Raw genomic sequence first — 57,671 nt, 5'->3', positions numbered from 1 at the left:
CGGCTTCGATTCCATCATCAACTTCGAGTTCCAATCTGATGTGGCACCAAAAGCGCTGAAGTGTTTCGCTCAACTTGATAATGATTACCGCCGCTATGCAGAGCGCATCAATACCGATCCTGAGTTCAATGTGTTGAGCTACCTGTCTTCACACGATACACAACTGTTTTGGTCAGCTCGCAGCCGCAGCTTTGATGACCAAGCACGTGCGGCAAATGCTCTGATGCTGGCTCCGGGTGCAGTACAGATCTATTACGGTGATGAGATAGCTCGTGATTTTGGCATTACTGGTTCAGACGCCCACCAAGGCACACGCTCAGATATGCCATGGGATAAGATTCATGGCGAGCGTGAAGATCTGCTGCAACATTGGCAAAAATTGGGTGAATTCCGTAAACGCCACCCAGCGGTTGCTCAAGGTAAGCACATCACTCGCAATCAAGAAGGTTACTACGCGTTCGAACGCCAATACCAAGACGACAAGGTACTGATTGTTTACACCGGTGAGTAAATCACACTCTCTCCACCAGCAAGGGAAGCATAAGCTTCCCTTTTTTATTGTTCTTTTTGCCATTTAGTCTCGTCCCTCTGGTCTGATGACGCACTTTTTTCTTTTTCGGCTTAATTCACACTTTGCGTTAATTACACATTGAGGTAAGGTCAAGGATTACTCGATAAGCCGATAAAACATCGGCATAAACATACACAAAGCAATCACAATGAATTAGGTATAAGTCAGCATGCAGTTCTCAAAGTTTGGTGAAAAATTTAATCAGTATTCAGGTATTACGCAGTTAATGGACGATTTGAATGATGGTCTGCGCACACCAGGTGCCATCATGCTCGGTGGAGGTAATCCTGCCGCCATTCCTGCCATGCTCGATTACTTTCACCAAGCCAGTGAGGAAATGCTCGCCAGTGGGGAGCTCGTCGCCGCCCTCGCCAACTACGATGGCCCGCAGGGTAAAGACGCGTTCGTCAAAGCGCTAGCTCAGTTATTCCGTGAAACTTACGGCTGGGATATTTCCGAAAAGAACATCAGCCTAACTAACGGCAGCCAAAGTGGCTTCTTCTACTTGTTCAACTTGTTGGCAGGTAAACAGCCAGATGGTTCGCATAAGAAAGTGCTACTACCTATCGCACCTGAGTACATCGGTTATGGTGATGCAGGCATTGATGAAGATATCTTTATCTCTTACCACCCAGAAATCGAGCTGTTAGATAACGGTCTGTTTAAATACCACGTCGATTTTGAGCAACTAACCGTCGACGACTCTGTTGCGGCAATCTGCGCGTCTCGTCCAACCAACCCAACGGGTAATGTACTGACAGACGAAGAAGTACGTAAACTGGACAAGCTAGCATGTGAGAACAACATCCCGCTGATCATCGATAACGCCTACGGTCTACCTTTCCCGAACATCATCTTTGAAGATGTCGAACCGTTCTGGAATGAAAACACCATCCTATGCATGAGCCTATCTAAACTTGGCTTGCCAGGTGTGCGTTGTGGCATTGTGATTGCGAGTGAAGAAATCACTCAAGCGTTAACCAATATGAACGGCATCATCAGCCTAGCGCCGGGCAGTGTTGGTCCAGCGCTGGCAAACCATATAATTGGCAAAGGCGATCTGCTTAAACTGAGTTCAGAGGTGATTAAGCCGTTCTACAAGCAAAAATCACAACGTGCGGTTGAACTGCTCCAACAAGCAATTACCGATGAGCGATTCCGCATCCACAAGCCGGAAGGCGCTATCTTCTTGTGGTTATGGTTTGATGAACTGCCAATCACAACAATGGAACTGTACCAACGCTTGAAAGCGCGTGGCGTATTGATTGTCCCTGGTGAATATTTCTTTATTGGTCAGCAAGACGAGTGGGATCACGCGCACCAATGCCTGCGTATGAACTACGTTCAAGATGATGAAATGATGCAAAAAGGCATTGCGATTATCGCTGAAGAAGTGGAAAAGGCTTACCGCGAAGGTAAATAGATGGATTGAACTCAGCCGTTCTTCTCTTTGAAATTACGGCTTTAAAATAGCGGATTTGAAAACCCCAAACTAAAAAGAGCGCCCATATGGCGCTCTTTCTCATTCTATAACTGGGTGGTTAACTGATTAGTTGTTCTCAATCAGGTTGTTACCACCGATAGCAATCTTACGTGGTTGCATGGCTTCAGGGATTTCACGAACTAAATCGATATGAAGTAGACCGTTTTCCATTGATGCACCCACGACTTTTACGTAATCCGCTAGCTGGAATTTACGTTCAAAATCACGTTCTGCAATACCTTGGTAAACGTAGTTTTTGCCTTCTTCGGCTTTACGTTCGCCCTTCACAATCAACATGTTTTCGTTTTGAGTCAGATCGAGCTGTTCTTCAGCAAAGCCAGCAACGGCCATAGTAATACGGTAGTTGTGCTCGTCTTTTTGCTCAATGTTGTATGGAGGGTAACCGCCAGAAGTATTTTTCGCTGTATTCGCTTCCATCAGGTTTAGCAGACGATCAAAGCCAATTGCATTACGGTATAGTGGTGAGAAATCTACATTACGCATAAATCTATCCTCTTAATTAAGCAATAGTCTTAGTTCAGATGAGTTTCATCCTACTGGCGTGTTTATGCAAAAACCAACGCCGAACTAAGAGATTCTTATCATTCCACTGGCCTTGGTTTGGCTCGGAGACATGATATTGAATCTAAAGGTTTAAGTTGTGTGCTAAAACGCCATATCCTCTTCTGAGCGATCTCGTTTTAGCGATTTCAGAGGGCTGGTCTTCTAGTCTCTAGCAAGCCAGTCACCCTCTTCACAACTAGATATAAGGTCGTCAAAAATGACTTTCAAGGGAAAAAATAAAAAATTTTTAAAGCATCCACTATCCCCTTGAACAGCTTAGTTCCTCATCACTTCACGATCAGTGATAAAAAGCCCACCGTTCTGGAGGGCTCAATCTACACTTTACTTGCGGGAGGATTTACGCGCTTTTACAACGCCCTTTTCTGCCGCCTTTTCCTGCTTTAGTTTGCGCTTTTCTTTTAGACTCAACTGCGGTTGTTTCTTTTCTTTCTTACTCATGACTTCACCTCTATTTATTGGCACAACAGACAACCACACAGCATTTTCTGAGCTGGTGGCTGCGAGTGATGAACAATTTCAGTAATCACAAAGCAGCGTCGCTGATTAAAAATTTCCACTTCGAGCGCATCATTTTTAGCTCGACCTAACAGTCGAGATCCCAAATAAGAATCGACCGCGAGCATACCTGTCATCGGCTGCCCCTTGCGCGAGCTGACTAACGTCATGCGATATTGATAGGCGCGTTCAACATCCACTAAGCGAACCGTGTCCCCAACCGCAATACGAGTTCGGTTACGGCAATGGGCTTGTTGCTCGCAGGTTTCAAATAGCGATAACAACCTTAGTGGTGATTGATAGGTTAAAAAGCGACTGGTTAACCACCAAGTTCGCAGCGCCAAGCAGTACGCTGAGAACCAGCGTTCAAACATGATTATTTCCTTCTTAATGCCTTGTCTTACAAATAAATTCAGTGCATTGAACCGGAAGTGCATCACTTCCGGCTTAGTTCAGGAAAGTCATCACCATTTTCTTAGTCTCCTTAATCATCAGCTCTTCAGCACTATAGCGAGCAGAAAAAAGAAAGCAAAAGCGCTCAAGCGAACAAAATGGCGAGAAAAAAAGAAAACAGATATAAAATGGCAGGCTTGATCGGGTTGTTGGCAGTTAGTACCAGAAAAACATCCGCTTTAGCAGAAAGTGGCGATTTTAGCTGGTGGTACAACAAAAAAAGCAGCGATTTCTCGCTGCTTTTTACGATCACGAACAGTGTCGTTATACGTCTAGGTTCGCTACTTTCAGTGCGTTCTCTTCGATGAAGTTACGACGAGGTTCTACTTGGTCACCCATTAGCGTAGTGAACAGTTGATCTGCACCTACCGCATCTTCAATCGTTACCTGCATCATACGACGAGTTTCTGGGTCCATGGTGGTTTCCCAAAGTTGGTCTGGGTTCATCTCACCTAGACCTTTGTAGCGCTGACGGCTTAAGCCACGCATTGACTCTTTCACTAACCAGTCAAGCGCTTCTGCAAAGTTTGCCACTGGCATAGTACGCTCACCACGTTTGATGTACGCGCCTTCTTCCAGAAGTCCATCAAGTGCTTCTGATAGATCAGCCAACTTGCCGTACTCTTTCGAGTTTAGGAAGTCGATGCTAATTGCATGTTCGTGCGTCACGCCGTGAGTACGAACCACAATCTTAGGCAAGTTTAAGCCTAGCTCTTCGTGCTGCTCAACTTCGTAGCTGTACTGGCTTGCCCCCACTTCTTTCGCATTCAGCTGTTCAATAAGCTGCTTCGTCCAAGCTTCCACAACTGATGCGTCATGGCATTGCTCTGGCGTTAGGCGAGGAGTGTAAATCAACTCGTTTACCAAAGCACTTGGGTAGCGACGGCTCATACGTTCCGCCAGTTTAATACCCGCATTGTACTGTTGAACAAGCTTCTCTAGTGCTTCACCAGCCAGTGCAGGTGCTTCTGCGTTTACGTGTAGCGATGCATTATCCAGAGCTAATGATACTTGGTATTGGTTCATCGCTTCTTCATCTTTGATGTACTGCTCTTGTTTGCCTTTTTTCACTTTGTATAGTGGTGGCTGAGCGATGTACACGTAACCACGCTCGATAAGCTCTGGCATTTGACGGTAGAAGAAGGTCAACAGTAGCGTACGGATGTGCGAACCATCGACATCGGCATCGGTCATGATGATGATGTTGTGGTAACGAAGCTTGTCCGGGTTGTACTCGTCACGACCGATACCACAACCTAGTGCGGTGATCAGTGTTGCTACTTCTTGAGAAGATAGCATCTTGTCGAAACGTGCTTTTTCTACGTTAAGAATCTTACCTTTTAGCGGTAGGATTGCTTGGTTCTTACGGTTACGGCCTTGTTTTGCGGAGCCGCCTGCCGAATCACCCTCCACTATGTATAGTTCAGAGAGTGCCGGATCTTTTTCCTGACAGTCTGCAAGTTTACCTGGAAGGCCAGCTAGGTCTAGCGCACCTTTACGGCGCGTCATTTCACGAGCTTTACGCGCTGCTTCACGAGCACGTGCTGCATCGATGATTTTCGAACAAACCATCTTCGCTTCTGTCGGGTTCTCAATCAGGAACTCAGACAGTTTTTCACCCATTGCAGACTCAACAGCTGATTTCACTTCAGAAGAAACCAGTTTGTCTTTTGTTTGGCTTGAGAACTTAGGATCAGGCACTTTCACCGAAACAACCGCAGTTAGACCTTCACGCGCATCGTCGCCTGAAGTCGCTGTTTTCGCTTTCTTCGAGAAACCTTCTTTATCCATAAAGCTGTTCAATGTACGTGTTAGCGCAGCACGGAAACCAGCAAGGTGAGTACCACCATCACGCTGTGGGATATTGTTGGTAAAGCAGAAGATGTTCTCTTGGAAACCATCGTTCCATTGCATCGCCACTTCAACTGAAATGCCGTCTTCACGCTCAGAGTTAAAGTGGAAGATTTTTTCGATGATTGGCGTTTTGTTGGTGTTTAGGTGATCAACGAACGCTTGAATACCACCTTCATACATGAAGTGATCATGTTTGTCCGCTTCACGTTCATCAACCAATTTGATCGACACACCAGAGTTCAGGAATGACAGTTCACGCAGGCGCTTCGCCAGAATGTCATAGTGGAACTCTGTGTTAGAGAACGTCTCGGCACTTGGCCAGAAACGAATTTGTGTACCGGTTTTATCCGTATCACCCACAACGGCTAGTGGCGCTTGAGGCTCACCATGGCGGTAGGTTTGCGTATGGATATGGCCACCACGATGAATCGTTAGCTCAACTTTCTCTGATAGTGCGTTTACTACTGAAACACCTACCCCGTGAAGACCACCCGATACTTTGTATGAGTTATCGTCGAACTTACCACCCGCGTGAAGAACCGTCATGATTACTTCTGCTGCAGAGACATTTTCCTCTGAGTGGATTTCTGTTGGAATGCCACGACCATCATCGCTAACGGAAACCGAGTTATCCTCATGAATTGTCACAACGATGTCTTTACAGTGACCTGCCAACGCTTCATCAATTGAGTTATCCACCACCTCGAAAACCATGTGGTGAAGGCCGGTGCCGTCGTCCGTATCGCCGATGTACATTCCTGGACGCTTACGTACCGCATCCAGACCCTTCAGTACCTTAATACTCGATGAATCGTAATTTTCAGACATGAGTTTCTCTCTTCTAGTTTGACTCTATCCTGCCATGTTCCACATGAAACAATTTACCGTTATCGTCCAACATATCGGCGATTTGGCTTTCAGTGATAGAGCTTACAAATACTTGTGCGCCCGTCTCTTTTAAGCAGTCAGCAAGACGCTTGCGACGTTGGCTATCTAATTCCGACGCGAAGTCATCAATTAGGTAAATGCATTGTTTACCGGCCATCTCTGTCAGGTGTTGCCCTTGCGCTACACGCAATGCACACACCATGAGTTTTAATTGACCGCGTGACAGAACATCTTCAACGGGCGTTCCGTTCACTTTAATGCGCAAATCAGCTTTGTTTGGGCCACTAAAGGTGTATCCCAATGCCTGATCACGCTCAAAATTCTTTTCTAGTATCTCGTGGTATGGAGTGTCTTTATCCCAGCCACGATAATACTTCAATTGGATCTCAAATTCTGGCAAAAATGTCTGACAGATAGTTTCTGCGACGGTTTTCATCTGCTCGATGTAACTTGCTCGCCATTGGCTGATGTTTTCAGCCAACCCTGCCATTTCCTGATCCCAATAACTGAGCTCACGATAACTATTGGCGGTTTTCAACAACGCGTTGCGCTGCTTGTTCAGGCGCTTGAACCTTCCCCATGCTTGATAAAAAGCGGGCTCGGTATGAAACACGCCCCAATCAATAAACGCACGACGATGTTTAGGGCCATCTGTCAGTAAATCAAACCCTTCTGGGTGTATCAACTGCAGAGGCAGAACTTGTGCCAACTGCGCTAATTTTTGTCCAGATTGACCGCCTATTTTAACCTCTGTTGAGCCATCACGCTGCTTATTAATGCCGATAGGTAGCTCAAATTGATCCGAGTTCAAAAAACGACCATGAACAAACAGTTCGTCACACTCATTTTGTATCACTCGTCCGGTGAGAGAGCTCTTGAATGAGCGGCCATGCCCGAGCAGATAAACCGCTTCTAAGACACTGGTTTTACCGCTGCCGTTCGGCCCGATAAGAAAGTTAAAGCCTGCTGATAACTCAATATCACAGGCTTTAATGTTTCGAAACTGCTGAATGATGAGACGAGAAAGAGGCATTCAGTTGGCTTATAGACGAATTGGCATCACCACGTACATGGCACTGTCATCGTCGGCATTTTCAATCAACGCGCTGGCGTTAGCATCCGACATCGACACACGTACATTTTCACAACGCAACGTGTTCAGAACATCAAGCACATAGCTTACGTTAAAGCCGATTTCGATGGCGTCACCTTCAAAGGTTACATCAAGCATCTCTTCCGCTTCTTCTTGTTCTGGGTTATTCGCGGTTATGCGCATTTCAGTATCAGCCAGATTCACTCGCACGCCACGGAATTTTTCGTTGGAAAGAATCGCAGCACGAGAGAAGGCTTGGCGCAACTCGTCACAACTTGCTATTAGTGTCTTATTGGTGCTCTGAGGCAATACACGGCGGTAGTCAGGGAAACGACCATCAACCAACTTAGAGGTAAAAGTAAAGTTATTCACCTCAGCACGAACATTGGAGCTACCGATCTGAAGTACTACGGGCTGCTCTGGCGCATCCATCAACTTTACTAATTCTTGCACACCTTTGCGTGGCACGATGATTTGCTTCTGCGCAAAGTCCGCACCTAGCTGAGTTTGCGATACCGCCATACGGTGGCCGTCCGTCGCCACGCTGCGTAGCGTGGTGCCGTCAATTTCAAACAACATGCCGTTGAGGTAGTAACGAACGTCTTGATTCGCCATCGAGAACTGAGTTTTGTCGATCAGCGTACGTAAATCAGCTTGGCTCAGTGATACTTCCACTTCGCTTTGCCAGTCTTCAATATTAGGGAAATCGTTCGCAGGAAGCGTTGCCAACGAGAAACGGCTGCGACCAGAGCGAACTTGTACACGATCACCTTCTAATACAAATGTGATGATCGCATCGTCCGGTAAACCACGGCAGATATCGAGAAACTTACGCGAAGGAACGGTAATGCTGCCCGCTTCAAAATCACCTTCTAGCGTCACTTTGCTTACTAACTCTACTTCAAGATCGGTTGCCGTCATCGACAATACGTTCTCTTCTACTTTAAGAAGTAGGTTACCCAGGATTGGCAGGGTTGGTCGGCCACCTAAAGCGCCCGAAACCTGCTGTAGCGGTTTGATTAAATGACTACGTTCAATGGTAAATTTCATGCTTGGCTCTTTACGCTGTCAGCTCAATAAATGATTTGCTTAGAATACCGTTATTCTAACCGATTACGAAGACAGGGTGCGAATCAAGTTAGAGTAATCTTCTTTAATGTCGTGGCTCTCTTCACGCAGCTGCTCAATCTTGCGACAAGCATGAAGTACGGTCGTATGATCGCGGCCCCCAAACGCATCGCCAATTTCAGGCAAGCTATGGTTGGTTAGTTCTTTTGCTAACGCCATAGCCAGCTGACGAGGACGCGCTACAGAACGAGAACGACGCTTAGACAGCAAGTCCGCTACTTTAATCTTGTAGTATTCCGCCACTGTCTTTTGAATGTTATCGATTGTCACAAGCTTCTCTTGTAGAGCAAGCAGATCGCGCAGCGCTTCACGAACAAAATCAATCGTAATTGGACGGCCAGTAAAGTTCGCGTTCGCAATAACACGGTTCAGTGCACCTTCTAGCTCACGAACGTTCGAACGCAGACGCTTGGCAATGAAGAATGCCACTTCATCAGCAAGGTGGATTTGGTGATCTTCAGCTTTTTTCATCAAGATCGCCACACGCGTTTCAAGCTCAGGCGGCTCGATCGCAACAGTAAGACCCCAACCAAAGCGAGATTTAAGACGATCTTCAACGCCATTAATTTCTTTAGGATAACGGTCAGACGTTAGAATGATCTGCTGATTACCTTCCAATAGTGCGTTGAAGGTATGGAAGAATTCTTCTTGTGAACGTTCTTTATTAGCAAAGAATTGGATGTCATCGATAAGGAGCGCATCCACGCTGCGGTAGTAGCGTTTGAATTCTTCAATCGCATTGTTTTGCAGCGCTTTCACCATGTCTTGCACAAAACGTTCTGAGTGCATGTAGACCACTTTTGCGTTCGGGTTGTTATCCACAATCGCGTTACCCACCGCATGCAATAAGTGGGTTTTACCCAAACCCGTGCCGCCGTATAGGAATAGTGGGTTGTAAGCTGCACCTGGGTTATCCGATACCTGACGCGCCGCAGCCAAACCCAGTTGGTTCGACTTACCTTCAACAAAGTTATCGAACTTGTGTTTTGGGTTCATGTTTGAGCGGTGATTGATAGCCGCAATCGCTTGAGCGTCGTCATCCCAGGTTTTGTGTACTGGCTTACGCGCCTGTAATTGCGCAGGTGCAGATGACTCGGCAGCCACATCTGCAGGCGTACGTGTCGGCGCTGGTTTTGGTGCAGAGACAGGTCGGCTCCCCACTTCAAAACGTAAGTTAGGAATATCGCCACCGCAGTATTCCTGCAGTAAGCGAGTAATATTGTTCAGATACTTATCACGCACCCAGTCCAACACAAAGCGGTTTGGCGCGAATAGAGTGAGAGTATTGTCATTGAGCTCCGCTTGTAGCGGACGAACCCACATGCTGAATTCTGTAGCTGGTAGCTCTTCTTGAAGCTGCTGCAAACATTGCAGCCAAAGCGAAGATGACACGGTGCCCCCACTGAGTAATTGAATTATCGGAAAAGACTGGCAATTTTACCTGTTGATAACCAAGATCGCCAGCGATTGATCGACGATCCAGTGAATAAGATCCAAGTTATTCACAATTATTTCTGCAAACTTGATGAGATCAACACACCTTGCCCCAAATTTGCCCACACAACGATCCACAATTGGGCAAAACTCACAAGATCGAGCGATTGGTGATAAGTCTGTGTATTATTTTATTCCCAATGCTGATTTTGTCGATCATTTCGCTAGGTTCAGTTCGCATTTTCGTCACATTTAACATTCTTCTTCTATTATCTAATAACTCACAGGTCTAGGTTATTGCTCTTGGTTATTTATTTAATTGAGCTAACTAACAGTAGTATTTCCAACCATAAAATTATGGAGATGTATTATGAAAAACTGGATTAAGGTTGCCGTTGCAGCCATTGCACTGTCGGCAGCAACCGTACAAGCCGCTACTGAAGTCAAAGTTGGTATGTCAGGTCGCTACTTCCCGTTTACTTTTGTAAAGCAAGACAAGCTACAAGGCTTTGAAGTCGACATGTGGGATGAAATCGGTAAACGTAACGATTACAAAATCGAATACGTAACAGCCAACTTCTCTGGTTTATTTGGTCTTTTAGAAACTGGTCGTATCGATACGATCTCCAACCAAATCACCATGACTGATGAGCGTAAAGCTAAATACCTATTTGCTGACCCTTACGTTGTAGATGGCGCACAAATTACCGTGCGTAAAGGCAACGACAGCATCAAAGGTGTTGACGATCTTGCGGGCAAAACCGTTGCGGTGAACCTAGGCTCTAACTTTGAGCAACTGCTGCGTCAATACGACAAAGACGGCAAGATCAACATTAAAACGTACGACACAGGTATCGAACATGACGTGGCGCTCGGTCGTGCAGACGCGTTTGTAATGGATCGTCTTTCTGCGTTAGAGCTGATTAAGAAAACTGGCCTTCCTCTGGAATTGGCAGGCGAACCGTTTGAGACCATTCAAAACGCATGGCCTTTCGTTGACAACGAGAAAGGTCGTAAGCTGCAAGAAGAAGTAAACAAAGCACTGGCTGAGATGCGCGCAGATGGTACAGTAGAGAAAATTTCCGTGAAGTGGTTTGGCGCTGACATCACGAAATAAGAACTCTTTGTACTTTAGGCCGCAAAGTGGTATCACTCTCGGACTAAAATAAACTTACGTAAAGGTGGAACTTGTTTTCCACCTTTTCTTTTCTCTAGCCTTTAGGTAAGCCGTATGGGATTTGACTTTAATTACATGTTGGAACTGCTGCCGATATTGCTGAAATATCTTGGCACAACCATGGAAATGGCGACATGGGGATTGGTGTTTTCGCTGATTTTATCCGTCATTTTAGCCAATATTCGCGTATTTAAACTGCCAGTTCTGGATCAATTAAGCCAACTGTACATCAGCTTCTTCCGTGGCACCCCACTGTTGGTTCAGCTTTTCCTGCTTTATTACGGCTTACCGCAAATTTTTCCATTGATGGTCGGTATCGACGCCTTTTCAGCAGCGGTGATCGGTTTAACGCTGCACTTTGCCGCTTATATGGCGGAAAGTATTCGTGCCGCCATTATTGGCATTGATCGCAGCCAAATGGAAGCGAGCTTATCGGTCGGTATGACGACATCCCAAGCAATGCGCCGAGTGATTTTACCTCAAGCAACGCGTGTCGCACTGCCTTCATTGATGAACTATTTCATCGATATGATCAAGTCAACGTCTCTCGCTTTCACGCTTGGTGTGGCCGAAATCATGGCGAAAGCACAGATGGAAGCCTCATCAAGTTTCCGTTTCTTTGAAGCTTTCCTTGCGGTTGCTCTTATTTACTGGGGAGTGGTGGTGATTCTGACTCGCGTACAAATCTGGGCAGAAGCAAAACTGAATAAGGCGTACGTACGATGATCAAGTTAGAAAATATTCACAAACGTTTTGGTGAGACTGAAGTGCTGAAAGGCATCGACCTCGATATTAAGCAAGGTGAGATCATCGTGATTATCGGCTCAAGTGGCACGGGTAAATCAACCTTGCTGCGTACGGTGAACTTTCTAGAACAAGCAGATGAAGGTCGTATCACGATAGATGACATCTCCGTTGATACTCAAAAACACACTAAAGCCGAAGTATTAGCGCTGCGTCGTCGAACTGGCTTTGTGTTCCAAAACTATGCCCTGTTTGCCCACATGAATGCGCGCCAGAACATTGCCGAAGGTCTAGTGACCGTTCGAGGCTGGAAAAAAGCCGATGCTCTCAAACGAGCGCAACAAATTCTGGATGACATCGGTCTTGGGGATAAAGGCGATAGTTATCCAGCGGCATTGTCTGGCGGCCAACAACAACGTGTGGGTATCGGCCGAGCGATGGCGCTGCAACCAGAACTGCTGTTGTTTGACGAACCAACTTCTGCGCTGGATCCGGAATGGGTCGGTGAAGTTCTCTCATTAATGAAGAAGTTAGCTAATCAGCATCAAACCATGCTGGTGGTAACACACGAGATGCAATTTGCTAAAGAAGTCGCTGATAGAGTGATCTTCATGGCGGAAGGCAATATCGTTGAGCAAGGTTCTCCACAGGATATCTTCGATAATCCACAAGATCCTCGTTTGAAAAAATTCCTTAACCAAGTAGGAATAGAGTAACGATCAAGCATCAGGATCGATTGATCCTTGAGATTTTACTCACACTACGTATAATCGCCCGGCCGGAATTTCGTACTCATTGAGTCATTGACACATTATGTGAGTGTGATTACAATTCCGCCTCTTTGTTGAGAGGCGTCGGTTGTCCTTCTCTATATAAAGAGCTTCTTTATATAAGAAAGCAAATACCCACGCCGGGTTTAACAAGAACCTAAAACTACTGATCAGTAAAGGTAATTATCATGAAACGCACTTTTCAACCTACAGTTCTAAAGCGCAAGCGTACTCACGGCTTCCGTGCTCGCATGGCAACTAAGAACGGTCGTAAAGTTATCAACGCACGTCGTGCAAAAGGCCGTGCGCGCCTATCAAAATAATCGCTAGTTTATTTTGAACACGTACGCGTTTAATCGGGAGTTACGTTTGTTAACTCCCGAGCATTATCAAAACGTCTTCCAGCAAGCTCATCGAGCTGGCTCGCCTCATTTCACCATCATTGCTCGCAATAACAAACTTTCTCACCCACGATTAGGTTTAGCGGTTCCCAAAAAGCAAATCAAAACGGCTGTCGGTCGTAACCGATTTAAGCGTTTGGCTCGTGAAAGCTTTCGTAACAATCAACATCAGCTTCCAAACAAAGATTTTGTTGTGATTGCGAAGAAAAGCGCGCAAGATTTAAGCAATGAGGAAATTTTTAAGTTGTTTGATAAGCTATGGCAACGCCTGTCTCGCCCTTCACGTGGATAGCCATTGGGCTCGTTTATCTGTATCGCTGGTTTATCAGCCCTTTGATTGGTCCTCGTTGCCGGTTCACACCAACCTGTTCCACTTACGCGCTAGAAGCTTTGAGAGCTCACGGTTTTGTAAAAGGATGTTGGTTATCAGGCAAACGTCTATTAAAATGCCACCCTTTGAATGAAGGGGGGTATGACCCCGTTCCACCAGTCCAAAAACAAGACAGAGATAACTAACGATGGATTCTCAACGTAATATCCTGCTCATCGGTTTGGCCCTGGTTTCTTTTTTGCTGTTTCAACAATGGCAAGTTGCAAAGAATCCAGAACCTCAAGCAGTTGAACAGGCTCAATCAAGCAGCACTCTACCTGCACCATCTTTTGCTGATGAACTTGACCCAGTTCCTGGTCAACAGCAAGCTTCTGCAAAAACTATCACAGTAACGACTGATGTTTTAACTCTGTCGATCGACACCGTTGGTGGCGATGTGGTACATGCCAACCTTAACGAATACTCTGCTGAGTTAGATTCATCAGATTCCTTTGTTCTGCTTAAAGACGCTCAAGGTCACCAATTTATCGCTCAAAGCGGTCTAGTGGGTCCTCAAGGTATCGACTTGAGCAGCACAAATCGCCCTCACTACAACGTAAGTGCAGACAGCTTCACAATGGCTGACGGTCAAGATGAACTTCGCGTTCCGATGACATTCACTGCAAACGGCATCGAATACACCAAAACTTACATCTTTAAACGCGGCAGCTACGCGCTTAATGTTGAATACGATGTAGTGAACAACTCAGGCAACAACGCAACATTTGGTATGTACGCTCACCTACGTCAAAACCTAATGGACGATGGTGGTAGCATCACAATGCCTACTTACCGTGGTGGCGCATACTCAACAGAAGATACGCGTTACAAGAAGTACAGCTTTGATGATATGCAGGATCGCAACCTGTCTCTTAACCTAGCCGATGGCCAAGGTTGGGCAGCAATGATTCAGCACTACTTTGCCGCAGCTTGGATCCCACGTAACGAACCAGGTACTAACCTATACACTCGTGTAATTGGCAACCTCGGCGACATCGGCGTTCGTATGCCGAACAAAACTATCGCAACAGGCGATCAGGCTAAGTTTGAAGCAACACTTTGGGTTGGTCCAAAACTGCAAGATGAAATGGCAGAAGTGGCACCTAACCTAGACCTAGTAGTGGACTACGGCTGGTTATGGTTCATTGCGAAGCCTCTTCATATGTTGCTTTCATTCATCCAGAGCTTTGTTGGCAACTGGGGTGTGGCAATCATCTGTCTGACCTTCATCGTTCGTGGTGCAATGTACCCACTAACAAAAGCGCAATACACGTCTATGGCGAAAATGCGCATGCTACAGCCTAAGCTGCAAGCAATGCGTGAGCGTATCGGTGATGACCGTCAGCGCATGAGCCAAGAAATGATGGAACTGTACAAGAAAGAGAAAGTGAACCCACTAGGTGGCTGTTTACCTCTTATCCTACAGATGCCTATCTTCATCGCGCTTTACTGGGCACTAATGGAATCGGTTGAGCTACGTCACTCTCCATTCTTCGGTTGGATTCATGACCTTTCAGCGCAGGACCCTTACTACATCCTGCCTCTACTGATGGGTGCGTCAATGTTCCTAATCCAGAAGATGAGCCCGACAACAGTAACGGATCCAATGCAGCAGAAGATCATGACCTTTATGCCGGTTATGTTTACCTTCTTCTTCTTGTTCTTCCCATCAGGTCTCGTTCTGTACTGGTTGGTGTCGAACATCGTAACGCTTATCCAGCAAACTCTGATCTACAAAGGATTAGAGAAAAAAGGCTTACACAGCAAGTAACCTTTTAGGAAATGATTGAGAAAGGCGGCCAAAAGGTCGCCTTTTTGTTTTTGGCTGATTACAATTCAGCTAATTAATTGTGATGGCTCCCTAGGTATCTTCCCTATAGCCCAGCTCAAAAGGCAAAATTATGACTACAGATACGATTGTCGCTCAAGCGACCGCGCCTGGTCGTGGCGGTGTCGGTATTATTCGAGTTTCTGGCCCTAAAGCCAACCAAGTGGCGTTAGAAGTCACTGGCAAAACACTAAAGCCCCGCTACGCAGAGTACCTGCCGTTTAAGTCAGAAGATGGCACTGTGCTTGATCAGGGCATCGCACTGTACTTCCCTAACCCACACTCATTTACAGGTGAAGACGTACTTGAGCTGCAAGGCCATGGCGGCCCTGTCGTGATGGATATGCTGATAAAACGCATTCTAGGTATAGATGGTATTCGAGCTGCTCGCCCTGGTGAGTTCTCTGAACGCGCATTTCTGAACGATAAACTCGACTTAGCTCAAGCCGAAGCGATTGCAGACCTCATTGATGCCAGTTCTGAAGAAGCAGCAAAATCGGCGCTGCAATCCTTACAGGGCGCATTTTCAGGCCGCATTAATACCTTAGTTGAGTCGCTGATTCATTTGCGTATCTATGTTGAAGCAGCCATCGACTTCCCTGAAGAAGAGATCGACTTTTTGGCCGACGGTAAAGTGGCTGGTGACCTACAAGCCATCATCGACAACCTAGATGCGGTGCGCAAAGAAGCTAACCAAGGCGCTATTATGCGTGAAGGGATGAAAGTCGTGATTGCGGGTCGTCCAAATGCGGGCAAATCAAGCCTGCTGAACGCGCTATCGGGTAAAGAGTCTGCAATCGTAACCGACATCGCAGGAACTACGCGTGATGTACTGCGTGAGCATATCCATATTGATGGCATGCCTCTGCACATCATCGATACTGCAGGTTTGCGTGATGCTTCCGATGAAGTAGAGAAAATCGGTATCGAACGCGCGTGGGATGAAATAGCCCAAGCAGACCGCGTGTTGTTCATGGTGGATGGCACGACAACCGATGCCACCGATCCGAAAGATATCTGGCCAGATTTTGTGGATCGCCTACCAGACAACATTGGCATAACTGTGATCCGTAATAAAGCGGATCAAACGGGTGAAGATATGGGGATCTGCCACGTCAATAACCCTACTCTTATCCGTTTGTCAGCGAAGACTGGTGCAGGGGTTGAAGCTCTGCGCGATCATCTCAAGGAGTGTATGGGCTTCTCTGGCAACAGTGAAGGTGGGTTTATGGCTCGTCGTCGTCATCTCGATGCATTAGAACGTGCCGCACAGCACCTTCAAATAGGCCAGGAGCAGCTTGAAGGCTATATGGCAGGTGAAATATTGGCTGAAGAGCTACGCATCACCCAACAACATCTCAATGAGATTACCGGTGAGTTCAGTTCTGACGACTTACTGGGACGAATCTTCTCTTCATTCTGTATCGGGAAGTAAAGTGGGCAAATAACGGAAAACAACAGCAAGCAACGGTAGATAACACACTGATTTTATTAGATCGTCATTTGCCATTTGTTTCCATCTATTGCCGTTAATTGCCAATTCTAGTCCCCAGTTGGCCCCCAATGACATGATAAATGCCGTATTGGGGACCAATTGGGGGCTAAAATGAAAATTTCCATTGAAAAACGAACACTTAGAACCGATGGCACACGCTCACTACGCTTAGTTTATGACTATGGCTACACCACAAATACGCAAGGTGGACGCCAAAATAAACGTAAGCGCAGCTACGAAACCTTAGACCTGTACGTTCACGACAAACCTAAAACACCCACCCAGCGCCAACACAACAAAGAACATATGCTTCTCGCCGAAACCATTAAGAGTAAACGACTGGTTGAGTGGCAATCCCAAAAGCACGGTTTTGAGGATCGAACCAAGCGTTCAGCTAGCTTCATTGATTACTTTCAACGGCAAGTTGATATCAAAGAACAAACCACCTCAACTTCCAACCACTCGATATGGCTGTCAGCTCGTAAACACCTGCTGTTCTACTGCGGGAAACATGATCTTAGCTTTGATGAGCTGGATAAAGACTGGTTAGATGGGTTTAAGTATTACCTGACCAATGAAGCGAAAACCAAGAGTGATACCGCGTTATCTCGCAACACACAAAGCTCCTACTTCAATAAAGTTCGAGCGGCGATCAACGAAGCACATCGAGAAGGTATTATTCGTGATAACCCGCTTGCACAAGTGACCAGTATTAAAGCGAAAACGACTAAGCGGGTTTATTTAACACTGGATGAGGTCAACGCGTTAGCTCACACAGAATGTCGCTACCCTGTCCTTAAAAGTGCGTTTTTGTTCTCATGTGCAACGGGGATGCGTTGGTGCGATATCCACAGACTTACTTGGTCAGAAATAGAGACATTCAATAATCACAAACGAATTATCTTCGACCAGGTAAAACTCTCTCACGGCGATGCTAAGAGCCTTCAGTATTTAGACATCCCAAAGTCAGCAGAATCACTTTTGGGTAGCCCCAAAGCCTCTCACGAGCGCGTATTCAAGGGATTGAAATACTCTTCTTATATAAATGTAGAACTGCTTAGATGGGCTCTGGCTGCTGGAATAAGTAAGCACGTTACATTCCATGCTGGTCGTCATACCTTTGCTGTAATTCAGCTGAGCCGAGGAATCGATATATACGCTGTATCGAAACTGCTCGGCCACAGCGAACTCAAGACAACCGAGATCTACGCTGACATCATAGAGCAACGTAGGATGGAAGCCATGCTCACATTCCCCGATATTTTTGCTTCTTCTGGAAAAGATTCAGCGGCCTAAGGCCGCTGCTATGAAAGTATTACTTACGAGAAGTGGTGGCGACATAGTTTGCTGCCCTTTTTTCGATCTCATAGCGAGATGAAACTCGCATTTTCTCTACCCAATCCATGATTGCTTGACGCTCAAATCTGAGGTGTTTGCCAAGCTTAAAATAAGGGATCTCTGCCGAGCTCGTTAACTTATAAAGCTGGTTGGTTGATAAACCCAACAAGGCTGCACATTCATCAACGGTTAGAATGTCCTTTCCAAGCAGCTCCACCTTTTGTTGCTGCAAACGCTGCTCTAACACAACCCGTTCTACATGATCGATTTTTGCTAAAATGGACTGGAGAAGGACTTGTTCATTGCTTGTCATAACTCCCCCTCCATGCCACTGCTCTGGGAAATGTGGGAAAACTGGGAAACGGATTACGCATCGGCGGTCAGCTCCTCTAGTTCTTGGATAATTTGAGCTGGAGTAAAAGCAAAAAACCTTTCCAACTTACCGTTCACTTTTACTCGTAGTGTCCCCCTGGCTCCCTCGTTTGATTCAAACCAGCGTCGTTGAACCAAAGGAGTCAGCTGGCTGATGTATTGCTTGCGCAGCTGGAGATCACGAATAAACACATTTTTATGAATCAGCCACTGGATCTCATCTCCATCACGTCGGAAGTACCCCGTGTTTGATGATCTTCCGCTGGATATCTCACTTAACTGCTTTTCCCATTTGGCGAGAGCCCGCTTCAATGCTAAAAGCACTTCAAACTCTTCGTGATTTTGAGTGTGCCCTCTGGCTGCAATCCAGCGCTGAAAAATACTGTACACAGAGAATAAAGACTCTTCTTCGCTCCACGGTACGAGTTTGTGTCGAGAGGCCAGTGAGAGCGCAACGGCAACCAAGCAAAAGCGATGCAGCACCCTAAGAACTTGAGCTGACATACAGCTTTCTTTCCAGCGCTGCATCAACCTATCCGTTTCCGATCTTAACAACAGTTCCAGATCTGGCTGCTTTACTATCAAGCACATCCAAGCTGGAAATAACGAACCATAGTGCTTTTTCGTTGCCTCTTCCAAATGTTTGGCAAATTCGTGAGAGTCATTAAATCGGTGAATGCTAGAAAAACAGCCATATTTTTCCGTCAGCGGTATCTCAACTATTCTGACCAATTGGCCTGCGGCGGGTTTTTTGCCGATCTCTTCCAGCAAATCAATCAAACCAACCTCACCAGTGCTAAGTACAAGGGTTCGCCACTTTGCTTGTTTACCCAAAGCCCCTGTAATTAACATTCTTAACTTTCCATCGCCATTCACAATCTGGTAAGCCGCTGTATCCAAATTCTCACTTCTCGCCATGCCAATCTCATCGAGCGGCAACATGACATCGTTGTAATTGACTGATACAGATTCGATACCATTGTTCGTGCTATACCAAGTCTTCTTGTAAGAGTGGGAACCATAAACAGACGATCCAACGTAAATAGCACCAGACTTACCTTGGCTTGATGAACCCATTAAATGAAAGACTGAGCTTTCTCCTCCCGATGGTGCTAGTAGCGGTGCGGCAAGTGCGACTCCAACAGCAAATATCAAGGTTGGGTTTCCACTCAAAAGACAACCTATCTCCTGTTGCCAATTAGCTAGACTACCTTTGACTTGAAAATTACTATCAACAATTGCTCCCGCATAAAAATATGGCTCCTCGGATGCACCAAAAGTGGTTTCCGTCGTCACGAATACATCGTCATGCCAGCCTGTATTAAATGCACTGATGCCAGATGGCGCTTGTTTTATCTGTTGACGTACGTAGCGTAGTACAAGGCTCCAGTTGTACTTCTCATCTTCTAGCCAAAAGCCACGATCAAATAGCTCCTCACGAAGTGTGTTACTTGCGCTACCTAAAATTCGATTTGCAGGTACAACCAACCGGACAGGAACAAGATCCATATTCACAAACTCAATACAGGCACCGTAACCTGACTTTTTATCTTGCGCTCTAACTCGTGCTACGACAGAAAGCTCAGAGCTAATAGCCACCCAACCTTCTTCCTTGTCACAGTATTCCAGTGCGTTATTTTTGTTTCTATACATACACACCTCACCGTCACAGGCTCAAAAGCCACTTCTGCACATCTTCAAGACGAAACCTCACACTTCGTGCACCTGGTGATAAGTTCACTGGAGAAGGAAAGGAGCCATTTCTCACATAACGGCGAATGGTTGCCTGAGACAACTGAGTTAACTGACAAACTTCTTGATAGCTTAATAGCTGATTTGATTGTTTTTGTTCGGTCATAACTACTCCTGACAGTTAATGAATAATCAAGGAATAGTTTGCAGGGTGAGTAACGCAAAGGCGCGCGGTGCTCAGGCCCATTTTGGGCAACTAGAGCAGATAACTTGAAGCCAGAGCGCCCCTAGAGGGAAATTAAGATCAGATAATGATGCAGTAATGCGATTCGGCGCTGCTTCACCGTTAATCATCAAGCCACAAATCGCTATGCGTTAAGTCACCCGCTAATGCGTTAAGCTGCTCACCATGTTTAACGCATAGTGATTAGAGACTCACTTTCACATGTGAAAGTGTTTTTTTTATAATTACTGTCAAACATGTCTGATTGGTTGGGCGAACCCATTAACAATAAAGCTAAAATATCTATTTGGCTCTACAAACTGGAATCGCTACTAAAAAATGGACTTTCAATCATTTAAGCAACTTGTAAAACAAATTCATATCGGAAAACAACTCCCAGATGCGGTATACCTGCACAGAGATGCTATGAGTGAGATTCCACCTGAACTGAGAAAGTTCATACCAGCTGTAGCTCAGGCAGTGAACTTGCCGGATAATCAATGGAACCTCATCAAGCTGTTTAAAAAGGAATTCCGTTTATCGTTGTTGAACTACCCAACCTTTTATACCGACTCCTACCCAGCGTTAGAGCAAAGCCTGAATGTAGATTTGAGCAAACTTAGTCATAAAGTGACTTGTTATCGCTCTTCAGAAAACCCACCGATCCTGCATAGAAAAGAGACGATGATTCTGCCGAGCAGTGACCATTATGAGCTCTTCACAGCGCTGACTAAAGAAGGGGTGGAGGCAGGCCTATACGAGAACACCCGCACTATTGGCTTCAAACAGTCGTGGTTAAATTTGATCCAAAAAAAGGGATACCGGTTAGTCGATGGGAGGATACTGAAAGACGAACCAGATGCATTGAATGATGCTCAACAAGAGCCTGGAATAGATCGTCACAAAACCGCCATTGTACGCCATGAGCTATCAGGCCCAATGAAGACATTGGCGAAGCAAGGTTACTTAGATGGACGGTTTTCTATTTTCGATTACGGATGCGGCCGAGGGGACGACCTGAGAGAACTTGAAGCACACGGGCTCGATGTATTGGGCTGGGACCCGGTTTTTTCGCCTGATAACGATAAAGTCAATTCGGACATTGTGAACTTGGGGTTTGTCCTAAATGTTATCGAAGACCAAGATGAACGTCTTGAAGCACTATTGAGCGCTTGGGAGCTCGCCAACAAAATTCTGGTCGTCTCTGTCATGCTGGCTAATGATTCGTACATTGCGCAGTTTCAGCCCTATAAAGATGGGGTGATTACGACAAGAAATACATTCCAAAAATACTACGCACAATCAGAATTCAAAGGGTACCTAGAACGTTCTTTGCAAGAAGACGCGATTGCCGTTGCACCGGGCATCTTCTACATATTCAAAGATAAGCTAGAAGAACAACGTTACCTCCAAAGTAAGTACCAGCGGCACCATACTTGGCATCAACTGACATCGCCTCAGCCTATAGAGAGTAAAGATAAAGCCAAGTTGGCCATTAGCCAAAACAGCACTCTGTTTGATGATTTTTGGAACGTATGTCTGGAACTTGGCCGGGTACCGGCGAATGACGAATTTAACCGTTCTGAAGAAGTGAGAAGTCTAATTGGTTCTCATAAAAAAGTGTTTGGTTTACTGCAAGAAATGTTCGATACCAAAGAGTTCGAAAACGCAGAAAAGCGTCGCAAAGAAGACCTTTTGCTTTACTTTGCTATGGGGCTATTTGAAAAGAGAAAGCCTTACACGCAGCAACCAGAGTCACTCAAACGCGATATCAAAGCTCTATTTGATGATTATAAAACCGCACTTAACCTAGCTGCGGAGTTACTGTTTGCGATAGCCGATACAAGCTTAATCAATACGCAATGTGAAAAGGCCCACCAACAACTACCCGCAAGTTTATTGAATGAAGGGCATTCCATCATCCTACACCGAGACTATATTGATGATTTACCTTTGCTGCTACGTGTATACGTGGGGGCAGGTTTACAAATGTACGGGGAACTGGATGAAGAAATAGATCTTGTCAAAATCCATATCACGTCAGGTAAACTCACCTTAACCGCTTATGATAACTTCGAGCATTCCGTACCGTTTTTAGTTGAGCGCATAAAAATAAAAATGGCAGAACAAGATATCGACTTCTTTGATTATGTGAATGAAAAGCGTAGACCGCCTCTGTTAAACAAGCATCTTTACATGCCCCCCGAACACGAGAACTACAAAAAGCAACTGAGCTTTGATAAACGCTTAGCCACCTTATTAGATTTTGAACCAACCGAAGAAAGCCACATGGTTCGCGCTGAATTTGAGGTCTTGCTTGAAAAGCATAGCAAGGAAATCAAAGGCTTTACCTTAAGGGCACACTCGCTTTCGTAAAAAGAGTTTAAAAACCAAGCACCCCATAGAAATCTGATCCTGATACCTGTAGAATGCACGACTTGGTTTGTCATATCTACCAACAATAAAACATAACAAAAACACAATATCACAAACTCAAAGATTAACTTTGTCAAAAAATGACACACCATCTATATTAAATGTCATGGACAAATAACATAACCTTCGAGCCAACTATGCAAAATCAAGATTCCGGCTATTGCTACTCTTTTCCCGCTGTCAGAGGTATTCAAGCAGGTCGTCCGTTTTACATTGCGACATGCCCTCTTCGGATTATCCCTAAGATATTCAGCTACAACGAAGATGATGTCCCTCCAGAGTTGCGAGCTCAAAGAACGCTTAACAAAACTCGGATCCCTGAAATGGTGAAGTACTTGCTCGACAACCCGAAAGAGTATGTATTTTCGGCATTAACGGCTTCAGTTGGTGTCAATATTTCTTTTCACGATCATCAAGGTGCTCCGAATTTGGGAACACTTCAAATCCCTATGGACGCTCAAATTCTGATCAATGATGGTCAGCATAGGCGTAAAGCAATCGAAGAAGCTCTAAAAGAAAATCCCGATCTGGGCCAAGACAATATTCCTGTCTTGTTCTTTATCGATGAAGGGCTAGATAGAAGCCAACAAATGTTTGCTGATCTAAACAAGTATGCCGTCAAACCAAGTCCATCTCTGGGTACGCTTTACGACCACAGAGATGAAAGTTCAGAACTCGCTCGTGAATTAGCGACCAAAGTAAAACCATTCGTAGGTCTGACTGAAATGGAGAAATCCAGCATCAGCCCAAAATCAAATAAACTTTTCACATTAAGTAGCATCAAACAATCTACCCGAGCACTGTTGAGTAAAGGGCCAAAAGACGGCTTCAACGAAGACGAAAAAAAACTTGCTGCTGAGTTTTGGGCTGAAGTTACTCGCCATATAAAAGATTGGCAGATGGTAATAGACAAAGAAGTATCACCTGCACAACTAAGACAAGAGTACATTCATGCACATGGTGTTGGCTTACATGCCATTGGTGTTTTGGGTAAGCACCTCCTCTGCCAGGAGCCAAACAATTGGAAACAGAAACTGCAACAGTTGGCAAACGTAAACTGGTTAAAAACCAACCCAGAGTGGATTAAACGAAGCATGAACCACGGAAAATTGAGTAAGTCGACGACGAATATCCAACTTACCGCCAACGCATTAAAAATTGAACTTGGGTTACCGCTAACCCCTGAAGAAAAGGCTCTAGAGAAGCAGTTATCATGATACACGAGCTACAATTGGCAGAAGACCTAGCCGAGTACGAAGACTTTATCAATGCAGAAGACTTCGCTAATAACAAATTAAGCCACTATATTGCTGACGTTCAGCGTGTTTACTGTGCGGATAAACGTCCATGGGTAATTGGTTACAGTGGTGGTAAAGACTCATCAGCAGTTATGTCGTTGGTTTACTTGGCACTGCTTGGTTTGGAACCCAAAGACCGCCACAAGCCTGTCTTTGTTGTATCTTCAGACACACTAGTTGAAACACCTGTCGTCGTTAACCACATCAAAGACTCGTTAGCCGCTATAGAGAAAGGCGCAAAGCGCGATAACCTACCAATCACTTGCCATAAAGTCGTCCCTAAAGACAATCAAACGTTTTGGGCCAACTTGCTTGGTAAAGGCTACCCAGCGCCAACACGCTCTTTCCGTTGGTGTACAGAGCGAATGAAGATTGACCCTGTGAGTGACTTTATCAAGTCTAAAGTCTCACAGTTTGACGAAGTGATTGTTGTACTTGGCTCTCGTAGCCAAGAGAGTGCATCACGCGCGCAGGTCATCGCGAAACACAAAATTGACGGCTCACGATTAGCCCGCCATACAACACTTGCGAATGCGTTCATTTTTACTCCCATCGATACATGGGGTGTTGACGATGTATGGAAATTACTGCGTCTTTGTCATTTAGAAACGAAACAAACACCTTACGGGCCTAAAAACATTTGGATCGATAAATATGATCTTGAATGGGAAAACCCATGGGGCGGCAAAAATCTTGTGCTGTGGAACCTCTACAAAGACTCCTCTGGTCAAGGCGAATGTCCAATGGTCATTGATGAGACAACACCGTCTTGTGGTAACTCTCGCTTTGGTTGCTGGACATGTACTGTCGTAACCAAAGACCGTGCAATGGAAAGCCTTATCCAAAACGGTGAAGAGTGGATGGCTCCTCTTCTTGAGTTCCGCAATAAGTTATCCATGACAACCGACCCAGCGAACAAAGAAGAGTACCGAAACCATAAACGTCGCACAGGTAAAGTTAGCTACCAATACGCAAAAGAAGGCGAAGACATTGCAACAGAGCGTAAGCACGTCCCTGGACCTTACTGGCTCAAGTATCGTCGACAATGGTTGCGCGAGTTACTTGAGCTGGATAAGAAGTTTAAAGCTGAAGGAAGAGAGATTGAGCTGATCACAGTACCTGAACTTCATGCTATTCGCCAAGAGTGGATTCACGATCCAAATGAGCCAGATTGGGACGATTCTCTACCTAAAATTTTCAAAGAAGTTTACGGTTACGACCTTGATTGGGTATATGACGATAACGCAAGCTTTGGTAAAGATGACGCTCAACTTATCCATGAGCTTTGTGACAACTTTGATATTGCACCAGAGATGATCATGAAGCTTATCGAGCTAGAAGTCTCGATGGAAGGCTTAAGCCGTCGTAGTGGCATTTCCAATAAAATCGCATCGCTATTAAAAAGGGATTGGGGAAGCTTAGAAGAAATCAAACAAAAACATGCTTCACTACAGAGTAAAGCTGAGTTTGATATTCACCAAAAAGAGATCGAGCGCTACAACGACCAACTTGCAGAGCTAGATAAGCAGCTTCAAAAAGAGTTTTAAATACTGAAATGTTAATTACAAAACTAACTCTAAACAACTTTCGAGTGTTCCGTGGCGTACATGAAATCGACTTGCGCCCTGCTCCTGCTCGTCTGAGTAAAAATGGCCCTATTGAAGGAACCGAACGACCAATTATTCTGTTTGGTGGCCTTAACGGTGCTGGTAAAACGTCGATCCTAACCGCTGTACGTTTAGCTCTATTTGGGCGTCAATCTTTTAGCCAAGTCCTTTCCAATGGCGAATATGTTGAAGCTCTATCTGAGCTTATTCACAAGGGTGTAGGTCATGGTGGTGTGCAAGATAACGCATCGATTGAGCTTGAGTTTAAATACAGCCAAAACGGCGAAGAAAACACTTATAAAGTGATTCGCGGCTGGAAACGCGGTAAGAAAGATAGCCTGTGTCTTGAGAAAGATGGCATCCAAATACCAGAGCTCAACTACGAGCAGTGTCAGGGCTTCCTTAATGAACTGATCCCAACAGGCATTGCTGACCTGTTCTTCTTCGACGGCGAGAAAATCGCAGAGCTTGCGGAAGATGAGTCAGGCACGGTGCTAAAGACCGCAGTCCGTCGACTATTGGGCCTAGATGTTATCGCAAAGCTCAAGAGTGACTTAAATATATTCTTGAAGAAACAAGGTTCTAGCGCACTAAGCCAATCTTTAAAAGAGGAAATGGATTCTCTTGATGAGCAACGTATCAGCCACGAGCGCAATGCAGAGAAACTTCGTGGTGAAGCGGACATCGTTGATGCACAAATTGAGCTCGTATCACGTGATATCCTTAGCCTAGAGAATAAGCTATCTCAAAACGGCGGCGCTTGGGCTAAAACTCGAGAAGATGAGCAACAAAAAGTAGATAGCTTGCTTAAAGAGAAAGTAGAGCTTGAAAAGCAAATCCGCATGGAGATGGAGACAAGTCTTCCATTCGCACTAGCACCTAATGCAATGCAGCGCCTTCAAACTCAGATCAAGCAAGAACAACAGATTAAGAAGAAACAGAACTTTGGCAATGAACTGGACTCATTCTTAGAAACACTACGTTCAAAGTACCCAAGTTTTGATACCGAGATGGCTCAAAGTGCGATTGCTGATAGCTTTAAAGCACACGTGGGTGAATTTGATTCTGCTGAGCTGCTTTTAGATATCTCCGACCGTCAAGCGAATACGATTGACTATCAACTCTCAAATCTGGCTCGAGAATCTTTTTCACGTTTCGATGAAGCACGAGTGCGTCTTCAAAAAGTCGAAGAAGAGATCGACAACGCTTCAAACAATATCGCGCGAGCTCCTGAGCAAGAGCAGGTGCAAGAGCTTTTTGCGGACGTGCGCGCATTAGATAAGAAAAAAGAAAAGCTGATTATCGAATACCATGCTTTGCTTGAAGAAGCAAAACGCGAATTGCGCCAAGCACTAGAAACAGCCCGTCAAATTCAGAAGCTACACGATAAGAATAAAGATCAATCCAATAAAGATCAGAGTATTAGCAATGCCCAAAACTCAATCTTACTGCTAGAGAAATTTGGCGAACAGTTAACTAAAGCTCGCGTCAATCAGTTAGAAAACGAGTTCGTTCAGTCCTACAAAAAGCTTGCTCGTAAGGAAGATTTACAGCTCACAGCTTCAATCAACCCAGCAACATTCGATGTTGAGTTAGTTGATGAACACGGTATTAAGATCAACCGTAAGGCGATGTCTGCTGGTGAGAAGCAAATCTACGCGATCTCGATTCTAGAGGCTCTTGGCCGTACATCTGGTCGTAAACTGCCCATCATCATTGACACTCCGCTAGGCAGATTAGACTCACATCACCGTGACAAACTGGTAGAGAACTACTTCCCTACCGCTAGCCATCAAGTTGTGATTTTATCTACCGATACAGAGATCGATAGAAACTACACCAGCCTTATCCAAGACGATATTGCTCGTACTTATGAGATCTGTTTCGACGGTACAACTAAGTCTTCAACCTTGAAGGAAGGTTACTTCTGGAGAGAAACAACTAAGGAGGCTGTGTAATGCTACCTAATCGTATGAACCTGACTCGTACTACTGAAGAGCAGCTTAAAAAGTTGAAGGGATATACTGGCATCACTCCAAACGTATCAGCTCGCATCGCTTTCTTCCGTTCTATTGAAAGTGACTTTAGATACCAAGGCCAAGAAGCTAAATTGGATGGCTCACTTGTACTAGATAAGTACACGTGGCTAGGTGAAACTGGTGATGTGACGGAACTTATACTGAAAATGTACTACCCAGGGCTTGATAGTAAAGAGTATCAACAAGCTTGGGCTGCGCATATTGAAGATGGAATAGCTAGTATTAGAAACTTTAAATCTTGCAGCGAGATATCAAGAGCCATTTAGATATACACCCTAAATTATCCCCTGAAAGTGTCATTTAAGACACTTACAGGGGTTGTAAATAGAGATTATGCTTTATTTAAAAGCAGCCGCCCTAATTATCTCTTCATCCAAACCTTCAGGTTTAATTAGAGCTAACCTGAGTCTAAACACATCCAGCAACCTTTTTTTAGTCGCTGTTCTTGGACTAAAGTATGGCTTTGTTGCGTAATTCAGACGAGAAACCAAACCTCCTAAAGTTGAGCGACTTTTATACAATATACTGAGTTTCAGGCATACCAAGCCCTGTAAGTTTGTTCAGTGCTTTGATCATGGCGTAAGTCTCGCCAACCTGAGCGTTGTAATTTCTTAGACTTCATTTCCCACCTAGCAACTGTTTTACTCGGTACATTGCGGTCTCTGACAGAGAGCGCTTATGATAGCCATACCGCTTTTTCCACTTCTTGTTGGAGCCGTAGAGCTTCTGGCAACCTACCGCTAAGTTACGAGGGTGCCCTTGTTCCCAGAAGGCTGCTCCTTCTCTTGGCGGGATGAGCGGAACAGCTCGCTTGATCCGTATGGCATCATGGCAATTCCTTGTGTCATAAGCGCCATCGCCTGATATCTCAATGATTTTACGACGTGTTTGCTTGAGTAAGTTGGGGAGCACTTCGGCATCAGTGACGTTAGATAAGCTCAGCTCTGCTGCGACTATTTCGTGGGTGCTTGTATCTACCGCGATATGCAGCTTACGCCAGACTCTTCGCTTCCCATCAGTTCCATGCTTCTTGACCTTCCATTCACCTTCGCCATAAACCTTGAGGCCAGTGGCATCAATGGCCAGATGTTGTATTGCTCCTCTGGTTTTGGTTTTAAATGAAACTTCAACTTCCTTAGCTCGGCGGCTTATACAGGTGTAGTGCGGGCAAACAAGCGGGATGTTAGCCAGCTTAAATACGGAGTCTAGAAAACCTTGCAGCGCTCTCAAGGGCATAGAGAAAACGCGTTTCACCATCAGTGCAGTAGTAATGGCTAAGTCGCTGAATCGGCGAGGTCTACCACGCTTGCCTTGTTTGTTTTGCTTCCACTCAGCTATCGCTTCCTCATCAATCCAAAAGGTCAGAGAACCACGGTTGATTAAGGATTTATTGTACTGCTTCCAGTTAGTTGTTTTGTAACGAGGTTTAGGCATGAGGCTACGACGATTGATGGGCGTAGCCGCTCAGATCGTAGTTTCTTGATTTAGTTCCATCGAATTACGCAACAAAGCCATACAAAACTGTTACTTTGAGCCATAATACTCTTAGTCAAAGAGGTTTTTGCTCGTAGTAAGAGGCGAAATTGGCCAATGCAACGGAGATTGCAACCAGTAAGATAACGGACAATAATAAGGTCCTTTTAATGCCATGTTTTTCATTATTTTTTCCATCTCAGATGGTGATTTATGGCAGTACTAACTGGGTATTTTTTATATTAGGAGAGTTTTATATCCAATGGAAATGACCTAAATCATTTTCTTGGAAAAAGAGAAGCACTCACATTATCTGAGTGCTTAGCTTCTCACGACATCTAGTGAATTTTTATAACCAACAATGGAGAGAAAATGAGTAGCGATAACGGTGGTGTTCCCCACCCTAGTGGCAAAGCAAACCCAATCGATACAGATTATACCGTTGGTCAGGACAACGTCGTTCTTTCCGCCGGTCCGTTTGGCCTGGACATTCATAACCGGGTTTTCGCCGTCTCAGGCTTAGCGATTGTCATCTTTGTATTTGCAACCCTAATCTTTCGCGAACAAGTCGAACCCCTGTTTCTTCACTTAAGATCTTGGCTCACCTCAAGTCTTGATTGGTTCTTCTTGTTATCAGGTAACATTTTTGTTGTCGTCTGTCTCGGACTGGCCATATCACCGTTAGGCCGGGTCAGAATCGGCGGTACCGATGCCACTCCGGATTATTCCTATTCAGGATGGCTGGCGATGTTATTTGCGGCCGGCATGGGGATTGGCCTGGTCTTCTTTGGCGTTTCTGAACCCATGACCCATTTCACTACCGCGCTGGGCGGCACCACACTGGAAAATGGTGTGCGTACCGACTGGGCACCACTGGGTGGTGCGATGGGTGATACCGAAGCCGCACGTTCGCTCGGTATGGCAGCGACGATTTACCATTGGGCACTTCACCCTTGGGCAATATACGCATTGCTGGCTCTGGGACTGGCTATTTTCTCGTTCAACAAAGGGTTACCACTGACTATGCGTTCAGTGTTCTATCCGCTGTTTGGCGAACGAGTCTGGGGCTGGACTGGTCATATCATCGATATTCTGGCAATTGTGGCGACGGTCTTCGGTCTGGCGACATCTCTGGGCTACGGCGCGTCTCAGGCTGCGACCGGGTTAAACTTCCTGTTTGATATCCCATTGACTGACACCACGCAAATTATTCTGATCATTGTGATCACTGCATTTGCACTGCTGTCTGTACTGGCTGGCCTTGATGGCGGCGTAAAACGCCTGTCAGAAATGAACATGCTGCTGGCTGCACTGCTGCTGTTTTTCGTGGTAGTCATCGGTCCGACAGCCGCGATTCTGCTCGGATTTTTCGATAATATCGGTGCTTATCTGACCAACTTCCCTGCACTGTCGATGCCATTTGGCCGTGAAGATGTGAACTATTCTCAAGGCTGGACATCGTTCTACTGGGCGTGGTGGATTTCATGGTCACCATTCGTCGGTATGTTCATTGCTCGTGTATCACGTGGCCGAACCGTACGCGAGTTTATCGTCTGTGTGCTGATTGTTCCGTCAACCGTGTGTGTGTTCTGGATGACGGCGTTCGGTGGTACCGCGATCAGTCAATACGTCAACGATGGTTATAAAGCCGTGATGGACGCAGACCTGCCATTGAAACTGTTCGAAATGCTTGAAGTTATGCCTCTGCATGAAATTACATCATTCATCGGTATCGTACTGGTCGTTGTGTTCTTTATCACATCATCGGATTCAGGTTCGCTGGTTATCGATACCATTGCTGCCGGCGGTAAAGTGGATGCACCGACACCACAGCGCGTGTTCTGGTGTACCTTCGAAGGCTTAGTAGCGATAGCATTGCTGCTGGGTGGTGGTTTGGCTGCGGCGCAGGCGATGGCGGTAACAACCGGCTTCCCGTTCACTATCGTCTTGTTGATAGCGACAATATCGCTGATTAAAGGCCTGATGAGTGAACCGCGGGTTAAGAAAGCCAAATAACGGTTTACTTTAAAAGACAATGGGCAGGCTCCGTGTCCGAGTTTGTGTAACGGAGCCACTCATTGACAAAGTGACTATTCAGTCTCTCGTCATCAATATGTAAACACATTTCAGGACGAGACACTGATACGAAAAAGCCTCGCAGTGATAACTGCGAGGCTTTTTTATGTAGCATTAAACGCTAATGGCTGAGCATCAGGCCTTGTTCTGACCCAGCAATTCCTGCGCTTGAGGCTGAGTCATCGTAATGTGCAGATCACGTTGCGGGAACGGAATGGTCATACCCGCTTCCTCAATCTTACCTTTCACCTGACGCTGAATGCTCCAGTAGGTTTCCCAGTATTTATCCGTGGTACACCAGGCGCGTAGTTGCAGATTCACTGAGCTGTCCGCCAGCATCTGAACCATCACCTGCGGTTTCGGATCCAGCATGACTGCTTCATGGCTGAGCGCTAAATCCTGAAGCACTTTCAGGCCGGTTTCAATTGAATCCTCGTAAGAGATACCTACCACGATTTCCATACGACGACGGCCGTTACGGCTGAAGTTACGAATGGTTGCGTTCCAGACGGTGCGATTCGGGCTGGAAATATACAGGCCGTCACCGGTTTCAAATACTGAGGTGAACAAACCAATATCTTTTACCGTACCGCTGTAACCGGCAAACTCAACGAATTCACCTTTTTTTATCGGTTTCAGGAACAAAATCATAATCCCCGCAGCAATATTGCTCAGGGTATCTTTTAATGCCAGGCCAATCGCCAAACCGGCCGCACCGACTAAGGCAACCAAACTGGTGGTATTGACACCAAACAGGTCGAGAATAATGACCAGAGCGAGAATGTAGACAATATAACCACCGACTTTAGACATCAGAGACGCGACAATCTCATCACCATTGCTCACTTTCATAATGGCTTTCTGAATACCGGCACGCATCAGTTTTGATGCGATAGAAGCAATCACTAAAATAAGCAGGGTTAAAATTGAGTTCTGGATGATATCCAGAATCAACGCCTGATGTGTCTCGTAAAAGCTGACGAGTAACTCCATTTTTATCTCCGTAACGGGTTATGGATGTTGTAAAACGGTACCCGGATATCTCAACCAGGCACCAGCATTAAGCAGCGCTAACCAACACTGCCTTGAATCAAGTAAATGTTATAACTTAAATAACACAGAACGAACACTCCCCCTTCCAGGCGGGAAATAGTTTTTGCTTTACCAATTTTTACCGCAGTGAAGAGCAGCAAGGCCGTACAGAACAGGACCGATGACCAGTCACGCCAGAAAATTTCCGCTCCAACATCGGAAATCGGCTCAATGGCACCGGCAATACCGACCACGGCCAGCGAATTAAACATGTTTGAGCCTACCACGTTACCGACAGCCAAGTCATGCTCACCTTTACGCGCTGCCGCAAGCGATGCCGCCAGTTCCGGCAATGAAGTCCCCAGAGCGACAATCGTCAGACCAATCGTCAGTTCACTGACACCCAGTTCCTGAGCAATATTGACCGCTCCCCACACTAAAATGCGAGAGCTCGCGACCAGCAACACCAAACCGGTAACGAGCCAGAAAATAGCGCGGGATAAGGTCATAGATTGCGGCATCACCTGTTGTTCTACTTCAGGCGGTAGCTGGCTTTTCCGTGGCATTCGTTCACTGGATGAGCAACAACAGAAGTTTATTACGCGTGTTCCAATGACCATTAAATCAGCCAAAGAGGCCTTAATGAACCTTGAGCCAGAGCAGCTGAGCCATATCGGCAATGGCTACTCGGGTTGTTGGGTTGACGCTGATTATGGCTCGGTATCTCAGAAGTGGCTGTTGATTCATAGTGAACAAGCAACCAAGCGAGAACAGGTAACGTTTTATAAGAACTTAGACAAAAATATCACCAAAGAGCTGAAAGCGCTGGGACAACTAAAGAAAAAGCAGTTTGCTTGCGCAGTGGATGCCGAGCAAGCAATGAGCGACTTCGCCAACCAGTGTCATTTGCTTGGCTTCGCGCAATCAACCATCGTTAAAGAGCCAATTTATTCAGGTCGTGGTCGGCCGAAGAAAGATGAAAAGCCGACGGGATACCACTATTTGATAGATGCTACGCCTTATACCGATCTAGAAAAGGTGAAACTGGCCAAGCTTAAAGTAGGTATGTTTATTCTCGCCACCAACTATACTGACAACACCGACCTAACAATGGTTGCATTGCTTGAACATTACAAGTCTCAGCAAAAGGTCGAACGCGGCTTTCGCTTTTTGAAAAGCCCTGAGTTCTTAACATCATCAATTTTCCTGAAGAAACCTCAGCGAATCGAGGCACTACTGATGATCATGACGCTGAGCCTACTCGTCTACGCAAGCTTAGAGCACAAAATCCGAGAGAGTCTCACTAAGACCGAGGAATTCTTTCCTAGCATGGTAAAGAACAAGACGACAACTAAACCGACGGCACGTTGGGTATTCTTAAAATTCGAAGGTATCGACACACTCGAATTTGGCGGCCAAAGCTTCATAACGGGTGTTCAAGAGCATCAGACTCGGCTGCTTAAGCTTCTTGGTGTTCTGTATGAAGCAGTTTATTCCTAAATTGGCTGCGGAATCTCGGTTATAGACAAAACAAAATCGACTCATCAATTATTCACCTTTAAACACTTCACTCACATGCCATTCAACCATGCTGTCAGCTGGATAATGATATGACTCTCTAGGTAAACGAATAGCCTTACCATCAAAATCCCAAATTAACCTTTCCACCAACTCTCCACCTGTAACAGCAGGAGAAACGTTGACTTTGAAATGGCTATCTAAGGTTATAGCTCCACGATCAAATGCTTTATGGTGAATGCTGCAAAGCGCAATACCATTTGAAATATCACAGGGACCAAAATACTGCTTCCATTTTATGTGAGCAGCTTCAACACCAACAGTGACGTTATCCATCGCTAAATCAAAACCACATACTGCACACTTATAGTTGTATGCGCGAAGCACTTTCCTACGAAACTCTGGGTCTCTCGACTTGGTCGAGGTGTTCACCTCAAAGCCAAATCGCACAAACAGCTCTTCTTGCAGAGTCTCAGGGAAATTATCCTGAATGATCTTTGATGCAATATCATCAATAAGCTTTGGGTTTGCGAGAATTGTCCGAAATGACTCTTCATCAAACCCTGCCATCACATTGTATTTAATCAGCTCAGATTTCTTGGGGTCAGTGTTACTCTTCCTTGGAATGCACTCTTCACCGTTGATGAGCTCCCAGAAGGGCTCTTTTTCATTGGCTAAACGCCAAAATGGGTACTCAGGATGATAGGCCTTCCTGGTTGGGCCGTATTGCACCAGCAAGTCTCTGACTTGCTGGTCTACCTCATCCTCAAACCGAAAGAGACGCTGATGCCCCTGCTTGTACTCAGACAGTGCATATAACAACATCAAAGGCTTATGAGGGGCCCTTTGGTCCCCTCGCCGCCAGCGCGAAATTAACTGAATTTTTTCAGAAAGCTCCATCGACTTACCTCGTTTCAAGCTTCAGGGCGGTTCTGGCGGGATGACATGGAAGAAACCTTCACTTTCTTCACACTCATCTTCAGCTGCCCTTTGTCCAAATGGTAACCAACTGATAAACATTGCCCTTTTGATAGGTCCCCGAGTTGCTTTTCCCACTCAGCCTGCTTTGTTCCTGGCATGCTCAGTTCAAGAATTTTCGCGTACGTCTTTGTCTCTGTTTTAGCTGGAGCAAAAAACAGCTTGTGAGACGCTTGGAACAAGCGATCTTGCTCATCTTTGCGTAGCATACTTAGCGTTTGAGTCGCCAGAATCAGAGATACCCCAAACTTGCGCCCTTCCGTGAGCATTTTTCCTAACGGGCTCTCAAGACGATGATCAAGGTTTTGCACTTCATCTAACACGATAGGTAGCGGGTTTTCCTTACTACCGTAACTACATGCGTAGGAGTATAGATCCCAAAGCAAAAACTCAGTACAAAGCATTGAAATATCGTGGTTAAGCGACGCGAGCTGCATGATTGTTGAACTATGTTCTTTACTCTCAAACACCTCACTCCAACTTTTATCACTGTCAGATGAGAAGAGATTGGACTTAACGAGAGGTGCAAGTTTACTGGCTAGCGCGGGACCTGCGGTTTCTTCTTCGTTTAAATCATCCAGCATGTTCTGCAAGCTGTAAGCACTGCCATACCGCTGGACACCAAACTCAATCACTTCATTAAGCACTGCGATCTGTCGCTCGCCAATTGTTGAATAAACCTTGTTGAACACAGAGGCGACGCGTCCCGCTACTGTATGAGGCTTTTCTTCGATTAAAATCCCGCCAAAATCCTGAGTTTGAGCTCTGAATGGCGACATGCCGAATGGCTCATTACAGAGGATGTTAGACTTAGGGTTCAATCTTTCAATGAACTCCGGCTCAAGGTGATTCGGCAAGAAGCCGTTTGTATAATCAATCACCAGCGATCGAATTTGAGCATCGGCCAAGCTCATTAACAAACCTTGGATACAGTAGGTTTTACCCTGCCCTGAGCTACCAAAAATGATCAGGTGGCGGTTTGCTAGATCTTTATGCCCGTACTCCCAGAACACTTTTTCGCCGGTAAGTGTATTCTGACCAATCTCCACTCGGCATTCGCTCGCATAATCTGGGGTTGACTCTGCAGCTAACTTTGACGGAACCTCAGTTTGGAGGTTCGGTTTTAAATTCTCTGGCTTGTCGACCATAACGTCTAATGGGACGAGTGACTCTTCTTTTTTCAACGCTGTCTGCTCCACCAACATATACTCAGCTGGCACATGGCAGATCTGCGCGATGTCCTTTTCATTCATTAGCACTTGAAGCGGGTGTTGCACCAGTGAAGGCAGCAAAGATATCGGAAGGTCAACCTTCAACACGCCATCTTGCATGTTGTAGCCAGGCTCGAAGCAGCTTCCGCTTTCAAGATGGCTAACCACTAGACCTGCCGGGTAGTTCTCAAGCTCTGCGATTGTGTAGTTGCCGCGCAGCCACTCTTCTTTCTCTGCAAGCAGGGCTTCGAAATAGTCATTGCTGAATACGTTGTAGAGACGGTATTTGTCGATTTGCATCAACACCTGGCGGATAAACAAGCCTCGGTATAGCTTCGACGCCAGTGTCTCGTCGCTCAAAAGCTCTGTTAGATAGCGGCGAAGCTCATTCGCTTGCTGTACTGCTTTTTTGTAGTCTGGCGTGGAGCCAGCTTTCACTTCGACAGGAAGCAGATAAAGGTTGCCCTCTTTAAAGCCCACCAGCAATACATCATCTGAAATCGCGCCTTTTTTATATCCCTGCACATTGCGTGAGAAATCACTGTCCGTCATTTTCAGGCCGATGTTGCCTGATACGCGGATCATCTCACCGACAGATAGCGGCACCCAGGTGATATCAGATTTATGCACAAGACAGGTCGCAAACTTATAGGCACCGATAATGCCAGTGCGCTCTTTGCGAATGGTGTCGTTGCAGGTCATCATCTTCAGCAGCCAATCACCGTTAAAGGCATTGAACTCGTTGATTTGACCACCGCCACTTTGCGCCACCACCCTTTCGAACAATCCGCGCTGTGCGGTTACCGTAATGGCATCGTAACTGGCAGAGCTGGTGTACTGATCGGAATAATGGATAAGCACAACATCTTGATTGGCGTGGAAGAAGTCCAGCGTCACCTTAGGGTCGATGATGGTGGTCCAAATCGAGCTGTCATAAGAGCGATCTAGCAGCGATTTAAAGTCTTCATTGACCGCAAGCGCGGGAGCATTGGCACCCGTGTATTGCGTGCTTGGCTTTAATGCTGGCTCCATTAACGAACCAACATACTTCGCCATTTCCAGGTGCGGTTGGTTACGGTATTGAACGTTTTGCAAACCAAATGCAGTGAAGTACGATCCTTCATCACTTTTGGAGGCGTCGCCCGTTAGCAGGCCATCACACGCAATACCGCTCGGCATGTCGTCAACGCTCAAGGTCGTTAACTTCACGTTGTCGTTGTTTCTGAAAAATGACAGGTGCGAGTAAGCTTGCCCTTCGCGTTCGCTATGGGCATTGGTGAACTTGCTGTAAGTAAGGCGGGTACGAAGAATGTCGATAATGGTGTCGGCGTTTTCACGCACTTTTCCGCGGTCCAGCTCCAGCCAAGACTTTAACTCTTCGTAGTTCGACGTTTCTGCAAACTGATCAAAGGCGTTGAAAACCAAGGCATCATCGTACAGGTTGATATGGATTGACGCCGCTTTATCCAGGTTGTCTTTTACATAGTCGACCAAACCGAGGAATAGCTCTTCTGCACTCTCTTGATTGACTGCATTCACCAGCACACTCTTCTCTGAGCCGGTAAACAAGTGGCGAAACGCTTTCTGGAACTCGTTGATCTTCTCTTTAACTAGCTTGCGAACGAACTTCAGACAGCTTTTCTGGTGAGGGACGCTTTTTACCCAAAACCCGTTTTCAGTCACTTGCTGGTTGTAGGCAAACTCATGCTTTGGATGATAAACATACGGAAGCAATCCACTTGGCCCCAAGCGATTGAACGTAACTGTTGGCAAGTCAGCAAAGCTGTCATCTTTTTGCATTTCATTGCAAAGGTTTAAGTAGTACGCCAGCACCAGCGGGTGAAAAGGCGAGTAGTATTCTTCGCCATTCTCGCGAACCAAACCGATTTGCATCACAAACTTTTGCTCTTTGGTTAGCATGCCGCCAACTTTGATCGCATTAAAATAATCAAGGAATGCATCCACGGTCGCTTTCACGAGTGCGGTAAATTGAGGCCCCCACGACACTAGCGAAATCGTTGTCCTTCGGCTTGCTAGATAGTCAAACAGTGCTTGGTATGCAGAGTGGAGATTGTCATCAATAGACCTTAACTCTTCCAACGATATGCTGTTGGATTCAGCCAGATAGACTTGCTTTTGCTGAACGAAACGTTCTTCCCAACGAAGTAAGCTAATGCGCGGCTCCATAACGCGAAATTCGCTATTATCAATCGCGACAACATCTTTACTCGGGTAAAGCTCGCCAAACACGTCATCATCAAACAACTTATGGAAGCGCGATTGGTTAAGCAGCAGTGGGAAGGACAAGCTGCTTTCTACCGTCTCACCCTCTATGCGAAATGCCAGTGTGTTATCACCTGATTTCACCACAAAACCGATATCTTCTGACTCGTTAGCCAAAGATTCAAAATCGACAACACCAAATTCTGCGCGGTCAACCACTTCACCAACATCATCTAGGCTTCGGCTTACAGTTAGCGCAGGGTTGATAACCAGGCTGTTATCTTCTGTTTTCAAGGTAAGGCGTTTTTTCGAAGGCTCAACGACGAAAATGTTTTTAAATGCCTCGAAGTCAAACTCGCCTTTTCTGACGACCAAGCAACGGAAGTTATGATTTTCAGAGGTATTGTCACGCTTCAATGCTAGCGTGAAAAACAGAGGCTCATTGGCATAACTGGCCGCTAGAGTGGCGTTTGCTCCTTTACTGGTTAGGCGCGTACTGATGATCTCTTGCTTGCCTAGTGCATTCGCTGGCGAGACTTTAAACTGCTCTTTGCTTAAATCACTGGTGCCAGAAAAGCTCAGTTTAAGTTCAAACTCACTTTGTCCTTCCTCGAGGGCAATGATCAGGTGACGGTCACGCAAGCCCGCTTTGGTTTCTTTTGGGTAGCGACCAATTACTTGCGCATCATTGGTCTCTTCTTCACCTTCATGCTTAAGGTGCTGAATCTTGTTCTTTTTGATCTCTTCTCGATAAGTTTCAAACTCCACATCTTTCCAACCATCGTCAGAAAAATGTTCTTTGATAAACTTGCTGCTAAAGCCTTTCAGTCTTTCTTCGAGTTGCTGACCAAAGTGCTCGACTTCAAACGACAACTCTTGGTAAAGCGCGCGGTTCTCTTCCAGCCGTTGTTTGATCTGCTTTCGATTACCAGATAGCTCCGCGACAAAAGGATCATCGAACATCCCGAGTTCGCTAAAACAAAGCTCGCCATCTTCGACCGCTTTGTACAGCGATTCGAAGCCAAACATGGTAGCGCCATCTTCTAGGATCGCGTCAAACTGGTCATCCAGCAGGCAAAGTGATACATCTCGGGATTTGTCAGTTTGTTCAATAAAACCGCTAAGTGCGACTTTGATGTTCTCAGGGCTCCAAACTTGCCCAGGCTGCCCCAAGTCTTCCGCTGAGTTGATAAGGGTATCAAGGCGGCTGTTGTGAATGACCACCAGCGCACAGCCCTTCAGAGCACCTTCTTGGCTTGCGATTTCATCACGCAGGTGAGAAATATAGTTCTCGGTAAACCCGCTTTCTCCGTCTTCTTCGCCATGAAGCACAGGAACCACTTTGCAGCCTTGGACGCTCACGTAGCTCAACGCCACCTTGTTACTAACTATAATCTCACCGTCCTTACGACGGAGTAACGCATCAAACAAACGCTGGCTGTTACCGTGATCAGGTGAGTTAAACTGGTAGCGATAGCCTGCGCGTATGTTTCCTTCCGCATGCAGTAAAAACTGCTCAACCAGAAACGATTCAAATTGTTTTGCGCACATACACTGCATCTCCACTATCACTCATGCGTTCAACGTTACCAATTCGTTCATAGAACTTGATAAGCTCTTGCTCTGTCTGCTTATCAACAAATATTCCCCTATCCTGAAAGCCGAGAACTAGCTCATGGAAGCGGAGCTTCTCTTCTTTGCCCACCACCAGGTTGGTCAGCAAAATAATATGGTCCTGCGTAAGGACAAGCACTCGGCCTGAGCGACCGCGGGCTTGCACAAAGTCAGCGGCCATATTCTTCTCAACCTCAGTCATGTACTTTTTGATAATGGCTGGTCGGTCTGTTTTCGGGTCCCGGAACTGCTCTTCTGCTAGCTTTAACGCGTATTCCAGCCAATCAATGGCCGTTACTGCGTCCCTGGGAATATCAGTGTCCAGTTTGCGGTTGGCTCGGAACATCAGCGCATAGTTTTTAATTTGATCAGCCAGGTCGCTTCTTTGCGAGTTTTCGATATCTCTCGCCAGCTGCCATAAAGGCTTCTTCGTTTCGTCCGGATTGGGCTGGATGTTTTCCAACATAGAAAGGACAGGAAACAGCTTGAAAGAAGACTCACTAAAGAGCTTGTAGCCGTGCTTTTTCACATGAATTCGCTCACCGCTGGCGCGTTCATGATCCATGATGAAATAGAGCGGTTTTGCTTTGGGGGCTTCACCGGTTTTCCAATCAGATAGCGATAGACTGAGCTGAGCCGTGTAAGCAAACCCGTAAAATGCCAAGAATTGTTCAAACTCATCCAGCAGGTATTTGGGATACGTGGTTAAAAATTCGAGATCACGTTTAAATGCCTCGGCCATGTATGGCAAATAGGGCGCTTCCGAAGCACGTAGTGATTTGTCGGTATCTGGTTTGGTTTTGGAACGCAGGGTTTCTAACAGCTCTTGTTCGATGAAGTTCAAGTTGGCATCAAACTGCTCAATTTGTCGACCATTTAACAGGTTGATAAAGAGAGATGCCACACGTAGATCGCCTGCTTTGCACTCACTTTTCTGACTCTTAAACAACAAAAATTCTGGGCTTACCGAGAAGATGTCTCGGTTGGCAAAATACATATCTTCCAGTACTTCCCAAAAATCTTCCTCGCCCAGTTTGCTTTGTAAGTTGGCTTTACAATCCGCTGCGAAATCTAGGTAGGTATACTTTTCGATTTTTTTACGAAGTAATCCGCGAAGCACCAACCCCACAACAGAAGACCAATCAAAGTCGTTGCCTTTGGTTCGAATGGGGATGTAACTGTTCAAGATGTTCTTGTTTTGGAACTTGTCGGCAGCAGTTTGTGGCAAACCAGTCTTTATCGGTAATGTAAAATTATCGGTCGTCATTAGCGCATACCACTCACTTCAAAATAGTCACTTTCTTCTTTCACGATTTTGTAGCGCTTATCACCCTTCAGGATAAACAAGGTCTCTTTTTGCTTAGCGACTGTCAGCATCTGCTCCAGTGCTTCATCAAGTAAAAGCACTGCATTTTTGTCATGCTTGTTAGGGCGGTACCCTTGACCAATTTTCACGAGCAGCTCTAGCAGCCTGACACTAATCGGCATTGGCTTAAGCGACTTATCACCGACTTTCAAATACGCATTGAAGGTGCCTATTTTTTCGAGTACGTTGTTTTGTATTGCTGAAAAATCTGGCTTAACTTCAAGAGACACCGCCGTTTTGTAGCCATTAAGCTCAGAGACTAAATACTCGTCTTTATCGAGTGTTGGTGCATGTCGGTTGCAATAGCGGTGAAGCGCTGAGATCAGGGTTTCCTTATAGAAACTACCAAGCTCTTTACGCATCTTTCCTGAACCATCGAAATCACGATGTAACATCCAAACAGATGCATAGGTTTCTACCAGATTGTTTGTAAACTCGTTTTGGATAGGCGTTACAAACTCATTGCTTAGCTCGTTGTCACCCCGAAGCAAATAGAAAAGGCGAAGGAAAGACGTTGCTTCGGTTAACTCGTAAAAACCAAGCTCGTTAATTTTTGACCTAAATGCACTGAACCTCTCATCTTCAATGCCCAGCCCATGCTGAAGCACAAACTCATCGACTTTACGCGTGTGCAGATTACTTGGGTCAAAACCCTGAATGCGGGATAGCAGCTCGTTATCGCTGCCTGAAAACAAGTTGTCGAACAAGTAGCCATCAGCTGCAAGCAACTGGAAAGTGAAATCCAGTAACGCTCGAGCCGTGAGGAACTGATCTTTGATAAGGCGAGCTTTGAGTAGTAATCCAATCAGGGATTCCTGAACTGCTGGCCGACTCAGCAGCGCATAATTAGCGGTCAGGCGATTATGTCCTCCAGATTTACGCTCATTGTCGTAAAGCACATAAAACGGGTTATCAAGCGTCTGCGCAGTCAGTCTTTTCAGAAACTGCTCAGCAAAGTCTGATGCACTACCCTCTGCATCGAAGGTGAATTTTGGATAGTCTTCAAAATCCAAGAACACGTACTGCTCTGGAATTTTCGAAAGCTTGCGGGAGAGAAAGTCTCTAACCACCTTTTTGATGTCGCTATGTTCTTCAGAGCCTTCTTCTGCGTAGTTACCCAACATACCCACATTGATACCCACAACGAGTGGTTTGTTGCTTTGCTTGAACTCGGAGAAACGCTGATCGAGAGCTTGAATGGCAGTCTGACTCGGATTAAAGCTGTGCGTTGCATCCAAATGGAAGTCATGAGTCACTTTGTTTCTTTGGCTGTACTGCGTCAAGATCTCGGATTTGCCATCACCACTACTTCCGCATAGGAAGATGATTTGATTGGGCTTGGCCGATAAGAGAGCTTTCTTAAAATCCGCTTCTATATCTGTCTTGATGTAGATGTAGCGCTTGTATTCAGCAAGGTGGTCTTGATTCTGCTCTCTCTCAGTACTGACCGCATACGGTGAAGACTTTGAGAGAATGCTGAGAGCTTGTGCAAATTTCAACGGTCATTATTCCTTCAAATAATCAATAGGTTACATATTACTAAAAAATGCACTGTATTACTGTGATTTCAATACGAATATAGAGTGCCATGATAATGGACAAAAGCCGATGAAATGCTATCTAAGGATAGCTTTTCAATCTATTTTTTCATGTACCACTTATCTTTACTTACCGAAAAGCAACCCAAAAGCACTCTTGCTCACAGCACTCCACGTGCAGCCCCATGGGCTTTCACATGTGAAAGTTGCCAGGAGCATCAACAATAAATCCTTCCAACATCCCACAATAATTGGATTACTACTCCTCAAATCCCAGAACAAACAAAAATCTTAAGCCATATCCCACAAATACCGGACTGTGAGTATCAGCATCCCAACAACCATCATTAACCAGTCATGGATTATTAGCTTCGACCTCCCACAAAGATAGAGATTTGGAAAGCAACAGGTCAGCTCCCAGGAAAGGAATCTCTTCTATTGCTGCTTTAGCTGCTGGGATATGGGGCAAATATCTAACGCCCAAAATGGGCAACTTCGCGTGTTATAGCTAAAGGACGTCTGGGTTACGGTAATTGGTGACGAACAAGCAAAACCAAGGAGTAACGTAACGATGTTAGATGAGAACAGCGCAGCTTATCGCTGGCATAAAATGGCACAGCAGTGCAAACCAACCGAAGAGAAGCAAGCTTTCGAGCTAGCACTTTCACAATCACTCAATGCTCTGGCACAAGTCGAGCATTTTACTGATCAAGAGCCTTATTTGCTGGAGTTTTTAGCAAGTTGCTACGCCAACAACTTCTGGCGAATCCACCGTTCTTATAAAGACACAAACCCCGGTCATTTCGCCTGTCGAGTCCGCAACCGTGACAACGCGTTCGAGGCCGCATGGCACCATAACTGGTACATGAGTGAGAATCAAATGGCGCAGCGACACAATAAAAAGCACCGTGTTCGCTCGACACATATCCGCAAAGGAAAAGGCTTTCGCTACCCACCAAGCCGCTTTTCAAAAGCTAACGCTGAATGGGAATCCGACCTTATAGAGTACACCGAAGATGCCTTCGCCCTTATACGAGAAGTGCGGCATGAAATCCTATCCATCAAGAAGAAGGCCCAAACCTGTACAAAACGACTTCACAAGCTACATAAACACTTCAAAAAAATGGAGATGCAACATGACTAAAAAACCTGCCGTTGGCATCACAAACTATTACGGAGAGCTAGACCTGTCAGACTTTGATATTGCACTGCCAGAACAATCACCACAGCCAGAATTAATAAAAGATTTACCTCTATTTGTCGCCGATGAATCGAAGATACTAATGGTTGCGGCCAAAGACCTTGAAGCTCGATTGGAAAAGCTGTGCAAAGCTCTGACAGCTGAGTACAAAGTGAAATATCCAATACGCTACAAATTCAAAGTCAAAAAATCAAAAGGCTTACCAAAGATCACATGGTATCGCCTTATTCTTCATCGCTACCCAGACGAAGAGCTCGAAGAAAAAGAAGTATCGAACGGTGTATTGAGACGTTTTTCATACGCAATGCCCTGGGAGATCCCGCTGTATTTGCATTTGCTCGATGAGTTAGAAAAGCTGGATCAACGTGTCATCCGTATAAGCACACTGACCGAAGCCATTAAAGAACTCACTAAAGCCACCAAGAAATACAACACTTAATGTATTTGCTTGCTCCACATCGCTTGGTGTGGAGCTTTGTCGCTTGGGCTTGCATTTTCAAAATAGATGGTAAAATTAAGGAAGTAGAGGCTTAGGAATACTAAGCTAAAGAGAAACAAAAATAATGGAGGTTTTATGGAACTTTGGATTTGGCTGGGTGGTTTATTACTGACAGTCGCCGCAGTCGGTGGAGTATTTTGGTATTCCGGACGAGAGCGATAACTTTATTGCTGGTCGATGTTATCGATCTCCAGCCTGAGCTGCTCAATAAGCGCCTGCTTTTTAGTTTCACTGAGCTTTTCAATCAAACATGCCAGTTCTGCTGAGCTGTCGGAATCTGAAAAGAAATACGCAACAGGCACACCGAGCTCCTGAGCAAGCTTTTGTAGCGTACCGATATCGGGCATATGACGCCCTTTTTCATAATGATTCATACGGCCACTCGCTGAACCTGGGTCCATACCCAAACGGATACCAAGCTCCCTCTGGCTGATACCAACGCGATTTCTTGCCTGTTTAAGGCGCTGTGGAAATGGGTTTGTTTTAGACAAGTGAGAATCATCATCAACCTACGATGCTTAGATTTTCTAAGTTTTAATTATACCTGTATACTTAGGAAAACTAAGCACAAGATGGAGACTAAGATGAAAACACTAAAAAAGTTCGCACTATTTTGCGTTTTTTGTCTTGGTGCGTTAGTGACTGTATATCAAAGCTGGGGTGTGATGTTGATGGTATTCCCAAGCGTTATTTGGCTACATAAGCCTCTGGATGTTATCCACAAAAATAAGTACATCGCGTTGTTATTTTGGTTTGTACTCTTTTATATAAACTGGCTATTCGCTAGTGCCGCCGCCCTCACCTATTTCTTCATTCATGTCTGGCATTTGCACCAACAGAACATTCCGCTCAATGACTCGTCTTACGTTAAGCGAGCGCCTCGACGCATCAACCCAAGCACTGGTTTGTTGATGAAGAACAGGCACTTTGACATGACAGGTGAAGCTTATGGCTGGAAGATTGATTGATACGGGTAGGTGATGATCACTTTCGCTCCCACTGGGAAGGATCGTAATAACAAAATGATCCACGATCCATAGCAAAGCCTCCGATCAACAACTGGTGAGTTTAAAGATCAAAAGATATCTCCTGCTTATCCACAATGTGTCTATTTGGTGATCACCCGATAAATAACTGCAAAATCAAATTGTTTTGAAAAGGAAATTTCTCATGAAACCGAAGGCTAGGTCCACTCTATTATCGTTACTCATTTTGCTCACTGGATGCGCCTCTACATCAACTCCGATCCAATATGACAACAGCCATAGCCGTGCTCATAACATTGCTCATGCAGGTGGGCTCTACCAAACAGAAGACAAAGTCATTCCAATGAAAGATTTTGAGGCATTTAAGCTCGCGAAAGCTGCCGTAGGAAATACATTGTTGCTCACGCCTTCAGTAGGCGCGGGACTTGAGTTAAGTGAAGGACTAAGCCTTGGTTTGCTAACGTCATTGCTGGAACAACCTGATACCGCTTCACGAAACAGCATTATTGCTTGGATGCCTATACAAGAAGCGACATCCGCTCGAGACGCACAGCAAAAATTGCTCTACCACTTCAACGCAGCCATCGAAACCGTGCTTCAAGAACAATCTATTAACTATGAGCGCACGAATGGCAATTCAGAACAAAAGATAGAGTTCTACTTCCATAGTGCAGACTACCAATGTCCAAAATACCAAGCTGGTATGACAAACCAGGACCTATGCTATATCACCGCAGAAGTTTTCGAACCGAGAAGAACGATGTCACCATCTTTCGTCAACGATGGACAGGAAAGTTTTGCATTTGAATCCAACCATCACGTCTACTACCAGAGATTTAGAATTTCGCCAGGCAAGAATAGTGACATCCCTTCTGATGCACTTTATGCTGCTATTAGTAATAAGTTGCCCGATTGGATCTTCATTTATATAGCAAAAGGGAAGATTCACTTTGGTAAGGAAACGATCATCGCACCTTACCTGCTAGAGAGTGGAAAACCTCTCTTGTTTGTCGTTTCTGAAGAGAAAGATAGTGAAAGCTGATCCGGTTTCCCACCATTCCCACTTTTCCCATCCTGATCTATGATGGAAGTCATCTTGGGAAGTAAGAATTTGACCATAAATTGCAATTTGGTCCCCAATCGGTCCCCAAGACGTCGCGCGAGGCCAGCTATTATGGGAAACTTCACTTTCTGTATCGGGAAGTAAATAATCGAACGCGCGGTGCTGAGCTTAACTCACACCGCGTTTCTTTTTGTACGGCAAGCCATCCATGAGCTTTAGCCGTCGCATTCAATAAGGAAGAAGTATGATCCACATTATTACAGGCAGCACGTTAGGTGGCGCAGAATACGTAGGGGATCACCTGAGTGATCTACTCAACGAGAATGGATTTGAAACAACGATCCACAACCAGCCTTCCCTCAGTGATATCGAAAATCAAGGTACGTGGTTGGTGATCACCTCTACACATGGAGCTGGTGAGTATCCTGATAATATCCAACCTTTTATCGCAGCATTACAAAATACACCGCCAAAAATGACTGATGTAAAATTTGCGGTGATTGCGATTGGTGACTCTAGCTACGATACGTTCTGTGCCGCTGGTCAACACGCTTATGATTTATTAGAGGATATTGGTGCAACCCCTCTCGCAGATTGCTTTAAAATCGATGTACTGAGCCATGATGTACCAGAAGACGCCGCAGAGATGTGGTTAAAAGAGAATATCGAACGTTTTTAAACTCACGACTTTCCCTTCAACAGAGTCGAAATTCGGCTCTGTTTTCTCCCATTTGAATAACTCCCACCAAATTATTTTGTTTAACCGCTCAAAAACCAACCAAACAGACTGTGGATAACTACAATAAGATCCAGTGATTTTCCTTTAGTTATCCCAATAACAACTTTGATCAATTTTACCCCCTGTGTATAACCACCACTTTTGATCCCAGGTAATCCTCGATCTGATCCAATCATGATCACAAGATATGATCCAAAGAAGATCCATGATCTTGTTGATCATTTTTAGGTTATCCACAGAAACGGTCGATCCTAATAGTAGATCTAATAAAAGATCATATATATAGATCTTATATATATTTATCTTGAAGCTTAAAACGGATAAAACGAGAAAACGTTTTTCTCTCTGGCATAAAGCAGGTAAAATACGGCTCCTTTATCTGTCCATTAAATCCCTTTGAATACCTGAGGTCAGTTCATGCTTTATCACGAAAACTTTGACGTCATTGTTGTCGGTGGCGGACACGCAGGAACGGAAGCCGCGCTCGCATCTGCACGCACAGGACAAAAAACGCTTCTCCTTACCCATAACATCGATACATTAGGCCAGATGTCTTGTAATCCGGCGATCGGTGGTATTGGTAAAGGTCACTTAGTAAAAGAAGTAGATGCTATGGGCGGTTTGATGGCTGAAGCCATCGACCATGCAGGTATTCAGTTTCGTACACTAAATGCCTCCAAAGGTCCTGCAGTACGAGCAACTCGAGCTCAAGCCGATCGCGCTCTGTACAAAGCGTACGTTCGTAATGCATTAGAAAATGCGCCTAACTTAACGTTGTTCCAGCAATCAGTTGATGATCTGATTGTTGAACAAGATCGCGCAGTTGGTGTGGTAACTCAAATGGGACTTCGCTTCCATGCGAAAGCCGTTGTGCTAACCGTGGGTACCTTCCTTGGTGGTAAGATCCACATAGGTATGGAAAGCTCGTCTGGTGGTCGTGCCGGGGATCCACCATCGATCGCATTAGCGGATCGACTGCGTGAACTGCCGTTCCGTGTGGATCGTTTAAAAACAGGTACTCCACCGCGCATTGATGCTCGTACTGTTGATTTTTCAGTGCTAGAAGCTCAGCACGGTGATAACCCAACGCCTGTATTCTCGTTCATGGGCAAACGTGAACAGCATCCGCGTCAGATTCCATGTTTCATCACCCACACCAATGAACAAACTCACGATGTGATCCGTAGTAACTTGGATCGCAGTCCAATGTACGCAGGTGTGATTGAAGGTATTGGTCCGCGTTACTGTCCGTCTATTGAAGACAAAGTGATGCGTTTCGCTGACAAAAACAGCCACCAAATCTTCATTGAGCCAGAAGGCCTAACCACGCACGAGTTATACCCTAATGGTATCTCGACCAGCTTGCCATTTGATGTGCAAGTACAAATCGTGCGCTCAATGAAAGGGTTTGAAAATGCACACATCGTTCGCCCAGGTTATGCGATTGAATATGATTTCTTCGATCCACGTGATTTGAAGCAAACGTACGAGACGAAGTTCATCCATGGTTTGTTCTTTGCTGGCCAGATTAATGGCACGACTGGCTACGAAGAAGCCGCAGCGCAAGGCTTGATGGCCGGTCTAAATGCAAGCTTGTTTAGCCAAGACAAAGAAGGCTGGAGCCCACGTCGTGACCAAGCTTACATGGGCGTGTTGATTGATGACTTATCGACCATGGGTACCAAAGAGCCGTACCGCATGTTCACTTCTCGTGCGGAATACCGCCTGCTACTTCGTGAAGATAACGCCGATTTACGTTTAACGGAAAAAGCGCGCGAGCTAGGCTTGATTGATGATGTTCGTTGGGCTCGCTTTAACGAGAAAATCAACAATATGGAAACGGAGCGTCAGCGTTTGAAAGCAACGTGGATGAATCCGAAGTCAGAGGGTGTTGATGAGCTGAACAAGCTGCTGAAAACCCCAATGGCCCGTGAAGCGAGTGGTGAGGATCTTCTGCGTCGTCCAGAGATCACTTATTCGCAACTGACGCAACTTGAAGCGTTTGCTCCTGCACTTGAAGATCAGCAAGCGGCTGAGCAAGTTGAAATTCAAGTGAAATACGATGGTTACATCAAGCGTCAGCAGGAAGAGATCGAAAAATCACTGCGTCACGAAAATACCAAGTTACCTGCTGATTTGGATTACCGCGATGTAAAAGGTTTATCAAACGAAGTCGTTGCTAAACTGAGCGAGGCCAAACCAGAGAGCATCGGTATTGCATCACGCATTTCTGGTATTACGCCTGCTGCAATTTCTATTCTACTTGTTCACTTGAAAAAGCATGGTTTGCTGAAGAAAGGTGAGGAAGAATAATGAGCGCATTGCGAACAAAGCTGGATTCACTGATCGCGAAAACCGATTTGGAAGTGTCAGAACAGCAACGAGAGCAGTTAGTTGGTTATGTCGAACTGCTCGACAAATGGAACAAAGCGTACAATTTAACATCGGTACGTGATCCGCTTGATATGTTAGTGAAACATATTCTTGATAGTATCGTTGTAAGCGCACACCTGCCCGGTGAGCGCTTCATTGATGTTGGTACTGGTCCGGGGTTACCGGGCATCCCTTTGGCAATAATGAACCCTGAGAAAACCTTCTTTTTGCTCGACAGTCTTGGCAAACGCATTCGTTTTATCAAGCAAGTCGTGCACACATTAGGGCTGAAAAACGTGACACCAATTCAAAGTCGCGTCGAAGAATTCCAACCTGAAGAAAAATTTGATGGCGTTTTGAGTCGAGCTTTTGCTTCAATGACAGACATGGTGGAATGGTGCCACCATTTGCCGAAACAAGAGCACGGGGTGTTTCTAGCGCTGAAAGGACAGCACCCTAAAGATGAAATGGATCAGCTTCCTGAATGGTGCAGTGTGACAGAGATCATATCTTTGGCTGTTCCTGAGTTGGAAGGTGATCGTCATCTAGTAATCTTATCGCGCAAGGAAAATTAGCGAGGTAATCGTGGGTAAAATTGTAGCAATCGCCAACCAGAAAGGTGGGGTCGGCAAAACAACAACGTGCATTAACTTAGCGGCTTCGATGGCGGCAACAAAGCGCAAGGTTTTGGTGATCGATCTCGACCCGCAAGGCAATGCTACGATGGCCAGTGGCGTGGATAAGTATATGGTCGATGCCACCGCATACGATCTTTTGGTCGAAGATACACCGTTCGATCAAGTCGTTTGTACCCAAACAACAGGGAAGTATGATTTGATCGCGGCGAACGGAGACGTAACCGCGGCAGAAATCAAATTGATGGAAGTTTTCGCTCGTGAAGTGCGTCTAAAAAATGCATTGTCGTCAGTTCGCGATAACTATGATTTCATCTTTATTGATTGTCCTCCTTCTCTAAACCTTCTTACAATCAATGCGATGGCGGCAGCTGACTCTGTGCTGGTGCCGATGCAATGTGAATACTTTGCGTTAGAAGGTTTAACTGCTCTTATGGATACAATCAGCAAGTTAGCGGCTGTTGTGAATGAAAACCTAAAAATCGAAGGTTTATTGCGTACCATGTACGACCCACGCAACCGCTTATCGAATGAAGTATCCGATCAACTTAAAAAACACTTTGGGAATAAAGTTTACCGTACTGTCATTCCGCGTAATGTTCGTTTGGCTGAAGCGCCAAGTCACGGTAAGCCAGCAATGTACTACGATAAGTACTCCGCAGGTGCCAAAGCGTATCTTGCTCTAGCGGGCGAAATGCTCCGCCGCGAAGAAATCCCAGTTTAACTCTAACCTAAGGAATTCAATCCCATGTCTAAGCGTGGTCTCGGAAAAGGACTGGATGCGTTATTGTCGACCAGTTCGTTTGCTCGTGAAAAACAGCATATTGCATCGCATAGCCAAGAATTATCGGCAGACGGTGAGTTAACCGATTTAGCGATTGGTCAATTGCAACCGGGCGTATACCAACCGCGTAAAGATATGGCGCCTGAAGCGCTAGAAGAACTAGCGGCTTCGATTCAATCACAAGGCATTATTCAACCAATCGTGGTTCGCCAGGTCGAAAGTGGTCAGTTTGAGATCATCGCAGGTGAGCGCCGCTGGCGTGCTGCAAGGCAGGCGGGGTTAAAACGCGTACCGTGTTTGGTGAAAAAAGTTGAAGATCGTGCCGCCATCGCCATGGCGTTGATTGAAAACATTCAACGTGAAGACTTGAATGTGATTGAGGAAGCCCAAGCGCTTGAACGTCTACAAGATGAATTCACGCTGACACATCAGCAAGTGGCCGATGTGATTGGTAAATCAAGAACGACGGTGAGTAACCTATTACGTCTGAATCAGTTGGAAGTTGATGTAAAAGGTCTGGTTGCAGATAAAAAATTGGAAATGGGTCATGCTCGAGCTCTGTTAGCGTTAGAAGGCGAACAGCAAGTCGAAGTAGCTCAACAAGTGGCTAAGAAGCAAATGACTGTTCGCCAAACCGAACAGTTAGTAAAAAAGTGCTTAGCCCCACAAAATGAGCAAAAAGGGCAACAAGAGGATACCGAAGCCGAGCAAATGTCGCATAAATTGAGTCAGCTGCTTGATGCAAAAGTTTCTCTTACCCGTTCTGCAAACGGAAAAGCGAAATTGACGATAAGTCTTGATGAGCCTCACAAATTGGACCAACTAATTGCCAAGCTTGAGGCCTAGATGAGATAATTGATTTAGGTCAATTAATCTAATTAATCGAATTTTGTGCGAAAGTTGTCGTTTTGTAAACAAAACTGTAAGTTTTTGATGCAATCGAATTGCTTTACGTTGAACTGAACGTATAATTTTCGCCAATTTCCCAGCACAGAGAGTTAAGTGCGAAGTGGATATTACTAGAGGTACGAATACATGGTAGCTGCGTTAGCTAGACCAGGACGAGAGCTCGCAAGGCAATTGTTAATGATCCAGTCTGGCGCGGTTATTTTTGTGGCAGCAGGAATGGCGGTAGCCATAAATCCTGACTGGGGATTTTCAGCGCTGATTGGCGGAGGCATTTTTGTTGTTGCCAATGCAGTATTCGCGCTGTGTGCTTTCATGTTTAGTGGAGCTCGCGCTGCCAAGCGCATCGCTGCTTCCTTCTATACGGGTGAAGTACTGAAAATTCTCATCACGGTTGCACTGTTCTATGTTGCCTACATGTATATGCAGGTGGAACTTGTTCCCCTCAAACTAACCTATTTGCTGGTACTAGGTATTAATATCTGTGCACCAGTGCTATTCATTAACAACAAAAAATAGGATGAGTTATGGCTGCGCCAGGTGAAGCGCTAACATCGTCCGGTTACATTGCCCACCACCTTTCTAACCTATCGCTATACAAGTTGGGTTTAGTAGGGTCGGAGACAAGTTTCTGGAACGTACATATCGATAGCCTGTTTTTTTCTTGGTTTACTGGTTTAATCTTCCTCGGAATTTTTTACAAAGTAGCAAAGAGAACAACAGCGGGTGTACCGGGTAAGCTTCAGTGTGCTGTAGAAATGATCGTTGAATTTGTCGCCGATAACGTCAAAGACACGTTCCATGGACGCAACCCACTGATCGCGCCTTTAGCACTGACTATCTTTTGTTGGGTATTTTTGATGAACGTGATGGACTTAGTTCCTATCGACTTCTTACCATACCCAGCAGAGCATTGGCTAGGTATTCCTTACCTTAAGGTTGTACCGTCTGCTGATGTGAATATCACCATGGCTATGGCTCTAGGCGTTTTTGCATTGATGATTTACTACAGCATCAAAGTAAAAGGTCTAGGTGGATTCGCAAAAGAACTTGCACTACATCCATTCAATCACCCACTGATGATTCCGTTTAACCTACTAATTGAAGTGGTATCGCTATTAGCGAAACCTCTATCACTTGGTATGCGTCTATTCGGTAACATGTTCGCGGGTGAGGTTGTATTCATTCTTTGTGCGGCAATGCTACCATGGTACTTACAATGGATGGGTTCACTACCGTGGGCAATCTTCCATATCTTGGTTATTACGATTCAAGCCTTCGTATTCATGATGTTGACAATTGTTTACCTGTCAATGGCACACGAAGATCCTGATCATTAATTTTTTAAAGCTTTTTATTTGGGCACTAAGCCAACAACTATAAATTGGAGATAGTAATGGAAACTTTACTGAGCTTTTCTGCAATCGCCGTAGGTATTATCGTCGGTCTTGCTTCTCTTGGTACAGCGATTGGTTTCGCACTGCTAGGTGGTAAATTCCTAGAAGGTGCTGCACGTCAACCAGAAATGGCTCCTATGCTACAAGTTAAGATGTTCATCATCGCGGGTCTACTTGATGCGGTTCCAATGATCGGTATCGTAATCGCGCTACTATTCACTTTCGCAAACCCATTCGTTGGTCAACTAGGTTAATCACCTTTAACTCGGGACGGGCGATTATCGCTTGTCACTGATTAACACTAAGTCCAAATAGAGGGGTAGCTGTTGTGAACATAAACGCAACTCTGCTAGGTCAAGCAATCTCGTTCGCACTATTTGTGTGGTTCTGCATGAAGTATGTATGGCCACCATTGATGCAAGCGATCGAAGAGCGTCAGAAGAAAATTGCTGATGGTCTTCAAGCAGCAGAACGTGCTGCGAAAGACTTGGATCTAGCACAAGCCAACGCTTCTGATCAATTGAAAGAAGCGAAGCGCACAGCAACTGAGATCATCGAACAAGCGAACAAGCGTAAGTCTCAAATTCTTGATGAAGCTCGCGAGGAAGCTCAGGCAGAACGCCAGAAAATCCTAGCGCAAGCAGAAGCAGAACTTGAAGCTGAACGCAATCGTGCACGCGATGAGCTGCGCAAACAAGTTGCTACTCTGGCTGTAGCTGGTGCTGAGAAAATCCTTGAGCGTTCTATCGATAAAGATGCGCAAAAAGATATTCTCGACAACATTACTGCAAAACTTTAAGTCTGGGGGCGCATATGTCTGATTTGACTACTATCGCACGCCCCTATGCTAAAGCAGCCTTCGACTTTGCTTTAGAGAAAGACCAGTTGGACCAATGGGGCCAAATGTTATCTTTTGCTGCTGAAGTGGCCAAAAACGAACAAATGAACGAACTACTAACGGGTTCGGTTTCTGCTGACAAAATGGCAGAAATTTTTGTTGCAGTTTGCGGCGAACAAGTTGATGCGCACGGTCAAAACCTTTTGAAGGTAATGGCTGAGAATGGTCGTTTATCGGCCCTTCCTGATGTTTGTACGGAGTTTTTTACTCTGAAAAAAGAACATGAGAAAGAAATTGATGTTGAAGTAATTTCAGCAACAGAGCTTTCTGATGAACAACTTGCAAACATTGGCAGCAAACTTGAAAAGCGTCTTGAACGCAAAGTGAAGCTGAATTGCAGTGTAGATGAGACCCTACTTGGTGGGGTTATTATTCGAGCCGGAGACCTAGTCATCGATGACTCAGCGCGTGGTCGTTTGAACCGCCTGAGCGATGCATTGCAGTCTTAATGGGGATTGGAGCATGCAACTTAATTCCACGGAAATTAGCGATCTGATCAAACAACGTATCGAATCTTTCGAAGTTGTTAGTGAAGCTCGCAACGAGGGTACTATCGTATCGGTAAGCGATGGTATCATCCGCATCCACGGCCTAGCGGACGTGATGCAAGGTGAAATGATTGAATTACCGGGTGGCCGTTATGCACTGGCACTTAACCTTGAGCGTGACTCGGTTGGTGCGGTTGTAATGGGCCCATATGCTGACCTTAAGGAAGGCATGAAAGTTACAGGTACTGGCCGCATTCTTGAAGTGCCAGTTGGTCCAGAACTACTAGGCCGCGTAGTAAACACGCTGGGTGAGCCTATCGATGGTAAAGGTCCAATCGAAGCGAAAATGACTTCGCCTGTAGAAGTGATCGCACCAGGTGTAATCGACCGTAAATCGGTAGACCAACCTGTGCAAACTGGTTATAAGTCAGTCGACTCTATGATCCCAATCGGTCGTGGTCAGCGTGAGCTTATCATCGGTGACCGTCAGATTGGTAAAACAGCACTGGCGATCGACGCGATCATCAACCAGAAAGACTCTGGTATTTTCTCTATCTACGTAGCAATCGGTCAGAAAGCATCGACTATCGCTAACGTTGTTCGCAAACTAGAAGAGCACGGCGCACTACAAAACACTATCGTTGTAGTTGCATCAGCTTCTGAATCTGCAGCGCTTCAATACCTAGCGCCTTACGCAGGTTGTGCGATGGGTGAATACTTCCGCGATCGCGGTGAAGACGCACTGATTGTTTACGATGATCTATCTAAGCAAGCGGTAGCTTACCGTCAGATCTCTCTACTACTTAAACGTCCACCAGGCCGTGAGGCATTCCCAGGTGACGTATTCTACTTACACTCGCGTCTACTAGAGCGTGCAGCTCGTGTAAACGAAGAGTACGTAGAGCGTTTCACTAACGGTGAAGTGAAAGGTAAGACTGGTTCTTTGACTGCTCTTCCTATCATCGAAACTCAAGCAGGTGACGTTTCAGCATTCGTACCGACTAACGTAATCTCGATTACCGATGGTCAGATCTTCCTACAAACTGAGCTATTCAACGCTGGTGTTCGTCCTGCTGTTGACCCAGGTATCTCAGTATCTCGTGTAGGTGGTTCAGCTCAGACGAAAATCATCAAGAAACTATCAGGTGGTATCCGTACAGCACTAGCTGCATACCGTGAACTAGCGGCATTTGCTCAGTTCTCTTCTGACCTTGATGACGCAACGAAGAAACAGCTAGACCATGGTCAAAAAGTTACAGAACTAATGAAGCAGAAGCAGTATGCTCCAATGTCTGTATTTGACCAAGCTCTAACTATCTTCGCGGCAGAGCGCGGTTACCTTGATGATGTAGAACTTAACAAAGTTCTAGATTTCGAGGCGGCTCTACTATCGTACGCTCGCGGTCAATACGCTGAACTAGCAGCTGAGATCGACAAGTCTGGCGCTTACAACGATGAAATCGAAGCTCAGTTGAAGAAACTGACTGACGACTTCAAAGCAACCCAAACTTGGTAATTAGGTCGGTGGCAGTTTCTGCCACCAACTAACGGAGAGTAACGATGGCCGGCGCAAAAGAGATACGTAATAAAATCGGTAGTGTTAAAAGCACTCAGAAAATTACGAAAGCGATGGAAATGGTAGCAGCTTCAAAAATGCGTCGTTCTCAAGATGCAATGGAAGCTTCTCGTCCATACGCTGAAACAATGCGTAAAGTGATCGGTCATGTGGCTAACGCAAACCTAGAGTACCGTCATCCGTACCTAGAAGAGCGTGAAGCTAAACGTGTTGGTTACATCATCGTTTCGACAGACCGTGGTCTGTGTGGTGGTTTGAATATTAACGTGTTCAAAAAAGCCGTTACAGACATGCAAGCATGGAGAGAGAAAGGTGCTGAGATTGAGCTAGCCGTTGTTGGCTCAAAAGCAACAGCTTTCTTTAAACATGGTGGCGCAAAAGTTGCGGCACAGGTTTCTGGTCTTGGAGATAATCCAAGCCTACAAGACCTAATCGGCTCTGTTGGCGTAATGCTGAAGAAATACGATGAAGGTGAACTGGACCGTCTATATGTAGTATTCAACAAGTTTGTAAATACTATGGTTCAGCAACCAACGATCGATCAATTGCTACCTTTGCCTAAATCGGACAGCGAAGAGATGCAGCGTGAGCATTCATGGGACTACATCTATGAGCCTGAACCAAAACCTCTACTGGATACGCTATTAGTGCGTTACGTAGAGTCTCAGGTATACCAAGGTGTGGTTGAGAACCTTGCTTGTGAGCAAGCGGCTCGAATGATTGCGATGAAGGCTGCAACGGATAACGCAACCAGTTTGATTGACGATTTGGAACTTGTGTACAACAAAGCCCGTCAGGCTGCGATTACACAAGAACTATCAGAAATCGTTGGTGGTGCAGCTGCGGTTTAAGCTTAGGTAAAACGAAATAGTTTAGAGGATTAACGATGGCTACAGGTAAGATCGTACAGATCATCGGTGCGGTAGTCGACGTAGAGTTCCCACAGAGCGATGTACCTAGTGTATATGACGCTCTAAACGTAACGGACTCAAAAGAGCGTCTAGTTCTTGAAGTTCAACAACAGCTAGGCGGTGGCGTAGTTCGTTGTATCGTAATGGGTAGCTCTGATGGTTTACGTCGTGGAGTAGAAGTGGTTAACACTGGCGCTCCAATTTCAGTACCAGTAGGTACTAAAACTCTAGGTCGTATCATGAACGTCCTAGGTGACGCGATTGACGAGCGTGGTGAAGTGGGTGCGGAAGAGGTTTACTCTATCCACCGTAGTGCACCAAGCTACGAAGAGCAATCAAACGAAATTGCACTTCTAGAAACGGGCGTTAAAGTAATCGACCTAATTTGTCCATTCGCTAAGGGTGGTAAAAT

General features: G+C 45.5%; 50 protein-coding genes and 2 pseudogenes (2 of these 52 cut by a window edge). 35 read left to right on the top strand and 17 right to left on the bottom strand.

What is annotated here, in order from left to right; all coding sequences use genetic code 11:
- Positions 1 to 511 carry the end of an alpha-amylase gene (locus R7040_RS18940; RefSeq protein WP_318096930.1) on the top strand. 1,574 nt of this gene lie to the left of the window's left edge, so only the last 511 of its 2,085 coding nucleotides appear in the window; the start codon falls outside the window, past its left edge; it ends in the stop codon at positions 509 to 511.
- Between the two features lie 229 nt (positions 512 to 740).
- Positions 741 to 1,994 (top strand): valine--pyruvate transaminase, encoded by a 1,254-nt coding sequence (locus tag R7040_RS18935; protein WP_064353494.1) that lies wholly within the window; start codon positions 741 to 743, stop codon positions 1,992 to 1,994.
- Positions 1,995 to 2,120: 126 nt separating this feature from the next.
- On the opposite strand, the gene R7040_RS18930 is transcribed toward R7040_RS18935, so the two are convergent.
- From R7040_RS18930 to dnaA, 6 genes are all read right to left on the bottom strand, one after another.
- Positions 2,121 to 2,558 carry an Hsp20 family protein gene (locus R7040_RS18930; protein ID WP_005378857.1) on the bottom strand — a complete coding sequence of 146 codons (438 nt, stop codon included), beginning with the start codon at positions 2,556 to 2,558 and terminating at the stop codon, positions 2,121 to 2,123.
- A gap of 533 nt (positions 2,559 to 3,091) precedes the next feature.
- Positions 3,092 to 3,508, bottom strand: coding sequence for a GreA/GreB family elongation factor (locus R7040_RS18925; protein WP_054579440.1), 417 nt, complete (start codon positions 3,506 to 3,508; stop codon positions 3,092 to 3,094).
- A 343-nt stretch (positions 3,509 to 3,851) separates the two neighbouring features.
- Positions 3,852 to 6,269, bottom strand: coding sequence for a DNA topoisomerase (ATP-hydrolyzing) subunit B (gene gyrB, locus R7040_RS18920; protein WP_005378841.1), 2,418 nt, complete (start codon positions 6,267 to 6,269; stop codon positions 3,852 to 3,854).
- A 13-nt stretch (positions 6,270 to 6,282) separates the two neighbouring features.
- On the bottom strand, positions 6,283 to 7,362 hold the full coding sequence (recF, locus tag R7040_RS18915) for a DNA replication/repair protein RecF (RefSeq protein ID WP_005378839.1): 1,080 nt from the start codon (positions 7,360 to 7,362) through the stop codon (positions 6,283 to 6,285).
- A 9-nt stretch (positions 7,363 to 7,371) separates the two neighbouring features.
- On the bottom strand, positions 7,372 to 8,472 hold the full coding sequence (gene dnaN / locus R7040_RS18910) for a DNA polymerase III subunit beta (RefSeq protein WP_005394106.1): 1,101 nt from the start codon (positions 8,470 to 8,472) through the stop codon (positions 7,372 to 7,374).
- 63 nt (positions 8,473 to 8,535) lie between these two features.
- Complete coding sequence (dnaA, locus tag R7040_RS18905) at positions 8,536 to 9,942, bottom strand: chromosomal replication initiator protein DnaA (protein ID WP_005378835.1); 1,407 nt, start codon at positions 9,940 to 9,942, stop codon at positions 8,536 to 8,538.
- A gap of 412 nt (positions 9,943 to 10,354) precedes the next feature.
- Between dnaA and R7040_RS18900 the strand changes: the two genes are divergently transcribed.
- The 9 genes from R7040_RS18900 to R7040_RS18860 all read left to right on the top strand — a co-directional run bounded on the left by R7040_RS18900 (position 10,355) and on the right by R7040_RS18860 (position 18,065).
- Positions 10,355 to 11,101 (top strand): amino acid ABC transporter substrate-binding protein, encoded by a 747-nt coding sequence (locus R7040_RS18900; RefSeq protein WP_005378831.1) that lies wholly within the window; start codon positions 10,355 to 10,357, stop codon positions 11,099 to 11,101.
- Positions 11,102 to 11,215: 114 nt separating this feature from the next.
- Positions 11,216 to 11,887 (top strand): amino acid ABC transporter permease, encoded by a 672-nt coding sequence (locus R7040_RS18895; protein ID WP_005378829.1) that lies wholly within the window; start codon positions 11,216 to 11,218, stop codon positions 11,885 to 11,887.
- Entirely contained in the window at positions 11,884 to 12,621 is a 738-nt protein-coding gene (locus R7040_RS18890) for an amino acid ABC transporter ATP-binding protein (RefSeq protein ID WP_005378827.1), read from the top strand. Before R7040_RS18895 ends, R7040_RS18890 begins: the two co-directional genes overlap by 4 nt.
- 242 nt (positions 12,622 to 12,863) lie before the next feature.
- A complete protein-coding gene (gene rpmH, locus R7040_RS18885) occupies positions 12,864 to 12,998 on the top strand; it encodes a 50S ribosomal protein L34 (protein ID WP_005378825.1) in 135 nt (44 codons plus the stop codon).
- A gap of 46 nt (positions 12,999 to 13,044) precedes the next feature.
- Positions 13,045 to 13,368 (top strand): ribonuclease P protein component, encoded by a 324-nt coding sequence (gene rnpA / locus R7040_RS18880; protein WP_005394102.1) that lies wholly within the window; start codon positions 13,045 to 13,047, stop codon positions 13,366 to 13,368.
- Positions 13,335 to 13,592 carry a membrane protein insertion efficiency factor YidD gene (gene yidD, locus R7040_RS18875; RefSeq protein ID WP_005378822.1) on the top strand — a complete coding sequence of 86 codons (258 nt, stop codon included), beginning with the start codon at positions 13,335 to 13,337 and terminating at the stop codon, positions 13,590 to 13,592. The genes rnpA and yidD overlap by 34 nt, the downstream gene beginning before the upstream one ends.
- A gap of 2 nt (positions 13,593 to 13,594) precedes the next feature.
- The gene (yidC, locus tag R7040_RS18870) at positions 13,595 to 15,217 is read left to right on the top strand and encodes a membrane protein insertase YidC (protein WP_005383834.1); all 1,623 of its coding nucleotides are present in this window, start codon (positions 13,595 to 13,597) and stop codon (positions 15,215 to 15,217) included.
- A gap of 130 nt (positions 15,218 to 15,347) precedes the next feature.
- Positions 15,348 to 16,709, top strand: coding sequence for a tRNA uridine-5-carboxymethylaminomethyl(34) synthesis GTPase MnmE (gene mnmE / locus R7040_RS18865; protein WP_005383836.1), 1,362 nt, complete (start codon positions 15,348 to 15,350; stop codon positions 16,707 to 16,709).
- Between the two features lie 171 nt (positions 16,710 to 16,880).
- Entirely contained in the window at positions 16,881 to 18,065 is a 1,185-nt protein-coding gene (locus tag R7040_RS18860; RefSeq protein WP_005491669.1) for a site-specific integrase, read from the top strand.
- A 19-nt stretch (positions 18,066 to 18,084) separates the two neighbouring features.
- Here the strand turns inward: R7040_RS18860 and R7040_RS18855 are convergent, their stop codons facing one another.
- The 3 genes from R7040_RS18855 to R7040_RS18845 are packed head-to-tail and all read right to left on the bottom strand — an operon-like array spanning position 18,085 to position 20,337.
- Positions 18,085 to 18,420: a helix-turn-helix domain-containing protein gene (locus R7040_RS18855; RefSeq protein WP_005491665.1), complete on the bottom strand. Its 336-nt coding sequence runs from the start codon at positions 18,418 to 18,420 to the stop codon at positions 18,085 to 18,087.
- Positions 18,421 to 18,473: 53 nt separating this feature from the next.
- Entirely contained in the window at positions 18,474 to 20,132 is a 1,659-nt protein-coding gene (locus R7040_RS18850; RefSeq protein WP_005491634.1) for a DUF927 domain-containing protein, read from the bottom strand.
- A 13-nt stretch (positions 20,133 to 20,145) separates the two neighbouring features.
- A complete protein-coding gene (locus tag R7040_RS18845; protein ID WP_005491636.1) occupies positions 20,146 to 20,337 on the bottom strand; it encodes a helix-turn-helix transcriptional regulator in 192 nt (63 codons plus the stop codon).
- 396 nt (positions 20,338 to 20,733) lie between these two features.
- On the opposite strand from R7040_RS18845, the gene R7040_RS18840 reads away from it, so the two are divergent.
- The 5 genes from R7040_RS18840 (at position 20,734) to dndE (ending at position 28,040) form a co-directional block, all read left to right on the top strand.
- Positions 20,734 to 22,770 (top strand): DNA phosphorothioation-associated putative methyltransferase, encoded by a 2,037-nt coding sequence (locus R7040_RS18840; protein WP_005491620.1) that lies wholly within the window; start codon positions 20,734 to 20,736, stop codon positions 22,768 to 22,770.
- A 197-nt stretch (positions 22,771 to 22,967) separates the two neighbouring features.
- Entirely contained in the window at positions 22,968 to 24,047 is a 1,080-nt protein-coding gene (gene dndB, locus R7040_RS18835) for a DNA sulfur modification protein DndB (protein ID WP_022591085.1), read from the top strand.
- Complete coding sequence (locus R7040_RS18830) at positions 24,044 to 25,675, top strand: DNA phosphorothioation system sulfurtransferase DndC (RefSeq protein ID WP_005491667.1); 1,632 nt, start codon at positions 24,044 to 24,046, stop codon at positions 25,673 to 25,675. Before dndB ends, R7040_RS18830 begins: the two co-directional genes overlap by 4 nt.
- A gap of 8 nt (positions 25,676 to 25,683) precedes the next feature.
- On the top strand, positions 25,684 to 27,693 hold the full coding sequence (gene dndD, locus R7040_RS18825) for a DNA sulfur modification protein DndD (protein ID WP_005491632.1): 2,010 nt from the start codon (positions 25,684 to 25,686) through the stop codon (positions 27,691 to 27,693).
- Positions 27,693 to 28,040 (top strand): DNA sulfur modification protein DndE, encoded by a 348-nt coding sequence (dndE, locus tag R7040_RS18820; RefSeq protein ID WP_005491668.1) that lies wholly within the window; start codon positions 27,693 to 27,695, stop codon positions 28,038 to 28,040. Before dndD ends, dndE begins: the two co-directional genes overlap by 1 nt.
- 247 nt (positions 28,041 to 28,287) lie before the next feature.
- On the opposite strand, the pseudogene R7040_RS18815 reads toward dndE, so the two are convergent.
- Positions 28,288 to 29,208: pseudogene (locus R7040_RS18815) on the bottom strand (IS5 family transposase).
- A 411-nt stretch (positions 29,209 to 29,619) separates the two neighbouring features.
- Between R7040_RS18815 and R7040_RS18810 the strand changes: the two are divergent.
- Complete coding sequence (locus R7040_RS18810) at positions 29,620 to 31,263, top strand: BCCT family transporter (protein ID WP_005491666.1); 1,644 nt, start codon at positions 29,620 to 29,622, stop codon at positions 31,261 to 31,263.
- Between the two features lie 195 nt (positions 31,264 to 31,458).
- On the opposite strand, the gene R7040_RS18805 is transcribed toward R7040_RS18810, so the two are convergent.
- Complete coding sequence (locus R7040_RS18805; protein ID WP_004729635.1) at positions 31,459 to 32,316, bottom strand: mechanosensitive ion channel family protein; 858 nt, start codon at positions 32,314 to 32,316, stop codon at positions 31,459 to 31,461.
- Between the two features lie 77 nt (positions 32,317 to 32,393).
- Complete coding sequence (locus R7040_RS18800; protein ID WP_022591086.1) at positions 32,394 to 32,921, bottom strand: sodium:calcium antiporter; 528 nt, start codon at positions 32,919 to 32,921, stop codon at positions 32,394 to 32,396.
- On the opposite strand from R7040_RS18800, the pseudogene R7040_RS18795 reads away from it, so the two are divergent.
- Positions 32,920 to 33,855: pseudogene (locus tag R7040_RS18795) on the top strand (IS1634 family transposase); the annotation flags it as partial. The gene R7040_RS18800 and the pseudogene R7040_RS18795 sit on opposite strands and share 2 nt — an antisense overlap.
- Positions 33,856 to 33,903: 48 nt before the next feature.
- Here R7040_RS18795 and R7040_RS18790 read toward each other — a convergent pair.
- Genes R7040_RS18790 through dptF form a run of 4 tightly spaced genes read right to left on the bottom strand, consistent with a single transcriptional unit; the run spans position 33,904 to position 42,764 of the window.
- The gene (locus R7040_RS18790) at positions 33,904 to 34,773 is read right to left on the bottom strand and encodes a phosphorothioated DNA-binding restriction endonuclease (RefSeq protein ID WP_005491618.1); all 870 of its coding nucleotides are present in this window, start codon (positions 34,771 to 34,773) and stop codon (positions 33,904 to 33,906) included.
- Between the two features lie 14 nt (positions 34,774 to 34,787).
- Positions 34,788 to 39,836, bottom strand: a complete 5,049-nt coding sequence (gene dptH, locus R7040_RS18785) for a DNA phosphorothioation-dependent restriction protein DptH (RefSeq protein ID WP_022591088.1) — start codon at positions 39,834 to 39,836, stop codon at positions 34,788 to 34,790.
- A complete protein-coding gene (gene dptG / locus R7040_RS18780; protein ID WP_021454597.1) occupies positions 39,817 to 41,166 on the bottom strand; it encodes a DNA phosphorothioation-dependent restriction protein DptG in 1,350 nt (449 codons plus the stop codon). The genes dptH and dptG overlap by 20 nt, the downstream gene beginning before the upstream one ends.
- Positions 41,166 to 42,764, bottom strand: coding sequence for a DNA phosphorothioation-dependent restriction protein DptF (gene dptF / locus R7040_RS18775; RefSeq protein WP_005491605.1), 1,599 nt, complete (start codon positions 42,762 to 42,764; stop codon positions 41,166 to 41,168). The genes dptG and dptF overlap by 1 nt, the downstream gene beginning before the upstream one ends.
- Positions 42,765 to 43,374: 610 nt before the next feature.
- Here dptF and mobI point away from each other — a divergent pair.
- On the top strand, positions 43,375 to 43,947 hold the full coding sequence (gene mobI, locus R7040_RS18770; protein ID WP_005491607.1) for a conjugative transfer protein MobI(A/C): 573 nt from the start codon (positions 43,375 to 43,377) through the stop codon (positions 43,945 to 43,947).
- A complete protein-coding gene (locus R7040_RS18765; protein ID WP_005491616.1) occupies positions 43,940 to 44,443 on the top strand; it encodes a hypothetical protein in 504 nt (167 codons plus the stop codon). The genes mobI and R7040_RS18765 overlap by 8 nt, the downstream gene beginning before the upstream one ends.
- Positions 44,444 to 44,667: 224 nt before the next feature.
- Here the strand turns inward: R7040_RS18765 and R7040_RS18760 are convergent, their stop codons facing one another.
- Positions 44,668 to 44,994: a helix-turn-helix domain-containing protein gene (locus R7040_RS18760; protein ID WP_072866242.1), complete on the bottom strand. Its 327-nt coding sequence runs from the start codon at positions 44,992 to 44,994 to the stop codon at positions 44,668 to 44,670.
- Between the two features lie 93 nt (positions 44,995 to 45,087).
- Here R7040_RS18760 and R7040_RS18755 point away from each other — a divergent pair, with 93 nt between their 5' ends.
- From R7040_RS18755 to atpD, 15 genes are all read left to right on the top strand, one after another.
- Positions 45,088 to 45,471: a hypothetical protein gene (locus R7040_RS18755; protein ID WP_025533981.1), complete on the top strand. Its 384-nt coding sequence runs from the start codon at positions 45,088 to 45,090 to the stop codon at positions 45,469 to 45,471.
- 202 nt (positions 45,472 to 45,673) lie between these two features.
- Positions 45,674 to 46,531, top strand: a complete 858-nt coding sequence (locus R7040_RS18750) for a hypothetical protein (protein WP_005491622.1) — start codon at positions 45,674 to 45,676, stop codon at positions 46,529 to 46,531.
- Between the two features lie 265 nt (positions 46,532 to 46,796).
- Entirely contained in the window at positions 46,797 to 47,231 is a 435-nt protein-coding gene (gene mioC, locus R7040_RS18745; RefSeq protein WP_005378900.1) for an FMN-binding protein MioC, read from the top strand.
- Between the two features lie 477 nt (positions 47,232 to 47,708).
- Entirely contained in the window at positions 47,709 to 49,604 is a 1,896-nt protein-coding gene (gene mnmG / locus R7040_RS18740; protein ID WP_005378901.1) for a tRNA uridine-5-carboxymethylaminomethyl(34) synthesis enzyme MnmG, read from the top strand.
- Positions 49,604 to 50,239, top strand: coding sequence for a 16S rRNA (guanine(527)-N(7))-methyltransferase RsmG (gene rsmG, locus R7040_RS18735; RefSeq protein ID WP_005378902.1), 636 nt, complete (start codon positions 49,604 to 49,606; stop codon positions 50,237 to 50,239). The genes mnmG and rsmG overlap by 1 nt, the downstream gene beginning before the upstream one ends.
- Positions 50,240 to 50,249: 10 nt before the next feature.
- Positions 50,250 to 51,023 carry a ParA family protein gene (locus tag R7040_RS18730; RefSeq protein ID WP_005383838.1) on the top strand — a complete coding sequence of 258 codons (774 nt, stop codon included), beginning with the start codon at positions 50,250 to 50,252 and terminating at the stop codon, positions 51,021 to 51,023.
- Positions 51,024 to 51,047: 24 nt separating this feature from the next.
- On the top strand, positions 51,048 to 51,929 hold the full coding sequence (locus tag R7040_RS18725; RefSeq protein ID WP_017821562.1) for a ParB/RepB/Spo0J family partition protein: 882 nt from the start codon (positions 51,048 to 51,050) through the stop codon (positions 51,927 to 51,929).
- A gap of 189 nt (positions 51,930 to 52,118) precedes the next feature.
- Complete coding sequence (locus R7040_RS18720) at positions 52,119 to 52,508, top strand: F0F1 ATP synthase subunit I (protein WP_005378921.1); 390 nt, start codon at positions 52,119 to 52,121, stop codon at positions 52,506 to 52,508.
- 8 nt (positions 52,509 to 52,516) lie between these two features.
- Positions 52,517 to 53,329 carry a F0F1 ATP synthase subunit A gene (gene atpB / locus R7040_RS18715; RefSeq protein WP_005378922.1) on the top strand — a complete coding sequence of 271 codons (813 nt, stop codon included), beginning with the start codon at positions 52,517 to 52,519 and terminating at the stop codon, positions 53,327 to 53,329.
- Positions 53,330 to 53,385: 56 nt separating this feature from the next.
- Complete coding sequence (gene atpE / locus R7040_RS18710; RefSeq protein WP_002540812.1) at positions 53,386 to 53,640, top strand: F0F1 ATP synthase subunit C; 255 nt, start codon at positions 53,386 to 53,388, stop codon at positions 53,638 to 53,640.
- 74 nt (positions 53,641 to 53,714) lie between these two features.
- The gene (gene atpF, locus R7040_RS18705; RefSeq protein WP_005378929.1) at positions 53,715 to 54,185 is read left to right on the top strand and encodes a F0F1 ATP synthase subunit B; all 471 of its coding nucleotides are present in this window, start codon (positions 53,715 to 53,717) and stop codon (positions 54,183 to 54,185) included.
- Between the two features lie 14 nt (positions 54,186 to 54,199).
- Positions 54,200 to 54,733, top strand: coding sequence for a F0F1 ATP synthase subunit delta (atpH, locus tag R7040_RS18700; RefSeq protein ID WP_053350671.1), 534 nt, complete (start codon positions 54,200 to 54,202; stop codon positions 54,731 to 54,733).
- 13 nt (positions 54,734 to 54,746) lie between these two features.
- Positions 54,747 to 56,288, top strand: a complete 1,542-nt coding sequence (gene atpA, locus R7040_RS18695; protein ID WP_005378931.1) for a F0F1 ATP synthase subunit alpha — start codon at positions 54,747 to 54,749, stop codon at positions 56,286 to 56,288.
- Between the two features lie 44 nt (positions 56,289 to 56,332).
- Entirely contained in the window at positions 56,333 to 57,199 is an 867-nt protein-coding gene (gene atpG / locus R7040_RS18690; RefSeq protein ID WP_005378932.1) for a F0F1 ATP synthase subunit gamma, read from the top strand.
- Positions 57,200 to 57,234: 35 nt separating this feature from the next.
- Positions 57,235 to 57,671 carry the 5' portion of a F0F1 ATP synthase subunit beta gene (gene atpD, locus R7040_RS18685; RefSeq protein WP_005378933.1) on the top strand. It continues 967 nt past the right edge of the window, so only the first 437 of its 1,404 coding nucleotides appear in the window; it begins with the start codon at positions 57,235 to 57,237; its stop codon lies off the right edge, out of view.

It is taken from the genome of Vibrio sp. 1069, from assembly GCF_033340555.1.
The sequence above is the reverse complement of the archived record's forward strand: the minus strand, read 5'-3'. Positions and strand labels throughout refer to the sequence as shown.

What these genes read in the sequence shown, in the direction of transcription:
- R7040_RS18805 (WP_004729635.1), bottom strand. Translation starts at nt 32,316, where the DNA reads ATGGAGTTACTCGTCAGCTTTTACGAGACACATCAGGCGTTGATTCTG.
- rpmH (WP_005378825.1), top strand. Translation starts at nt 12,864, where the DNA reads ATGAAACGCACTTTTCAACCTACAGTTCTAAAGCGCAAGCGTACTCAC.
- recF (WP_005378839.1), bottom strand. Translation starts at nt 7,362, where the DNA reads ATGCCTCTTTCTCGTCTCATCATTCAGCAGTTTCGAAACATTAAAGCC.
- R7040_RS18840 (WP_005491620.1), top strand. Translation starts at nt 20,734, where the DNA reads ATGGACTTTCAATCATTTAAGCAACTTGTAAAACAAATTCATATCGGA.
- mobI (WP_005491607.1), top strand. Translation starts at nt 43,375, where the DNA reads ATGTTAGATGAGAACAGCGCAGCTTATCGCTGGCATAAAATGGCACAG.
- R7040_RS18790 (WP_005491618.1), bottom strand. Translation starts at nt 34,773, where the DNA reads ATGGAGCTTTCTGAAAAAATTCAGTTAATTTCGCGCTGGCGGCGAGGG.
- dnaN (WP_005394106.1), bottom strand. Translation starts at nt 8,472, where the DNA reads ATGAAATTTACCATTGAACGTAGTCATTTAATCAAACCGCTACAGCAG.
- R7040_RS18855 (WP_005491665.1), bottom strand. Translation starts at nt 18,420, where the DNA reads ATGACAAGCAATGAACAAGTCCTTCTCCAGTCCATTTTAGCAAAAATC.
- dndB (WP_022591085.1), top strand. Translation starts at nt 22,968, where the DNA reads ATGCAAAATCAAGATTCCGGCTATTGCTACTCTTTTCCCGCTGTCAGA.
- R7040_RS18755 (WP_025533981.1), top strand. Translation starts at nt 45,088, where the DNA reads ATGAAAACACTAAAAAAGTTCGCACTATTTTGCGTTTTTTGTCTTGGT.
- mioC (WP_005378900.1), top strand. Translation starts at nt 46,797, where the DNA reads ATGATCCACATTATTACAGGCAGCACGTTAGGTGGCGCAGAATACGTA.
- atpE (WP_002540812.1), top strand. Translation starts at nt 53,386, where the DNA reads ATGGAAACTTTACTGAGCTTTTCTGCAATCGCCGTAGGTATTATCGTC.
- rsmG (WP_005378902.1), top strand. Translation starts at nt 49,604, where the DNA reads ATGAGCGCATTGCGAACAAAGCTGGATTCACTGATCGCGAAAACCGAT.
- R7040_RS18800 (WP_022591086.1), bottom strand. Translation starts at nt 32,921, where the DNA reads ATGCCACGGAAAAGCCAGCTACCGCCTGAAGTAGAACAACAGGTGATG.
- yidC (WP_005383834.1), top strand. Translation starts at nt 13,595, where the DNA reads ATGGATTCTCAACGTAATATCCTGCTCATCGGTTTGGCCCTGGTTTCT.
- R7040_RS18895 (WP_005378829.1), top strand. Translation starts at nt 11,216, where the DNA reads ATGGGATTTGACTTTAATTACATGTTGGAACTGCTGCCGATATTGCTG.
- R7040_RS18750 (WP_005491622.1), top strand. Translation starts at nt 45,674, where the DNA reads ATGAAACCGAAGGCTAGGTCCACTCTATTATCGTTACTCATTTTGCTC.
- dptH (WP_022591088.1), bottom strand. Translation starts at nt 39,836, where the DNA reads ATGTGCGCAAAACAATTTGAATCGTTTCTGGTTGAGCAGTTTTTACTG.
- mnmE (WP_005383836.1), top strand. Translation starts at nt 15,348, where the DNA reads ATGACTACAGATACGATTGTCGCTCAAGCGACCGCGCCTGGTCGTGGC.
- R7040_RS18900 (WP_005378831.1), top strand. Translation starts at nt 10,355, where the DNA reads ATGAAAAACTGGATTAAGGTTGCCGTTGCAGCCATTGCACTGTCGGCA.
- dptG (WP_021454597.1), bottom strand. Translation starts at nt 41,166, where the DNA reads ATGACGACCGATAATTTTACATTACCGATAAAGACTGGTTTGCCACAA.
- R7040_RS18860 (WP_005491669.1), top strand. Translation starts at nt 16,881, where the DNA reads ATGAAAATTTCCATTGAAAAACGAACACTTAGAACCGATGGCACACGC.
- R7040_RS18725 (WP_017821562.1), top strand. Translation starts at nt 51,048, where the DNA reads ATGTCTAAGCGTGGTCTCGGAAAAGGACTGGATGCGTTATTGTCGACC.
- R7040_RS18720 (WP_005378921.1), top strand. Translation starts at nt 52,119, where the DNA reads ATGGTAGCTGCGTTAGCTAGACCAGGACGAGAGCTCGCAAGGCAATTG.
- yidD (WP_005378822.1), top strand. Translation starts at nt 13,335, where the DNA reads ATGGCAACGCCTGTCTCGCCCTTCACGTGGATAGCCATTGGGCTCGTT.
- atpG (WP_005378932.1), top strand. Translation starts at nt 56,333, where the DNA reads ATGGCCGGCGCAAAAGAGATACGTAATAAAATCGGTAGTGTTAAAAGC.
- R7040_RS18890 (WP_005378827.1), top strand. Translation starts at nt 11,884, where the DNA reads ATGATCAAGTTAGAAAATATTCACAAACGTTTTGGTGAGACTGAAGTG.
- R7040_RS18810 (WP_005491666.1), top strand. Translation starts at nt 29,620, where the DNA reads ATGAGTAGCGATAACGGTGGTGTTCCCCACCCTAGTGGCAAAGCAAAC.
- dndD (WP_005491632.1), top strand. Translation starts at nt 25,684, where the DNA reads ATGTTAATTACAAAACTAACTCTAAACAACTTTCGAGTGTTCCGTGGC.
- mnmG (WP_005378901.1), top strand. Translation starts at nt 47,709, where the DNA reads ATGCTTTATCACGAAAACTTTGACGTCATTGTTGTCGGTGGCGGACAC.
- R7040_RS18925 (WP_054579440.1), bottom strand. Translation starts at nt 3,508, where the DNA reads ATGTTTGAACGCTGGTTCTCAGCGTACTGCTTGGCGCTGCGAACTTGG.
- R7040_RS18830 (WP_005491667.1), top strand. Translation starts at nt 24,044, where the DNA reads ATGATACACGAGCTACAATTGGCAGAAGACCTAGCCGAGTACGAAGAC.
- R7040_RS18930 (WP_005378857.1), bottom strand. Translation starts at nt 2,558, where the DNA reads ATGCGTAATGTAGATTTCTCACCACTATACCGTAATGCAATTGGCTTT.
- R7040_RS18850 (WP_005491634.1), bottom strand. Translation starts at nt 20,132, where the DNA reads ATGTATAGAAACAAAAATAACGCACTGGAATACTGTGACAAGGAAGAA.
- dndE (WP_005491668.1), top strand. Translation starts at nt 27,693, where the DNA reads ATGCTACCTAATCGTATGAACCTGACTCGTACTACTGAAGAGCAGCTT.
- R7040_RS18845 (WP_005491636.1), bottom strand. Translation starts at nt 20,337, where the DNA reads ATGACCGAACAAAAACAATCAAATCAGCTATTAAGCTATCAAGAAGTT.
- gyrB (WP_005378841.1), bottom strand. Translation starts at nt 6,269, where the DNA reads ATGTCTGAAAATTACGATTCATCGAGTATTAAGGTACTGAAGGGTCTG.
- R7040_RS18765 (WP_005491616.1), top strand. Translation starts at nt 43,940, where the DNA reads ATGACTAAAAAACCTGCCGTTGGCATCACAAACTATTACGGAGAGCTA.
- atpB (WP_005378922.1), top strand. Translation starts at nt 52,517, where the DNA reads ATGGCTGCGCCAGGTGAAGCGCTAACATCGTCCGGTTACATTGCCCAC.
- R7040_RS18935 (WP_064353494.1), top strand. Translation starts at nt 741, where the DNA reads ATGCAGTTCTCAAAGTTTGGTGAAAAATTTAATCAGTATTCAGGTATT.
- atpH (WP_053350671.1), top strand. Translation starts at nt 54,200, where the DNA reads ATGTCTGATTTGACTACTATCGCACGCCCCTATGCTAAAGCAGCCTTC.
- atpA (WP_005378931.1), top strand. Translation starts at nt 54,747, where the DNA reads ATGCAACTTAATTCCACGGAAATTAGCGATCTGATCAAACAACGTATC.